Annotated in this window: 43 protein-coding genes; 22 read left to right on the top strand and 21 right to left on the bottom strand. The window is 47.3% G+C overall.

Annotated features, from left to right (window positions below; all coding sequences use genetic code 11):
- Nucleotides 1–936 (top strand): SUMF1/EgtB/PvdO family nonheme iron enzyme (locus JSU04_15040; protein MBS1971625.1); only part of this gene is annotated, 936 nt, incomplete at its 5' end.
- 101 nt (nt 937–1,037) lie between these two features.
- Nucleotides 1,038–1,307 (top strand): hypothetical protein, encoded by a 270-nt coding sequence (locus JSU04_15035; protein MBS1971624.1) that lies wholly within the window; start codon nt 1,038–1,040, stop codon nt 1,305–1,307.
- On the opposite strand, the gene JSU04_15030 is transcribed toward JSU04_15035, so the two are convergent.
- A complete protein-coding gene (locus JSU04_15030; protein ID MBS1971623.1) occupies nt 1,304–2,704 on the bottom strand; it encodes a sigma-54-dependent Fis family transcriptional regulator in 1,401 nt (466 codons plus the stop codon). The two genes, JSU04_15035 and JSU04_15030, sit on opposite strands and share 4 nt — an antisense overlap.
- Before the next feature lie 223 nt (nt 2,705–2,927).
- On the opposite strand from JSU04_15030, the gene JSU04_15025 reads away from it, so the two are divergent.
- Together JSU04_15025 and JSU04_15020 are read left to right on the top strand one after the other, a co-directional pair.
- Nucleotides 2,928–3,500: a hypothetical protein gene (locus tag JSU04_15025; protein MBS1971622.1), complete on the top strand. Its 573-nt coding sequence runs from the start codon at nt 2,928–2,930 to the stop codon at nt 3,498–3,500.
- A gap of 20 nt (nt 3,501–3,520) precedes the next feature.
- The gene (locus tag JSU04_15020) at nt 3,521–3,766 is read left to right on the top strand and encodes a CsbD family protein (GenBank protein ID MBS1971621.1); all 246 of its coding nucleotides are present in this window, start codon (nt 3,521–3,523) and stop codon (nt 3,764–3,766) included.
- Nucleotides 3,767–3,822: 56 nt separating this feature from the next.
- On the opposite strand, the gene JSU04_15015 is transcribed toward JSU04_15020, so the two are convergent.
- Nucleotides 3,823–4,131: an Hpt domain-containing protein gene (locus JSU04_15015; GenBank protein MBS1971620.1), complete on the bottom strand. Its 309-nt coding sequence runs from the start codon at nt 4,129–4,131 to the stop codon at nt 3,823–3,825.
- Nucleotides 4,132–4,316: 185 nt separating this feature from the next.
- Between JSU04_15015 and JSU04_15010 the strand changes: the two genes are divergently transcribed.
- The gene (locus JSU04_15010) at nt 4,317–4,934 is read left to right on the top strand and encodes a hypothetical protein (GenBank protein ID MBS1971619.1); all 618 of its coding nucleotides are present in this window, start codon (nt 4,317–4,319) and stop codon (nt 4,932–4,934) included.
- A gap of 70 nt (nt 4,935–5,004) precedes the next feature.
- Here JSU04_15010 and JSU04_15005 read toward each other — a convergent pair whose 3' ends face one another.
- Entirely contained in the window at nt 5,005–5,775 is a 771-nt protein-coding gene (locus JSU04_15005) for an alpha/beta hydrolase (protein MBS1971618.1), read from the bottom strand.
- Nucleotides 5,776–5,881: 106 nt separating this feature from the next.
- On the opposite strand from JSU04_15005, the gene ftsH reads away from it, so the two are divergent.
- Nucleotides 5,882–7,804 carry an ATP-dependent zinc metalloprotease FtsH gene (ftsH, locus tag JSU04_15000; GenBank protein ID MBS1971617.1) on the top strand — a complete coding sequence of 641 codons (1,923 nt, stop codon included), beginning with the start codon at nt 5,882–5,884 and terminating at the stop codon, nt 7,802–7,804.
- 177 nt (nt 7,805–7,981) lie between these two features.
- On the opposite strand, the gene JSU04_14995 is transcribed toward ftsH, so the two are convergent.
- On the bottom strand, nt 7,982–8,206 hold the full coding sequence (locus JSU04_14995; protein ID MBS1971616.1) for a helix-turn-helix transcriptional regulator: 225 nt from the start codon (nt 8,204–8,206) through the stop codon (nt 7,982–7,984).
- 206 nt (nt 8,207–8,412) lie between these two features.
- The gene (locus JSU04_14990) at nt 8,413–8,859 is read right to left on the bottom strand and encodes a hypothetical protein (protein MBS1971615.1); all 447 of its coding nucleotides are present in this window, start codon (nt 8,857–8,859) and stop codon (nt 8,413–8,415) included.
- 100 nt (nt 8,860–8,959) lie between these two features.
- On the opposite strand from JSU04_14990, the gene JSU04_14985 reads away from it, so the two are divergent.
- The 3 genes from JSU04_14985 (at nt 8,960) to JSU04_14975 (ending at nt 10,844) form a co-directional block, all read left to right on the top strand.
- Nucleotides 8,960–9,466: a DUF1993 domain-containing protein gene (locus JSU04_14985; GenBank protein ID MBS1971614.1), complete on the top strand. Its 507-nt coding sequence runs from the start codon at nt 8,960–8,962 to the stop codon at nt 9,464–9,466.
- Nucleotides 9,467–9,838 carry a thioredoxin family protein gene (locus tag JSU04_14980; GenBank protein ID MBS1971613.1) on the top strand — a complete coding sequence of 124 codons (372 nt, stop codon included), beginning with the start codon at nt 9,467–9,469 and terminating at the stop codon, nt 9,836–9,838.
- Nucleotides 9,839–9,974: 136 nt separating this feature from the next.
- Nucleotides 9,975–10,844, top strand: coding sequence for a GntR family transcriptional regulator (locus JSU04_14975; protein ID MBS1971612.1), 870 nt, complete (start codon nt 9,975–9,977; stop codon nt 10,842–10,844).
- 3 nt (nt 10,845–10,847) lie between these two features.
- On the opposite strand, the gene JSU04_14970 is transcribed toward JSU04_14975, so the two are convergent.
- Entirely contained in the window at nt 10,848–12,458 is a 1,611-nt protein-coding gene (locus JSU04_14970) for an oleate hydratase (GenBank protein ID MBS1971611.1), read from the bottom strand.
- Between the two features lie 165 nt (nt 12,459–12,623).
- On the opposite strand from JSU04_14970, the gene JSU04_14965 reads away from it, so the two are divergent.
- From JSU04_14965 to JSU04_14955, 3 genes are all read left to right on the top strand, one after another.
- A complete protein-coding gene (locus JSU04_14965) occupies nt 12,624–13,820 on the top strand; it encodes a hypothetical protein (protein ID MBS1971610.1) in 1,197 nt (398 codons plus the stop codon).
- 110 nt (nt 13,821–13,930) lie between these two features.
- The gene (locus JSU04_14960) at nt 13,931–14,404 is read left to right on the top strand and encodes a hypothetical protein (GenBank protein MBS1971609.1); all 474 of its coding nucleotides are present in this window, start codon (nt 13,931–13,933) and stop codon (nt 14,402–14,404) included.
- A gap of 106 nt (nt 14,405–14,510) precedes the next feature.
- Complete coding sequence (locus tag JSU04_14955; protein MBS1971608.1) at nt 14,511–15,641, top strand: hypothetical protein; 1,131 nt, start codon at nt 14,511–14,513, stop codon at nt 15,639–15,641.
- On the opposite strand, the gene JSU04_14950 is transcribed toward JSU04_14955, so the two are convergent.
- From JSU04_14950 to JSU04_14935, 4 genes are read right to left on the bottom strand one after another with little or no spacing between them, the layout of a single operon-like run.
- A complete protein-coding gene (locus tag JSU04_14950; protein MBS1971607.1) occupies nt 15,642–17,078 on the bottom strand; it encodes a hypothetical protein in 1,437 nt (478 codons plus the stop codon).
- 12 nt (nt 17,079–17,090) lie between these two features.
- A complete protein-coding gene (locus JSU04_14945) occupies nt 17,091–18,059 on the bottom strand; it encodes a prepilin-type N-terminal cleavage/methylation domain-containing protein (GenBank protein MBS1971606.1) in 969 nt (322 codons plus the stop codon).
- On the bottom strand, nt 18,056–18,475 hold the full coding sequence (locus JSU04_14940) for a prepilin-type N-terminal cleavage/methylation domain-containing protein (protein MBS1971605.1): 420 nt from the start codon (nt 18,473–18,475) through the stop codon (nt 18,056–18,058). The genes JSU04_14945 and JSU04_14940 overlap by 4 nt, the downstream gene beginning before the upstream one ends.
- A complete protein-coding gene (locus JSU04_14935) occupies nt 18,472–21,408 on the bottom strand; it encodes a hypothetical protein (GenBank protein ID MBS1971604.1) in 2,937 nt (978 codons plus the stop codon). Before JSU04_14935 ends, JSU04_14940 begins: the two co-directional genes overlap by 4 nt.
- 373 nt (nt 21,409–21,781) lie before the next feature.
- On the opposite strand from JSU04_14935, the gene JSU04_14930 reads away from it, so the two are divergent.
- Both JSU04_14930 and JSU04_14925 read left to right on the top strand, forming a co-directional pair.
- The gene (locus JSU04_14930) at nt 21,782–22,360 is read left to right on the top strand and encodes a hypothetical protein (GenBank protein MBS1971603.1); all 579 of its coding nucleotides are present in this window, start codon (nt 21,782–21,784) and stop codon (nt 22,358–22,360) included.
- A gap of 69 nt (nt 22,361–22,429) precedes the next feature.
- Nucleotides 22,430–24,466: a hypothetical protein gene (locus JSU04_14925; GenBank protein ID MBS1971602.1), complete on the top strand. Its 2,037-nt coding sequence runs from the start codon at nt 22,430–22,432 to the stop codon at nt 24,464–24,466.
- On the opposite strand, the gene JSU04_14920 is transcribed toward JSU04_14925, so the two are convergent.
- From JSU04_14920 to JSU04_14905, 4 genes are all read right to left on the bottom strand, one after another.
- The gene (locus tag JSU04_14920) at nt 24,463–25,749 is read right to left on the bottom strand and encodes a HAMP domain-containing histidine kinase (protein MBS1971601.1); all 1,287 of its coding nucleotides are present in this window, start codon (nt 25,747–25,749) and stop codon (nt 24,463–24,465) included. The two genes, JSU04_14925 and JSU04_14920, sit on opposite strands and share 4 nt — an antisense overlap.
- A gap of 52 nt (nt 25,750–25,801) precedes the next feature.
- Nucleotides 25,802–26,476: a response regulator transcription factor gene (locus tag JSU04_14915; GenBank protein ID MBS1971600.1), complete on the bottom strand. Its 675-nt coding sequence runs from the start codon at nt 26,474–26,476 to the stop codon at nt 25,802–25,804.
- A gap of 296 nt (nt 26,477–26,772) precedes the next feature.
- Nucleotides 26,773–27,333, bottom strand: a complete 561-nt coding sequence (locus tag JSU04_14910; GenBank protein ID MBS1971599.1) for a hypothetical protein — start codon at nt 27,331–27,333, stop codon at nt 26,773–26,775.
- 9 nt (nt 27,334–27,342) lie between these two features.
- Nucleotides 27,343–28,170 carry a hypothetical protein gene (locus JSU04_14905; GenBank protein ID MBS1971598.1) on the bottom strand — a complete coding sequence of 276 codons (828 nt, stop codon included), beginning with the start codon at nt 28,168–28,170 and terminating at the stop codon, nt 27,343–27,345.
- Nucleotides 28,171–28,310: 140 nt separating this feature from the next.
- On the opposite strand from JSU04_14905, the gene JSU04_14900 reads away from it, so the two are divergent.
- Genes JSU04_14900 through htpG form a run of 5 tightly spaced genes read left to right on the top strand, consistent with a single transcriptional unit; the run spans nt 28,311 to nt 33,828 of the window.
- Nucleotides 28,311–28,877 (top strand): hypothetical protein, encoded by a 567-nt coding sequence (locus JSU04_14900; GenBank protein MBS1971597.1) that lies wholly within the window; start codon nt 28,311–28,313, stop codon nt 28,875–28,877.
- Between the two features lie 2 nt (nt 28,878–28,879).
- Entirely contained in the window at nt 28,880–29,836 is a 957-nt protein-coding gene (locus tag JSU04_14895) for a formimidoylglutamase (GenBank protein ID MBS1971596.1), read from the top strand.
- An 11-nt stretch (nt 29,837–29,847) separates the two neighbouring features.
- The gene (locus JSU04_14890) at nt 29,848–30,873 is read left to right on the top strand and encodes a low specificity L-threonine aldolase (protein ID MBS1971595.1); all 1,026 of its coding nucleotides are present in this window, start codon (nt 29,848–29,850) and stop codon (nt 30,871–30,873) included.
- The gene (locus JSU04_14885; protein MBS1971594.1) at nt 30,870–31,949 is read left to right on the top strand and encodes a tryptophan 2,3-dioxygenase; all 1,080 of its coding nucleotides are present in this window, start codon (nt 30,870–30,872) and stop codon (nt 31,947–31,949) included. The genes JSU04_14890 and JSU04_14885 overlap by 4 nt, the downstream gene beginning before the upstream one ends.
- Before the next feature lie 19 nt (nt 31,950–31,968).
- Entirely contained in the window at nt 31,969–33,828 is a 1,860-nt protein-coding gene (gene htpG, locus JSU04_14880) for a molecular chaperone HtpG (protein ID MBS1971593.1), read from the top strand.
- A gap of 67 nt (nt 33,829–33,895) precedes the next feature.
- Here the strand turns inward: htpG and JSU04_14875 are convergent, their stop codons facing one another.
- Both JSU04_14875 and JSU04_14870 read right to left on the bottom strand, forming a co-directional pair.
- Nucleotides 33,896–34,390, bottom strand: coding sequence for a peroxiredoxin (locus tag JSU04_14875; GenBank protein MBS1971592.1), 495 nt, complete (start codon nt 34,388–34,390; stop codon nt 33,896–33,898).
- Nucleotides 34,359–35,543, bottom strand: a complete 1,185-nt coding sequence (locus tag JSU04_14870; protein ID MBS1971591.1) for a hypothetical protein — start codon at nt 35,541–35,543, stop codon at nt 34,359–34,361. Before JSU04_14870 ends, JSU04_14875 begins: the two co-directional genes overlap by 32 nt.
- 72 nt (nt 35,544–35,615) lie before the next feature.
- On the opposite strand from JSU04_14870, the gene JSU04_14865 reads away from it, so the two are divergent.
- Nucleotides 35,616–37,295, top strand: coding sequence for an AMP-binding protein (locus JSU04_14865; protein MBS1971590.1), 1,680 nt, complete (start codon nt 35,616–35,618; stop codon nt 37,293–37,295).
- 33 nt (nt 37,296–37,328) lie between these two features.
- On the opposite strand, the gene JSU04_14860 is transcribed toward JSU04_14865, so the two are convergent.
- Both JSU04_14860 and JSU04_14855 read right to left on the bottom strand, forming a co-directional pair.
- Entirely contained in the window at nt 37,329–37,754 is a 426-nt protein-coding gene (locus JSU04_14860; protein ID MBS1971589.1) for a high-potential iron-sulfur protein, read from the bottom strand.
- 107 nt (nt 37,755–37,861) lie between these two features.
- Complete coding sequence (locus tag JSU04_14855) at nt 37,862–38,269, bottom strand: MerC domain-containing protein (GenBank protein ID MBS1971588.1); 408 nt, start codon at nt 38,267–38,269, stop codon at nt 37,862–37,864.
- A gap of 138 nt (nt 38,270–38,407) precedes the next feature.
- On the opposite strand from JSU04_14855, the gene JSU04_14850 reads away from it, so the two are divergent.
- Complete coding sequence (locus JSU04_14850; protein MBS1971587.1) at nt 38,408–39,799, top strand: YdiU family protein; 1,392 nt, start codon at nt 38,408–38,410, stop codon at nt 39,797–39,799.
- The gene (locus tag JSU04_14845) at nt 39,796–40,377 is read left to right on the top strand and encodes a hypothetical protein (protein MBS1971586.1); all 582 of its coding nucleotides are present in this window, start codon (nt 39,796–39,798) and stop codon (nt 40,375–40,377) included. The genes JSU04_14850 and JSU04_14845 overlap by 4 nt, the downstream gene beginning before the upstream one ends.
- Nucleotides 40,378–40,400: 23 nt before the next feature.
- Here JSU04_14845 and JSU04_14840 read toward each other — a convergent pair whose 3' ends face one another.
- From JSU04_14840 to JSU04_14830, 3 genes are read right to left on the bottom strand one after another with little or no spacing between them, the layout of a single operon-like run.
- Entirely contained in the window at nt 40,401–43,520 is a 3,120-nt protein-coding gene (locus JSU04_14840) for an efflux RND transporter permease subunit (GenBank protein MBS1971585.1), read from the bottom strand.
- An 18-nt stretch (nt 43,521–43,538) separates the two neighbouring features.
- Nucleotides 43,539–44,957, bottom strand: a complete 1,419-nt coding sequence (locus JSU04_14835) for a TolC family protein (GenBank protein ID MBS1971584.1) — start codon at nt 44,955–44,957, stop codon at nt 43,539–43,541.
- Nucleotides 44,954–45,601: a TetR family transcriptional regulator gene (locus JSU04_14830; protein ID MBS1971583.1), complete on the bottom strand. Its 648-nt coding sequence runs from the start codon at nt 45,599–45,601 to the stop codon at nt 44,954–44,956. The genes JSU04_14835 and JSU04_14830 overlap by 4 nt, the downstream gene beginning before the upstream one ends.
- Nucleotides 45,602–46,055 lie beyond the last annotated feature (454 nt).

The raw sequence follows: 46,055 nt of genomic DNA, 5'->3' as shown, positions 1-46,055 counted from the left end.
GTGACTCCGACTCCAACACCAACTCCGTCAGTGACTCCGACTCCAACACCAACTCCGTCAGTGACTCCGACTCCAACACCAACTCCGTCAGTGACTCCGACTCCAACACCAACTCCGTCAGTGACTCCGACTCCAACACCAACTCCGGTGACTTCGTGCCCGGCGAATTTCGAGCGCGTCGAAGCAAACGCGACAACCGCCACAGCGGCGTTCTGTATTGCTAAATTTGAAATGAAAAATGTCAATGGCGCCGCCGTTTCAATGGCCGCGAACAAGCCTTGGATCGCCAACAAAGCCACCGCCTCCGCAGCCTGCGCCGATCTCGGCAGCCGCTACCGTTTACCGACCAATGCAGAGTGGAACGCAGCCGCACTCGAAATTTATAATCAAGACGCAAACTGGTCTGGCGGCACAAAACTCAACGGAAAACTCTATACAGGCTATTACTCCGGGTGGAGCGAACCCATCGCCGTGAATGATATGACGAATCCCTATGACGGTACTGGCAAAACTGACAATAGCGAACGCCGCACCTTTCAACTCGCAAGCGGTCACATCATTTGGGATTTCGGTGGCAACGCGTGGGAATGGGTTAGCGACACAATTTACGGTGGCTCTTACAACCCGGATTTGTCACAGCCCTATGCCCGCGATTATTTTAACAACAACTGGGACGTAAAGCCGGGATCTCCTGCGTTATTTGATTTCACAGGAATGACGAGCGTTCCGAAACAGAACAATTTAATGGGCAGCTTGTTTGGCGGGAGTTCTGGAAAAGTCATTCGAGGCGGCGCCAACTGCATACATTCTAACGGCGCGACTGGAATCTTCACCGCCAATATCGGCGATATCACCGCAAATGAAATACAGGCACCGGCATCATGGAATTTAGGCATGAATAATGTCGGATTCCGTTGCGTAATGAGTCTGCAATGATAACCACGGACGGCCGTGTGTGAATAAATATTTTTCGCCTCTTCTAATAGTTGCGACAAATATTCGGTAGCATTTTTCAAAATCAATCCTGAGGAGGAAAAATGAAAACGCTCACCATCCTGGTTCTATCTATTTTGTGCCAATCAATAGCCTTCGCACAAACTTCGAGTGACGACGGAACAATCCACGCCATGATCCGCAGCTGCGACTCTCCGTACTTAGGGAACTTCGAAGACTGCGTGACCCCAGGAAAAACATGCCCACCCGGATACACTCCACGTAGCGCCAATTATTGCTCTCATTCAACCGACGTCGAGATCCAGTGGCACCGCTGCGGCACGACTTGCGAATCTCTGTACAGAGGACGTTAGTGTATCTCCATTTCTTGGAGCTTTCTCGCCAAGGTTTTGCGATCAATCCCCAGAACCTTGGCCGTTTTTTCTTTCATCCGGTCGCTGCGTTCAAACACGAAGTGAATATATTTCTTTTCTAAAACCGAGAGAGACTCCAACTCATCGCCAAAATGAAAGACGAAACTATTGCCGCCATCATCAAGCACGGCTTGGGGATCGAATGAACTCTTCTCTTCAAATAATAAAAACGCACTCAGTTCGACTTCAGGTCCCGTTGTGAGAACAACAGCTCGTTCAATCGCATTTTCGAGCTCACGCACGTTACCCCGCCACGCTTGAGTGAGCAGATATTCTTTGGCCCCCTTTTTAAATCCAGTGATATTTGCGTGATTCAGCTTGCTGTATTTTTTTAAGAAATATTCCGCCAGAGGTAAAACATCTTCTTTACGATCGCGCAATGGCGGAATCTGCAAGGGTATGACATTGAGTCTAAAAAACAAATCCTCACGAAAACGCTGTGCCTGGACCTCCTGACGAAGATCTTTGTGAGTCGCCGCTATGACTCGAACGTCGACGCTTCGTACTTGGTTCTCACCGACTCGTTTGATCTCCTTCTCTTGAAGAACGCGAAGGAGTTTTGCTTGCAGCGGTAGACTTAAATCACCGATCTCATCTAAGAACAAGGTTCCACCGTCGGCTTCTTCAAAAAGACCGATTTTCTTATCAATAGCTCCAGTGAATGATCCTTTTGCATGACCAAAAAGTTCCGATTCCAAAAGATTTTCAGGAATCGCCGAGCAATTAATTGCAACAAATTGCTTTTTCGCCCGAGGACTCCATTGATGAATCGCGCGGGCGAACACCTCTTTACCAGTGCCGCTCTCGCCATTAATGCACACCGTGGCGGTACTTTTTGAAATACGCTTGGCAAGTTCGATGACTTTGCGGATCTTTTCACTTTTACCAATAATGCCCTCGGCATGAATACCTTTACTGACATCCAAAATATCCCGAAGGCTGGCATTTTCTTCATGCAGAGAATGAAACTTCAAAGCGCGCTGAACTGAGATAAGGAGTTGTGGAAAATGCAGAGGTTTCACCACAAAGTCATAAGCGCCGGCGTCGATAGCCCCAATGGCAGTTTCGACATCATTAGAGACAGTAATAAGAATAACCGGGATCGTTGAGCCTTCAGCGCGCAGACGTTTAATAAGATCTACTCCAGAAATTCCCGGCAGATCTAAATCTGTAACGACAGCGCCGTATTGTTTGTCATCTTTTAAAAGACTTTGCATCGCCTGAAGAGGATCCGTAAAATGAGTGACCTCAATCGATTTCTGCTTAAAGAACGCAATAGATAATTCTGCAAGGTCCAAATCATCTTCAATTAAAAGCAAACGTTGTGACGAATTCATCACATACCTCCCTTTCGTCCTCCTTTTAAATAGCGAGGAAAAATGTCCCACGTCAACCGCGACATTTTGTCTCGACGAAAAAAGGATATCAGATGGATAGCTTTTTAATTTGATTTGAAGCTTAATTGTGGCTGGCAAACGAATTGCAAAAACAAAAATCGTCCGGGCAATTCTCCCATCATCGATGCTCGGCTCATCTCAAGAAAGAAAGAAGGAGACATCTATGAATTTCAAAAAACAAACCGCTTTTCTAACACTTGCGAGTGCTGTTCTTTTAGTTGTTGGCTGCTCAAGTGAACCTAAGCAAGCTTCGACCGAAGCGACTCTGCCAAAAACTTCGCAAGCAACTGCGGAGGCCGGTGGCGGACACTATGTCGTTGTCGACTTCGCTAAAGGCGGTAAAACTCTTGATGAAGCTGATAAAGAGAAACTTCGCAATCTCGCTTCTCAAGCTCCCCACAACGGGAAAATTGCCGAGTACGAAGTTCTAGCTTGGGCCGACCGTGAGTACCCAACAGAAGGACAAAAAGCAACTTCTCAAGAAGTTGATCTTGCTCAGGGACGTGCTGATGCCATCAAAGATTTCATGAAAAAAGATCTGAGCACAACTGAATCAGTGAACGGTCACAACATGGCGAAACGCCCAGGTGCGATAGCTGAGCTCTTTAAAACTGAAGACTACAAAACAAAAAACACATTCCAAGGCACGGGGGCGGCTCCAAGCGATCACGCAACGGCCATCAATAAAATTGAAAACAAAGCATCAAAAGCTGTGATTTTCGTTAAGTACGAATAATGATCCAAAAGGAGGATTTTATGGATAAAAATATCATCCAAGGTAAATGGAAAGAGATTAAAGGTGATTTGCGCAAAATGTGGGGCAATATCACTGACGACGAGTGGGAGCAAACTAAAGGCGATGCCACTGCGATTGCTGGTGTTTTGCAAAAACGCTATGGTTATGCCAAAGACGATGCCCAACAAAGAGTTTCCAAAGTGATGGACCGATACTTGTCAGAAAAACGCGACGACCTGGCAAAAGAAGACGAGATCCGCCACTAAAGAGAATGCCTGAACGCAAAGCAAGTGCCCGGGGGCGTCATCGCCCTCGGGTTTTTTTATTTCATCTGTAATTCGGATTTTTCAAGACGCTGAATAAAACCATTAATCGCCAGTTGAACATCATCGACAAGAACTTTTGCTCCCTCAATATCTTCACACTCAATGCATTTTTCTAAAAGAATTCCGAGCTGTTCCAACAAAGGAAAATTAAAACTCACGGCATTTCCACGCATTTGATGGGCCAATGTTTTAACAGCATCCAGCTCGTGCTGCGCAAGTTGCGCGCGGCAAATTTCAAGCTCTTCATTTTTGCGAGTCAGATAACGCATTCTGAGTTCGTAAGGGACGTGAAAATTTGTTGGCATAGATTATTTATAAGAGAATCTTGGTGTTTACTCAACATGAAAAACTAAAATTCCCCATGCCCATGAGGCATTTTTCCTCATTCATTGTTAGACGCCACGCTCATCTAAAATATATCAACATTTCAAGTTGGTACCGAGCTTGCAATAACACTTATTACATGAGGGACACAACGAAAGGAACTTCCATGAATTTCACAAGTAAACTAATCATCTGCACTTTCGCACTTTCTTGCTTCAGTCATTTCGCAAATGCCGAAGAACCCAGTCCCGGTGGATTATTTGTTGAGCCGGCACTGACTTACCAGTCCGGCGAAATGAAAGTGACTTATCCAAGTCCGTTTTCTGACTCAACTGAAAAAATCAACGGCCTTGGCTTGGGCCTCCGCTTAGGTTTTCATGTATATGATTCTCTTTTTATCGCCGCTGACGGACGTTACGCGCGACCCAACTATGAATCTTCTGCCCTGAACGGCTCGGCAACTGCCGACATGTCAAACCTCGGTGTGACTTTGGGAGTACAAACTCCGCTTGCGGGGATTCGTGTATGGGGAACTTATCTGTTAACAGGCTCTTTAAATCCCGAAGCAATTAATGGAGTCGATGTTAAATTCAATAACCCAAAAGGCTACCGTGTCGGAGCCGGGATCTACATCGCCGCTGTGAGCTTAAATTTAGAATATCAAGATTCAAAATATGATTCTGTCACCGTTGAAAAAGCCGGACCTATCACCGGCACCTTTGACAGCGTTAAAGGCAACGACAAATCATACATCCTGAGCGTTTCCTTCCCGGTCGCTCTCTAACCATCCCGCCTTCAGTGGATATATCCTACGGATATATCCACTGCCTCTTTATCTTCGCTGATTTTCGCCTCTAATTTCCGGACTGATCAGCTGCTTCCAGAATTACTTTTGCAACTTCATCTGGTTTTGACAGCATCGGCACATGGGAAGAAGCCACATGCGTGACTTTAGAGCCCACTCTCTGACTCATGGTATTCTGCACATCCGGTGGAATCATATGATCCTGATCGGCAATGATATACCACGAAGGAACGCTTCTCCAGGTTGCAACAGATGTTTTAGTGCCAAAGGCATTGCCAAAAATCGGTCCTTGAACGGCGTAGACGATATCTTGTTCTGCTGGAGTTAAATCTGGCGCGAAGTGTTCACGAACTCCTTTTTCACTCATTGAAAGATAGCCCTCATTATCGGCAACAACTTCTGTAAGCCCCGGAGCAGGAACCTTTGCCGACGCCAAAAGACTGGCCACTGAATCTCCTTCCGCCGGAGCAAAGGCCGCGACATAAACGAGTGCCGCCACTTTTGGATTACTCCCTAACTCGGAAATAACCATTCCACCCCAAGAGTGCCCCACCAGAATCACAGGACCCTGCTGATTATTAACGATTCTTTTAGTCACTTTCACGTCATCGTCGAGGGAACTCAACGGATTTTGCACAGCGATGACTTTGTAGCCTTTGGCTTTTAAAAGTGGAATGACCTTCTGCCAAGAAGAGCCATCCGCGAAAGCCCCGTGAACAAGAACTATGGTTTTTTCCTCTGCGGGACGAGCTTGCGCGCCACCAAGGCCAAGAAATGAAACCGCAACTAAAGACAGTAAAAATAATTTTGCAAATTGCATAGAAAAACTCCTTTCGATTTTTTAAATTTCCTTATCGTGCCACTGACTCATTGATGTTTTGCCCTCAGTTCAAGAATAAATCGTCACTCGCCCGACCTAGCATTTGATGTTTAAATATCCGTACTCGCCAATCTTTAGGAGGTCTCCAGTGCCGCCGAAAAAGAACTACGCTTGGCTCTTATTGTCTTTTGCGATCGTCATGACGTTTTGGCTGCAAACTGTCTGGTTGCAATCCCGACAAATGGTGGAAATTCCGTACAGCGAATTTCAAACTTTGCTGAAAACCAAAGAAGTTGATAATCTCAATATCAGCGAACAATACATCCGAGGACAATTTAAAAACCCCCGCCCCGATAAAAAGACGGAGTTCTACACAGCTCGCGTGAATGAAGATCTCGCTAAGGAACTCGACGACAGTGGAGTCACCTATCTGCGCGTCGTTGAAAGCGGATTTTTGCGCGATCTGCTTTCTTGGACAATTCCCGCCTTGATATTTATTGGCGCCTGGATTTTCATAGGCCGAATGATGGCCGCACGCGGGGGTATTGGCGGCGGACTGATGGCTGTTGGGAAAAGCCGGGCAAAACTCTATGTCGAAACCGATGTGAAAACCACTTTCGCCGATGTGGCCGGCGTTGATGAAGCCAAAGATGAACTTCGAGAAGTGGTGGAGTTTTTAAAAAATCCAGATCACTACAGTCGCTTGGGCGCGCGCATGCCGAAAGGGATTCTGCTTGTCGGCCCACCGGGAACCGGTAAAACCCTGTTAGCCAAAGCGGTCGCTGGTGAGGCGCGGGTCCCCTTTTTCTCTATTAGCGGCTCAGAATTCGTGGAGCTCTTTGTCGGCGTCGGCGCAGCCCGAGTGCGTGATCTGTTTGAAAAAGCCCGCGAGAAAGCCCCGTGCATTATCTTTATTGACGAACTGGATGCTCTCGGCAAGGTTCGTGCAACGCAAATTATGGGCGGAGGCCATGACGAAAAAGAGCAGACTCTCAATCAACTGCTCGCAGAACTTGATGGCTTTGACACGCAATCAGGCATTATCCTGCTCGCTGCCACCAATCGGCCCGAGATTTTAGATCCCGCACTGCTGCGCTCAGGACGTTTTGACAAACAAGTGCTTGTCGATCGCCCCGATAAAAAAGGCCGCGAAGCCATTTTGCGGGTTCACCTTAAAAACATTAAATATGAGCCCAACCTGGAAGTGGACCATATCGCCGCCCTGACATCGGGTTTCACCGGTGCGGACCTTGCTAATCTTGTGAATGAGGCGGCACTCGTTGCGACTCGGAGAAATTCGGCCATTGTCGACAAAAATGATTTCATTTTAGCGATTGAAAGAATCGTTGCGGGGCTTGAAAAGAAAAGCCGCATTCTAAACCCCAAAGAAAGAAAAACCGTGGCGTACCACGAAATGGGCCACGCCATTGTCGCAGGGGCTCTGCCTGGCTGCGATCGTCCGCAAAAAGTCTCAATCATCCCGCGCGGAATCGGAGCCCTTGGCTATACCATCCAGCGCCCCACTGAAGACCGCTACATCGTCACGCGTGACGAATTGATTCATAAAATGGCCGTTCTGCTCGGTGGCCGAGGTGCCGAGCTTTTGGTGTTCAACGAGTTCTCAACTGGGGCCGCCGATGATCTCGTAAAGGTCACAAATATCGCTGAAGCTCTGGTGACGAAGTATGGGATGAGTCCCACCGTAGGCATGGTGGTCTATGAGCAGCAACTGAGTCCGTTTCTCGAAAGTCCTCTACAGGGCCATGAGATCCGTCATTACAGTGAAGACACCGCCCATTTGATCGATCTTGAAATTAAAAATGTCATTGAAGTCGCAAAGAAAATTACAGAAAAGATTTTGCAACAAAACCGGGCGGTGCTTGAAGAAGGCGCGCAGCAGCTGCTAGAGAAAGAAACTCTCTCAGAAGCAGATCTAAAAAATCTTTTCAAAAAGTTGGTCCCTACAGAGATTTCCATTAATGCTCTTTGGAAACCGACTCCTCCGACAACGCCGCCAGCGGAAGTATAAAAAAGGGCCCGTCTTGCGACGGACCCTACCTCCAAACCAAGACAGTGCTCAAGGACAACATGTTGAACATCATTGCTGAGTCCCCAATGCATCATTCGATATGGTGGTGAAGTTATACCGTATGTAAGATGCTAAATTATCGGCTCGGACTTTTTGAACTTAAGCTGTTTCGAACAATTATTTGAAGAACTCGTGGAGATCCACGCAGAAGGCCTCGCCCAGTTTATAGAGTGTATAGAGACTTGGAGAGTGACTGCCGGACTCTAGTCTTTGGTAGTTGCGCAGATCAAAGCCGAAGGCCTCCATCTCTCTCTGAGAGAGACCTTTATCTTTGCGCAGACGCTTGATATTAGCTGCAATATTCGTCAGTAAGACGTCGTACTTTCGATCCAATGAACCCACATTCGAAATTCTAAATTGACGGCAGTCGCAACACCAATGGTGTTGTTTTACCGTATCAAAGTCCGGCGTTCGACTCAAACATCTCTTGTAAATTGTGAGTACTTTTTCATGATTAACTCTGTCTGCATCACAGCACCAATGTGAGTAGATAACAAAAAAGCCGAGGACTTCTCCTCGGCTTTTTCGAACAATCCTCTTATTTAAAACTAGGCCTTGGGAGCGCCTTTTCCCTTCGCCGCTTTCTCTTCTGGAGTCATACCCCATGGAGATCCACCTTTTTTCTCACCACGGCCACCACCGCGTCCACCTTTGCCTCCGCCACGGCCGCCTTTAGCATCCGTTGCAGCTGCCACTGGCTTAGCTGTGTTTAAAAATTCAGGAACATAGTGGTGCTCTTCAACTTGAACAGCTTTCGCCGGAGCAGACTCCCCTTCACCGAGAGAAATAACAAAAACACGCTTCAAATCCTGCTGGTTTTGGCCAGCTACGTCGAGCGCATTAATGAAATACTTTAACTTATCGCCTTCGAATTTGAAGGTTTCACCGAGACTCGTTTGGATTTCTTCAGGACTCTTTCCTTGGTTCGCCAATGCTGCTTTCGCGGCAAGACCTTTATTCAATGTGAAAACTGCAAATTCTGTGATTGATTTCATAGACATCCTCTCTGAATGATTCAGGCATTCATCATGCGCATAAACCTTGCCTGGGTCAATAATGCATCCTATTTTAGGCCTTAAATCAACCGGAGGTCCTATGCTCTACGAATTGACAGCCCCACAATACGCGAAAATGCTTCAAAATCTTAACCGCCTTCTCGACAAAGGTGTCCAACTTGCCGAAACGAAGAAATTTGATGTGGACGTTTTGTTAAATTCCCGCCTAGCACCGGATCAATTCAACCTTATCCGCCAAATTCAGATCGCCACCGACACCGCAAAACTCTCTGTTTCGCGCCTGACAGGCAAAGAAGCACCGAAACACGAAGACAACGAGAAAACCCTGCCGGAACTAAAAGCAAGAATCGAAAGCGTGATTCAATATCTCAACACTTTTAAAGCAGCTGATTTCAACGGCGCAGAGGAAAGAAAAATCACCCAGCCTCGCTGGGAAGGAAAGTATCTTCTAGGTGCTGAATATGCCCAACAACATGCGCTGCCTAATTTCTATTTCCACGTGACGACTGCCTACTCAATTCTTCGTCACAATGGCGTTGATATCGGCAAAAAAGACTACTTGGGCGATTTGCCTTTGAAGGCTTAGATGTCTCACCCGTTTTTCGCGGCACTGGAGTGCGAACAACTTCGTCCGGATAATTTTGATCAGGCACTGGAAAAACATGCCGAAGAACTCGTCTGTGTATTTTTCTGGGGGCACGACTGTCCCAATTGTGAAGTCGCGAAAAAAATGCTGTTTCAGGATGCAGACATCGTGAAACAGCTGGGACTGCGCTGGTTCCACGTCAACGTTTACGAAGACATGGACCTAGGAACTCGCTTTGGCTTGCACGGCATTCCGGCCTTTTTCTTTTTCAAACAAGGCCGGAAGCTTGGAAAGATCTCGCCGTTTCCTGGAATGGATCCGTTTATGACGGCTTTGCGTGAACTTCGCGCAAAGCACCCGGCAACACCCTAGAATTGAATGATCTGCTGACGTAGTGGAATTCAAAAGCCATGAAATATTACACTGGCATGTCTTTACGGTGATCGCCCGAAAGAAATAGGTTTGCCTCTATTGACCCTACCGAGGGGCCCTGTTAAGGTCCTTCGCCATGCTAGTCGATATCGGAAGATTCAATAAACTTACAGTTACTAAACTCGTTGATTTCGGCGTCTTTTTGGACGGCGGCGAAGACGGCGAAATTCTTTTGCCGAAAAAGTTCGTTCCCGAGAACGCTCAAGTGGGTGACGTGCTCGAAGTTTTTGTTTGCTTTGATTCCGAAGACCGCTTGATGGCGACAACCGAAACTCCTCAAGCTCAGGTGGGTGAATTTGCTTACCTGACGGTGGTGGCTGCCACGAAAGTAGGCGCGTTCCTTGCGTGGGGACTTGATAAAGATCTCTTTTTGCCGTTTTCAGAGCAAACACACAACATTCACCCGGGCGATCAAGTGGTTGTTTACCTTTATCTTGATAACACCGACCGCATTTCCTCTTCGATGCGTGTCGAGCGCTATTTATCGAAAGAGCCCGCGGATTTTGAAGCGGGTCAAAGTGTTGATTTGATGATCTATAACCGTACGGATCTGGGTTTTAAGGCGATCATCAATGGCACACATCAGGGCATGCTCTATCACAATGAGGTTTTTCAGCCTTTGAAGATCGGTCAAAAAATCCGTGGCTTCATTCGTCACATCCGCGCAGAAGACGGTAAGATTGATCTCGGTTTACAAAAAACCGGACACCAAGGAGCTGAGGACGTCGGACCAAAAATTCTCGAACTCCTAGAAAAAAATAACGGCTTCTTGGCTCTCACAGAAAAAACGCCGCCTGAAAAAATCTATGACCTTTTTGGCGTCAGCAAAAAGAAGTACAAGATCGCTCTCGGTGGGCTGTACAAGCAGCGCCTTGTCAGCATCGACGAAGATGGTCTTCGCGTTGGGGCTGGCAAAAAAGCTCCTCCAGCACCGAAAAAGAAATAGCCCTCAAAGTGGCGGCCGCTCTTCTCGGGTTCGCTCTTCGGTTTCTTTAAACATTGTCTTCATTGATTCAAACAACACATGAAAATCCCGAGCTCCGTCGTAGACCGGCACCGGCTCGCATTCAAGCTGCAGAAGACTAAAGACCGCCGTCTGCGCTGACCGCACGGAATACTCCACGGTAAACACCACGTCTTCAGGAATCTCGCAGTACTGGCCGATAAAGGCGAGATTCACATAACCCGGCGGCACGACTTCCGGGCGATCGCCCTTATCACGAGTTAAAAACTGACTTGTGATAAACGGCATCATACAGGGAATGCAGTTGGCCTGGGCAATAATCTCAGGCATTTCTTCTATGAAATTCAAATGCGAGCAAAGCTCCGTGAGAATTTCTTCACCGTTACACTCCGACATTTTCTTCTTCACAAAATTGCCTGGCTGATCAACAAAAAGGCCATAACCCCAGAAAACGGTCACATCCTTTGGCTGATTTAAAAAGTGAGGTTGATGAGCAAGAACGATCGACATAAGCCAGTTTGAGTCCGTAAAGGTGACAAGTCCCCCTGTTCCCGCTTCATTCCCCGTGAATTTCTCCATCAAATCAAAAAACTGATGTCCCTTTGAAGTGACAGTGAACGAAACCCATTTAGATTCATCCACCCGGCCTGAAAAAACCGAGGGTCGCCCGAACTCGGGCCGGTTAAAAGCCAATCTTTCCCAGAGCGCCCAATCCCCGCCTTCTCGCTTGGACTTCATGAGTGGAACCGTTTTCATCGAACCAAGACTCGAGGACGCGGTCATCGAGCCATTCGTGACAAAAACCAAGTCCTCGGACTCTATCGGAATATGGTTTTGATCTTCGTTCCGTCGATAGAAAATTTTTGAAACGGCCTTTTTCGTACCGAGATCCGTAAACTCAAGATCGGTCACTTCGGTTTCCATCATAAAGTGCACACCTTCGCGCTTCAGCCACTTGAGCAAAGGCAAGACGATCGAGTCGTACTGATTGTAAGGAGTGCGATCGACACCTTCGAGCGTGTTGATACGTGGAAATTCATGAATGAACCGATGGAGGTAGCGCTTAAACTCAACAACACTGTGCCACGGCTGAAAGGCAAACATCGTCGCCCACATGTACCAGAAGTTGGTTTCAAAGAAGGCCCCCTGAAAGCAGTCCTCAATACTGCGACCACCAAGACTCTCTTCGGATTTCATCATGACTTCAAGAATATCGAAGCGGTCTTTGTAGCTAAAACCCATGGCGGTTGAATCAATTTTTTCCCCGTGATGGACAAGCCGGCAGTGAGAGTTCGTTTTAATCTTCTGGTTAAAGTCGTGAATCTCATCCATGACCGTTTTGGTCTGATCATTCAGCGAGGGAATAAATGATAGAAGATCATAGGTGCAGAGATAAGAAAAATTCAGCATGCGGCCGCCCCGCATGACATAGCCCTTCTCGGCATCGCCGCTGGCATCGAGACTACCACCTGTCATCGTACCCTCTTCGATGATGATAATATTCTCACCGGAGAGATTTCCTTCGCGAATTAAATAGGCCGCACTCGCCAGGGATGCGATGCCACTTCCTACCAAATAGCACTTTCTGTCTGCCATGACGACCCCCTCTGGACTGTCTAAAAATCCTAAGGTCCCGTAAGGATCAGAGTAAAGTGAAGAAAAGCTCATCGAAAACGAAAACACATTGAGAATAAAAGCAAGAGATGTTGAAATTTAAAAATCAGTGCGCCATTGTAGCATTACATACAAAGGAACCAACGAATGACAAAATCTCTTCTGCTCGGATTTTCCTCTTTTGCAATCTCTTTCGCGATTTCATCCACATCCTTTGCGGTGATTCCTGACTACAAAGCCCCGGAACTCATGGCGCGGGCAAATGGTCCTGATTCCTACAACTTGCCGCCAATGTCTTTTCTCAATAGCACTTCTCCGAACATTAATAACAATGGCGATGTCAGCTTTAAGCTGATGGCGGTCGAGGGTGAAAACACCCAGGCTTTGTGGATCAATGGTAAAGTTGTATTTCGTGCGCCTGAAGGTAAAGTCATGACGGAACCTGCGATGAACGACAGCGGTCTGATTGCCGTATCGGTTTTTGAAGAAGCTTCCAGCGACGGGATCTTTGTCTACGATATGAAATCGGATTCGGTCGCCAATGTCCTTCCGAACCAGGGTACAGATTTGATTGCTCATAGTTATTTGCAAGTTCTTAAAAGTGGCGAAATCTTTTTCCGAGGCACCCACATGGGGCAGGATCACAGTTTTTATAGCTTCGACAAATCTCTGAATATGATATTCTCTGAAGGCGATGATACTTTGGGCTTCAAGGCCTCTTACCTTTTTGGCCCGATGGTCAATAACCGCCAGCAGATGGCCAGCAAAATTCGCCTCGGTGGCAAAATGGATTGGGACAATACTTTCCCGGATCAAATTCTTTTACTCAATGCGGACGGCACTCATCGCATAGTGGCTCGCGATCAAAAAAGTGATCCACAATCTCCTTTTGCAGGATTTGCCAACTCGGTTTCTCTTTCAGAAAATGGCCTTGTCGCTTTTGTCGGAATTCTTAAAGACGGCTCGAAAACTTTGGTGATTGACGATCAGGGAGTTCAAACTCGCTACGCAACTGAAGGTCAGGATGGCGTTTCAGAGATCGAACTATTTGCTCCTCAAGTCAATAGCCAAGGCATTGCCATCTTTCGCGCGAAAAACTCAAAAGGCCTCCGTGGAATCTATTTAGCCGATGGCCACGAGATTCGCCGCGTGATTGGTGAAGGCGATCAAATCCCAACAGACATGGGCATGGGGCGCATTCTTGCAAACCCGACCTTCCCGGGTTTTGGCGGAAATGTTCGTATCAACGAGCGTAATGAGATCGTGTTCTACACCATCATGAACTCAGCCGTGGGCAATCAAGAGTGGGGTTCGGGCGTTTATAAAATGAGCCCGTTGTTCTAATTTTCGACACCTTTTTGTAATTTTTCTCACGAGCTTTTTCTAAGCTCGTCTATATTCGCTATGACCTCTGGCGCGAACTTTGTAGTTATTCTGGCTACTGGGGAGAGGTCATGAAGACGTTCTTAGTGGGGTTTTTCTTAATTTTTGGGTTACAAGCAAATGCAGCGACAACAATGTCGACGGCGGAATTCATCGCGCACTACGTGCAAAAAGTGAATGACCGCCTTGAGACCATCAACACCGAACGCGCCTTAGAGGGCAGTCGCACTTACTGCGCACAACTCAGCGATGAGCAAATGAGCGAAATCGAAAACCTCTTTGTGACAAACACCACCGGCAAGGCAAATCAGATTGTCTATCGAGATCTTAGCCACATAACAGCCGGGCAGTTCATCGCCGATGCTTCAGAGAACCTCGGCTGCTTTCCGACTTCTTGGCTCCCGGGACGTTCCTCGATTGGTGGTTTCTTCTTCGGCACCAAGGCTTACGTGATGGATAACCTGCTGGTTCGTAAATCTCTCGAGGACCTCGCGGGACGCCCTTTCGATGACTCTGAGACCCTCTCTCAGCTACTTACACGATAGTTCCTGCGAATAAACGGGAACAATCAGAGACCCTTCCTTGCTAAAAGTCCTGTGGTCAGTATAAACTGGTCTTAAATTTCTTATTTATTTCCCCTAAATTAAGAATATGAGACTTTTTCCAGCGCTCTTATTTTTCTTAGCAGTGTCAACGGCTTACTCTAATGAAGATCTGACGGCAGTAAAAACTGTCTTACCTCTGGGGGCCCTCTCGAAGGGAACCACAATCACTTGGGATAACGTCGACTCTTCGCAGACATACTTTGTCCCGGGATCCACTGCCGGCAGCTACGAAAAAACAAATGCGAGTGGACTTCTCAATGTGAAATCAATTTCCAACTCCACTCTCAGCGCCTCAGACACCGAGGATCTTGTCAGTCGTGCCGCCAGCAACAGTCTTGTCGTCCAAAAATCTGATTTGCAAGCAAGCTCTCCGAGCTGTTTAACTTCAAGCACGAACACTTGCACACTCCAAAGTGACACTTCAACATTCGGCACCGGCATTTTCGATCTCATCGGAAAGTTCTTTAGTATGCTGAATCCGTTTAACTGGTTCAAATCGAGCGATCAAAAAGAAACCGGTAACAAAGCGGTTGTAAATGCCATGAACGACACCATCGCAAAAGGTAACTCCGTCTCTTCAGGGAATGCCAAACCTGCTTGCGGCCCGGAAGCGGGTATGGCAGCTCCTCCAGGGATGGCCGGCAACTGTGGGATACAGCAGGCCCTCGACGCTTATCGCGAAAATAAGAGTAAAATCGACGAAGACATTATCGTCTTCAATGACTTTTCTGATGGCGGCTTGATGGGTAAGATGTGGTTCTTAAAACCCGACGGCACACCGGCAAATATTATTGAGAAAAATCCGATTTGGGTTTCTCGAGGTGCGGGTGGTTTTGGCGCGGGGGCTGGTTCCCAGAAAACTCCGAACGGCGCCATTATGACAAAATCCTACCGCCCCCCTCGTGCAGGCAATATCAACGACGGAATTACACTTGTGGGACTAGAATCCGGCAACAGAGACATCACGGATCGCGGCGTCTTGCTACATGGCTGGGACCCGTTCTCGCCAACAGCGGGCTGCCTAGGTGTGGCTGGAACGATCGACACGGACACCAGAGGCCAGCGCGTGATGGGCTCGCCTCCACCTTATTTGGATGAGTTAAAAACCAAACTCTTCGCGAAGGGCTCAGTGATGATTTATAACTTCACCCCTGCGAAAAAAGCTCTTTGTAAGTAATTAGCGGCTACCGGCCGGAGTGAACCACACGTCGAGGACTTCTCCGGTTTTTTCCTGACCTTTTTCAATAAAGATAAACTTCGCACGGCCTTTGACTTCGGCGCGATTCCCGAAGCTCGTCACTGTCTTGTCGTCATAATCCAAAGAAATGGATTTAATGCGCTTATAAAGCGGCGAAAGCTCATCACGCTGTGAAAAGCCATCGCCATTCTTATCCTGCCACAAAAGCAGTTTCTTAAAGTCTTTGTCCTTCTCATCGATCACGCCGTCGTGATTCGTATCAAGAACGCGGAGAGCTTCAAAACCATTTTTAAATTCATCACTATTGCCGAAAAGTTCATCTTTTTTCGTGATGACACCGTCACCCAGTTTATCAAGCGCTATGAAGTATCCAGGCGCATTTTTCTCAGGCCATGTCGTCTTCCCTAAGTGAAGTGGGAACATCGACTCGCCGGTAAACTTCGGCCGCTTGTCATCAAAGAACACCATCAACGGCGAGTGATACCCCCCGCAATACCCTTCTTGGCCCGGGAAGGCAGCGTTGATCTCAATCGTCTTACCATCACGCGATTCATTCACAAGCACGTGGGCCGCCAAGTCCCCCGGTAGCCCCATGTAGGGACCGCGATCATCGCCGGGACCTCTGCGTACGACCTGTAGTTTTTCCTGAAACCAGTTGTACCAAATTTGGTAGTTCTTATTGTAAGTTACATCGTCACTGACGTTAGCAACAACTAATGGATTGTCGTTAAAAAACTTATTTGCTTCCGTCATATCTTTGAACGGCAAGGCTCTCTTAAGATATCCTTGGGCTCCCGCTTGACTGGTACAGCCTGAACATAACAAATTGGATATGGGTCCATAAATTGGAAAAGCCGGCTGCTCAACAGCCTGCACCTGTATGAAATCTTGCTCAAACTTTAAACTTACAAGTTCACCGTTTCGCACAAAGCTCATATTTCCATTGGCATCCACGGTCGCGGTTGTTGCAAGCGGAGTTTTGAAACGCACAACATTAGCAATCGCCGTTCCGCGCACCTTACTGCTGTCGGAAACCATCGCCTTATCCAAAGGCATCACTTGCCCCATTCCCGTCGCCGTCACGGCGCCAGCCGGATATTTCAACCAATAAGTACTTGTCGTTCCATCAGAATTGCGGATACCGACGACCAAAGTGACTGTTGAAATCGGAGAGAGAGGATTTGGAACTTGACGAAGATTCGTACCAAAACAGCTATTTTTTACTACAAATGTAACATTCCCATTACCACCGCGAGATACTTGTCCAGCAAGAACAACAGAATTAAATGTGCTACTGGCGGTAGCGCCCGTATTCACCGAAAGCGGAGCAGCTGCAGCCTTAGCTCCCTTATTGGAGCTTTGAGCCCACACATTAGTACCAAATAAGAGAATAAGAAACGTACCGACGTATTTCATGATGCTTCTCTCCTATTTCTCCGGCCTGTTGAGCTGGAAATACACAATGGGGTCATTCGTAGCTTTTCTTGAAAAAACAGCCGTCGTAATATTAGTCGCCAAAGTCTGGTCACTGGCCCAATTATTATTCTGCCCATCCCACATTCTACGAATAAGCGTATTGGTACCGGCGACCTTACCGGCCTCCAGCCTATATTGAATCAGCCTTAAAGGACGAAGACGGACAATGGCGGCTCCTCCACCTGCCGGAGGGACCGACCGCAAAAAAACATCTTCAGAATTAATATCTTTCGCCGGATAGAGCGGATGAGTTGTATTAAAGAGTCCTGGCAACATGGATACCAATGATTTTAACGGCGAAGTTCCACCCTGGACAACTCCAACAAATGAAGGTGAGCGCGGCGTACTTGCATAGTCAGGAACCCCGTTTTTTAAGTTTCGAACTGCCGTTGGAGTATCTAGCATTAAAATTCTTCCGGTGCTCCAATATGCTGGATTTTGCAAAGCAAGATAATTATCCTTATTTAAAGAAACAAAAGTGAGCTGAGCTGCTTGATCAAATTGCAGCGGTTCTTCGCCAACACTATAAGCCATCACCGGTTCATAGAAAATAGCTCCACCAGGAGACTCATCAATCGTCGCCATCGTAAAGGTCGACTTTTTTGAGATATCCATTGTATATTCTCGAGCAGAATTCGTAATCGTGGTTTTATCTATAGCATCCGAAACGTAATCGAAAAAATTCTTCCCGGCGTCATCTATCATAATCACATTATTAAAAGAAGGTTCTGATCCTTTCAAATCACGCATCAAAACACGTTCTGCGATTTCAGACTCGGTCGCGTCGGAAATTTGCTTTTCAAGGCCTTTCAAACTCTTACTTGATTCGGCAATAATCATCGCCGTGGCGCCGGTCACGATCCCCAGCAAACCAATCGCAATGAGTGTTTCTACTAATGAAAAGCCTCTATTATTCATCATTTTATACTCACGTACGTTTGATAATACTCAGATTCTTTCCACTCTTTATGAGTCACCATAACGTTCACCAAAAAAAGTCCAGACTGAGTCGTCGGTTGAATCGTATAGCCCAGGCGACCTGGACAATCCGGACAGTCCTCTACCCTGCCGATGTAGTCTTTATTCCACGCCATTGGCAAATTATCCGCACTCAGCTGGGTATTTGAATCAAAATTAATCTGATAAGCCTGAAGATTCGGGCGAATACTCTCGACCAAATTATTAATCTGCTTCATCACAATACTCGAATTCACAGCTTTCAAGTGAATCGCTTGGTAGTTTAAGAATCCCAATGAAAAAAGGGATCCGACCGTCACGATCATCGCCAAGGCCACAAGAACCTCTAAAATGGTAAAACCTTTTTGGTTCAACTTCATATTCCGGCATCCCTTGAAATTTCAATGACATTAAAATTCAATAAGCGGTTTTTACAGACGGTCGATTTAATCGGGTCCGCCGATGCGTTTGTCTTCAAAAATCCACAATCGGGATCTACTGCGGTCCACGTAAACGGATCCGCCTTCGAGCGCAAAGATATTGCATTACAGCTATATGAGTTAGCTAAATCCACTTGCGACGGATAAGGGTGCCACAACGGGAAGTCGACATCTTGACAGCGCACATCTGTATAAGAGGTCCTTAAGATACCAGCTTCTCTCAAATCATAGACTGACATCGGACTAAAGATAGAGCTCCACCGTAAACCATACTCATACACGCTTGGATCAATTGTCATTTTGAGTGCGATTATCGTACCAATAATTCTTAAAGGAGTAGTTCTCTTCTCGATGATTAGATTATCGCAAGTATAGAATCCTGCTACAAAATCTGCCGTCGCCTGAATTCGGCATTCTTTTGCGATGGATTTCACCAGGAAAACCGAAGTTCCTTTTACCTTTGAGGCATTCATGTCATTTAGAATGAAAATCTCATTCTGCGATCCTGTGAAATCCCAAGAAAGACGTGCACTATCAAGGAAAGAGACATTCCAATCCGCCCCATCAAAGGCTGTACTGAAATCCGCGGCAGACGACGAGCAAAGTGCATCTAAGTCTTCGTCTGAGCCCCCTTCACCCTGGAACCCCCTCGAATTCCAGTTTTTATCCATCAAATATTGAACGACACCAAAATTCGTTCCAGTCCAAGCAAAATCAATTATCCCCTGCATGTTGCTCTGACGCCAAGGAGTCATCGACCAGCCTCTGTAATAACTCACATCGTAGGCCTGAATCTCCATCCAAACATGCATAAGATTACCGGCGCTATCACGAAGAGCTTTCTCGTAAGTAAAACTCATAGTCAGCTGTCGATATGACGGATTTTGCCGAGCTCGATCCAAATCAATACGAATTACCGGCTGCTTGTCTTTCAAACTATTTGCATCATTTAAGTCACTTTGCATAGAAGCAACATTTTTAGTGTATGCATCGACGTCAGCTTTCGCCTTCGCAAGAGTTGTCTCTTGCGTACTGATCTTGGCTTTTAATGAGTTAATCGTCGCGGTCAAAGCATCTACTTTTGTCTGATCGTAGTACTCCGTAGGGTCCGCCGTAGGAGAAGGAGAAACCGTTGCAGTTGGAGATGGTGATGGAGAAATTGTTGCCGACGGCGACGGCGACACCGTCGCTGAAGGCGATGGAGAAACCGTTTCTGTCGGTGAAGGCGAAACCGTCGGAGAAGGTGTTGGACTTGTCGAAGGTGTCGGGGTTGGAGTTGGTTTAGCTTTCTCCGCCGCCAGATTATCTTGTGCAGCTTTTAATTGTGCATACAACCCAGGACTCGGAGGACCATTAAGAGCATTTTCAGCCGACTTTTGAGCGGCCCCTGCATCATCAAGTTTCTTTTGAGCATTCTGCAAGTCACTTTTTAATTTGTTAATATAGACCTGCATATCTACTTTAGGGCTAAATTCAAGGTACCCACCATTATCGCCAATTGGTGCTTCCACAACGAGGTTTCCCACATGAACTTTTACGGTCACAGCAACTTTTCCAGTATCCGAAGTGTAGGGATTTCCATTGACCTTACTATAGTCATTGACGTTCGTGTAATAGTCTATTCTCTGCTTATTAAAGCGATTATCACCCGTCAAAAAAAGGTTATATTTAAACTGCCCACTAAGAACTTGCGGATCTACACGAACCCCCTGTAGGACGCTGTCTTTCGTGGTCGTAAGATCGGCTAGACGCTTATTACGCTCGATACACTTATTCACAAGATTTAAATCGGGACTGCCTGCACCCGTCGTAAGACCCGCCAGTGCCTCAAGCCCGGCATCGCTCACGCCATCAACATCAATGCCCTTTACAAAACCACCAAACTCTCGCGCCTGCACCCAAAGCTGATCACCATCAGCACCTTGTGTTCGAGTTGAGTAGAGAGTGTCACTCGGAAATTTAACCCGGCCAGCTCCGAGCACAACACGATCATTGAAGCTCACGGGAGTATACTGTGTGTCTCCATCTAGAGGCCCACGATTAGGCAAAATAATATCACGATTTACAAAAACCGGACTGTCGAAGGAAATGCCTGGATATTTCAAAGCTGTAGCACGACTGTCATACATCTGGAAAAAATTGTCGCCAGTTCCGAGACCTACACTAGACTTCTTATCTAAATGAAGATCCCGAGGTAAAATGAGCGCAAAGCCAGAAAGTTCTCGCGGGTACACACCCACGTAAGAGGTCGCTTGAAGACGGCTGCTTCCGACAACAATGACATTGCCAGCCTTATTTAAAAGCGCCGTGACGATCTTAAGATAAACCTCGCGTCCATTCTGTGGAAGGCTTGCTCTATGATCTCGATATACACCCACTCGGATTGAGCTGACTTCACTCATCTTCTTAAGGCCGACCATCATCGAATAGATCGGATGGGCATCGGAAAAATTCGCGAGAGAAATGGTTTTCTCAAAACTCTCTAGTTGAAGCGGAGTCGCATAAGCTACTGTGAGCTGTTTGCTTGCGATCATATTTAGAATAACCCGGGCCGAGTCATTACCCATAATCACGCGTTCCACACTTGCTGGATGGGCCAAAGTACAAGCTGACGTATTCTCGGGCAGCCAGGCATCAGTGAAGCACCAGCGTTTTTTCAAACCCAACAATGTATAGTCAATCATGGAATGGAGGGCCAGATGCGCCTTCATGACGTGTTCGTTCGATTTGGTTTCACGGTTTTGATCCATGACCAATGTGGAAACGCCGTAAAATGCGAACGTCATAAACAATGTAACGAGGAGCGCGTACAAAATCGCACTCCCCCGTTGTTTAGTTGCACGCGCAAGTAGCGCCTGTCGTTTACTTCTCATGGTGTTTTCCTCTGTGATATTGATCGGCTAGACGAGGACAACACTGTAAACAACGCCATCAGGTCTCGCTTTGAGAAATCGAGCACTATTCATGTTGTTTTCTGATAGCTTAGGCCGCAAAGACCCCATCAAAAGGGAAACTCAAATTTCGAAGGTTCTTGGCGGAACAGAGGTATTTCTGCTCCCATATGTACCCCTTGAGCAATTTAAGGTACGCGTCTCAAAATCGCGCAAAGCCGTTTCCATTTTACATTCACAAAGCTAAAACTTGTGTTTATAAACAAAGACTTATATTTATTTAACCATGCTTGAAGTGAACCGTTCAGCCTCATACAACCCTGAGTATGCTCAGTATTTGGAGACCCTTGCCGGTCTGCTCAGCGACCTTGGTTATAAAGTAAAGCCCTATCACGACGCTTGCTTACCAAACTTTAGCCGCCATACCGACAGTCAGAAAGCGGAAATTATCCGCGGTATCCGCGCCTACTGTGAAGCCCTTCAAGACGTTTGCAAATTTGACGACAACATCGACATGGGTCAATTCGTTTGGCGCTTTCTTCTCCGCTTAGGAATTGCCCCCAGCCAAGATCTATTCACGACTCTTGAGAATGAAAAATTCATTCAGATCTACAACCCAGATCAGTTCCAAATCTTCCGCAGCCTGCGTTGCTTTGAGCGCTGCTCATTCACGCTCGAGGAGCTGACGTCACGTTCATGGTACGAACTCTGGGAGCGCGACAGCCTTTTCTTCTACGCCCTCACGGGTCTTGCAACCAAGCTTATTCAATTCATGAAGCCGGGCTTGCTGCGCCTCGATTTCCCTTACCACACTGTGCGTGAGGTGGAGTCAGAATGCCTCTTTGATTTCCGTTATAAAATCAAATCCGTTTCCGTACTGACCCGCCACAAGCGCGCTCAGGCCGCCGTTCTTATCGAAGACTGGAAATTCTAAGAACACACTTAGGTCTAGCTCAGCAAAACTCCCCTTTGTTGCCCCCGGGATCTCAGAGACAATAAAGGAATGAAAAACGTCGCATTTTTCTCTCTGACAATTCTTTCTTTAATCCTAACATCTTGTGCCCAGTTCTCGGCGAAAACGAGCCGCGAAGTGGCGTCCTTGCAGACACCGGCAAATCTGGAAGGCATTTGGTTCCTGCAAGGCACCAACAGCCAGCGCGGGCCTTATAACGGCGAAATCGAGCTTCGCCGGACCGCTGATGGCACCTATGACGTCGTTCGTGCGGTGACCTACATCAATTATTATTACGAGGGATTTAAAGTCCAAGAGATCTGGACCGGCAAAGCCGTTGCCGACAGCTCCTCGTTAACTGTGAGCTACACTCTAAAGCAAGCTGACTATATCACCCGCCTTGGCAATCTTCGCCGCGATCCGAAGGATTTCAAATCGGGATTGAATATTCTTGAGCACTTCACAGACTCAAGCAAAGGCCTTGCTGCGCAATTCGGCGTGCGCGATATTTCAACCTACTCGGAATGGATTACAACACGCCGGAATCTGGAATCAGAACCTCTCTGGGTCGATCAACGAGTAAAGCTCGATGCCAAAGGCGACGATGTTCCGCTGGCAGTCCGCGCCGTGATCAAGGCCTTCAAACTGCGCATCGGTTTTGAAAAAGACCCTCTCGTCAAATCATACAGTCAGCGTAAAGAGTATAAAGACGAAAACCCTTACGTGATTTTCGATCCGACGGACTATGAGTTCTATCAAAAGACCAAAGACACTCTTCGCGTTACCAACAAAGTCACCGACAACATCAGCCTGACCGAAGTCCTCGTAAAAAGAAACGCCTATGCGCCGACATACGAGGAAAAAGCCGCCGGCTTTGAAAAGAACGCCACTTCACATTTTAATGCCGCCGGCATGCTCGTCGCACGAAAAATCGATATAGCCACTCAGCAACCGACCGATGAGCAATATGATGGTGACTCGACTCTTTGGACGGGAATGTATGTGGCCTCTCAAGCCATGCGCTACATGATCACCCAAGACAAAGAAGCCCTCGAGAATGTACGTAAGTCCTTAAAAGCGATGTTCATTCTTCTGGATATCACGGGAGACCGTAAGGAGTTCGCACGGACTCTGCAAGCCTATGATCCCAACACAAAGCTTTCAGAAAAATGGCATCGCGGCACCGGACCATATGATAAGTGGATGTGGCTTGAAGGCGGCAATAACGACATGATCAAAGGGGTCGCACATTCCTTCTTGTGGGCGAGTCTCGTCATCCCCAAAACGGAGACCGACATCTGGGATCAACTGAAAGAAAAATCCCGCCGTCTGGGCGAACTCAGCGTCATGGAAGAAAAACCCCAGAATAAACCGACCGCTTTGGGACTGGCGGCTCTGATCAATGACGACAAAGATCTTCGCCAGAAATACATCGATGCCTATAAAAGCCTTCGCGTAAAAGTTTCGGGTTACAGCTTTACCACCGATTTCTATTGGCATGGAAGTGCCGATTGGAGCGGCATCAATCTCGGCATGGTCGGCAATATCACAAACATCATGCTCGCCGACAAACTGGGGGCGACAGAAATTCGTGATCAACTGCGCGAACGGATGATGGATGAGTGGCTCGTATACCGTCCCACTCGCCGCCACCTTCATACACTGGCCACTTACGCTTTTGCGTACAGCCATGGCACCCGTGGAGATAAGTTCCGCAAAAAATCGAGCGACGCCGAATTCAAAGCGGCTCTAGAGCACTCTTTCTGGGGCCTTCGCGAGATTCCTTACCCACGCCCGACATTCTTAGATGTTGAAGTGGATCACTCTCTCAACCCCGAATGGTGCTTGTCACCGATTCCGAGACTGTTCTGGAAGGCGGCAAAAACTCCTCCGCCACCTGTGGATTATTTTTATCAAGGCCTCTACAACTATCCGATTTTTGAACAAGAAGCTTTCGATAGCAATTTCGTATGGAAGAGCGGCGCCTTCGCCTATCAGACATCCCATCCTGCAGGGCTTGAGTACTCTGGTGTAGACTACCTCTACGCATACTGGGTGGCACGCTATGCAGGGCTTCTTAAAAACTAATCTTCGACGGGATTAAAACGAATCCGAACCGTCGTCCCCTGGGAGTTGTCCCAATGCAGCTCCCAGTTATAGATTTCACAAATCGTCTTAACCCAAGCTAAGCCCAGCCCCACACCCCCAACAACGCTGGAGCCAAGTCCTTTGTTGAAAGGCGCCCCCAGGCGACCGAGAACCTCATTCGGAATGCCGGGACCACGATCTCTGACGGTGAGCTCTAAATCAAGGAACTGAACTTCCACCGTGCCTTCGGAATATTTCAAAGCGTTGCCGACAAGATTACGAACGACTTGTTCTAAATGAAGAGGATTGCAAAGCACCAAGAAGTCTTTGCTTGGCAAAAATTGTATACGACCGCCAAAAACTTTTTCGAAGTTGAGCTCTTCTTGCCTGCACACCCGGTCAATATGAACCGCATAGAGGTTATCGACCTGGCGAGAGGACACCGTCTCAGCCCAGCTTAAAAAACCAGAAATCGTTTCGGAAATTTTGTCGATATTGGCCTGGATGTCATTTTTTGTGTCTTTGTCGACGCTGTACCGCTGAGTCACCAACTCAAAATCACGGTTTAAAATCGTCAATGGCGTCTTTAACTCATGAGCCATTTGAAACGACCAAGTCTTCATAAACTTACGATTCACATTAATCTTCTCAACCATCCCTTTTAAAACCGCGAGCAAATTCAAAAACTCATCGCCGTGGGGCGCCGGCCCCATTTCCACCGCAAGAGCTGTCGGCATTGCCGGTAAGTCGGCATTGGCCTCAAAGGATTTCGTCACTGAGTTGATATACAAAGATAAAGAGTGAATCGCCGAAAAAAGGTATGAAGAAAGGACCCAAGTTAAAACAAGCATCAACGATAAAATCAGTGCCACCATCAGCCAAGTCGTTTTACTGACATAAACCAGGGACATTGATTTCGCATCAGCGATCACCCCCACTTGCATGGTGCGATTCGGAACCCGCGGCAAATCCAAATTTACCAAACGCACAAAGTGTTTGGGCAAGCTGAGAGTCACCCACAGCGGCTTACGATCAATATCGACTCCCAGGCGCTCAATATTCTGAGTTTGAAAAAGAATTTCCCCTGTATGTTCATTGCGAACGATAAAAAATTTATCGACACTGTCAGGACCTAACTCTTCTGAAATAATCTCATCGGCCTTTTCGTAGTCGTAGGTCTTAAGTTCCAGAAGCTTTGAATCGATGATGGCGGTCGCCGTCTGACGAATCTGATCATCGATGTAACTCAGTCTTTCGCTACGAAAGTAATAAAGTAAAATCACCCCAATGGAAGCCGTCGAGGTAAAAATCACCAAAAACGAGATAAGAAAAAACTTACGCCTCAAGCCAGTAACCCACGTTGCGTGCATTTTTGATCGCAACGCTTGCAGAAGACGACTCCAGTTTACGGCGAAGGTTATTAATCGTGGCCTCGACGACCTTCGTATCTACTTCCGCTTTAGAGTTCCAGACTTTTGAAAGCAAAACTTCACGGGGATAAATCTTGCCAGGATTTTCACAAAACAAAATCAACAATTGATATTCTTTTGCCGAAACCGGCACGGCCTCCTGCCCGACAAGCAGACTGCGAGACTCTTTATCGAGGGCCAGATTCCCCAGCTCCACCCGGAGGGACGGCATCACATCTTTACGGCGATAAAGGGCCTTAATACGTGCTGACAACTCCACCGCAGAAAAAGGCTTTGCAAGATAGTCATCAGCCCCCGCATCCAATGCCCGGGCTTTTTCAAGGGGAGTATCAATCGCGGAAACGATGATAATTTTCGTATCCGCAAAAGTAGATTTAATATCGCCAATGAGAGAAACTGAATCCGTGTTTTGCAGCAAACGATCCAGCACAATAACATGGGGGTAAAATGATTTGTTTTTTAAAACCTGCTGCAGGGCGGTCGCGCTGGTGGCCGTTTTCACAGTGCCACCATCTGACTCAGCAAGGAACGTCATTTTCTTCAGGATTTCAACTTCATCATCAACAATAAGAATTTTCATGCGCTCATCTTCTTACAAACAGCCGCACTTTTCAAATAGAGTGCGGTGCACAGAAGTATGAGTTAAAGCATTTTTTACCCTCAGAGATTGTGATTTTTCGTTGGTAAACTACTCTTGAGAAGTCGCTTAAAGACAAAGTAGATCCCCTACTTAGTTTTGCGGGCTTTAGATTTCTAAGGCCCGTTTTTTCTTCTAAATAAACCCACAAACGCTTTCCCTCCTCCGGGAAGCGGTCCGCAAATAAAAAACCCCGTGGTTCGCCCCACGGGGTTTTAAGTTTTAAATTCCATTTTGTTTTAGAACAAGTACCCAAGGGTCAGCATCGGCATAATCTCATCATGAGTGTAATGATCTAGAGCCGCATTGTTTTCATCCTTCTTGTAGGTGATCGTTCGATAGGTCAGTTCGACGCCCACAATGAAGCTTCCGTTAATCGCGGTAAGGTACCCGAGATCGCCCTGATATCCAGAGCCCTGCTTATAGTTCGTACCTTCGGTCGCAGAGAAAATATAATGCGCCATCGCGTAGAACCCCATAGATCCGACGTAACCGATGGAGCCTGCCGTGGCAGAACCCGCCGTCGAGGAGCCTCCCGCATCGTAACTGCGTGAGGTGTACATACCGCCGAGATACCAACCGTCGCCTTCAAGATAACCGAGCTTCACGTCGTAAACAGCCCCTTTCGTATCTGAGGTCGTTGTCGAACCACCGGACTGAGTTTGAGTTTTATCCGTATTGTAGAAACCATTGAATGTCAGCATCACGCCGGAACCGCCACTACCGCCGCGAGCGTGCGCCGTTGCTGCAAAAGCCAGAGAGGAAGCAAGAATCAGAGCTGAGAACCACATGTTTTTCATAAGCACTCCTTACTTGTTTGTGTTCAGAATCCATTCTGAACCGGACTCTAAAATTATACCCTGAGCTTGCAAATAAGATATCTTTTTCGCCCACTCTTCTCGCGGCAACTGTGAATCTAATTCCATCATCAGGACCTGATCTAGGAGTTGGTCGAGTGTGTACTTTCTATCCTCCTGTAGCACATCCGCAATCGCCGCGTCCCAGAGATCCATTTTATAATCACGGATCTTTTTAGAAGAGTGGTCGTAATAAAAAATAGAAAGCCCCGGAGACAACTCGACCTCCGCCACTTCTTCAGCCGTGTAGAGACTTTGCAAAGAAGGATTTACAAGCAACCGCCCCTGTTCGGCTGGCGGAAAACCAAAATCAGCAAAACTTAAATAGGACCAAAGCCACTCTTTTTGCGCGATGAGGTAAAGACGAGGGTCCTGAAGTTTGCGTTTCAAAAACACCGGCAAATAGCGAAAGTGCGCGCTGAGCAAAGGTCCTTCCCAAGGCACTTCCTTCAAGTAATCCTTGAGCAGTTCACGCACCCCGCCCTTCAGATAAGCTCCGGTTTGGGGAAACTGCTTTTTAAACTCTTCAAGTAATACTTCAAGCAGGTATTCCGATGGCGCAACCGGAAGCTTCACGGGCCGAACAGAGGCCGGCTGCAGCCACTGCAAAGTCTCTGTTAGTAACGCTTCATACAGGCTTGCCTGCGCTGTAGGCACAAGTTCTTTATGGGTCAGAAGCTCTGCCGGAATTGCCCTCGCTAGAAGCTCTTCTCGACGGGCTGCGCCTACGCCGAGAACCTCATAATCCTTCACCTGCCGAAGCTCTTGTTTTCTCATCATGATTTTTAAATTCTACCGACGGAATTTATGGAAGCGCAAGCCCGCTCTCGGGACTCGGTGTCCGCACTAAAATAACACGCGGGGCTAACTAGAGTTTTTATTTTTGACCGGGCGCTGCTCGCATGCCAGAAACTGTTGCCATGAAGTACATATTCTTCCTGTTAGCGACATTCTCATTCCAGTTTGTACTTGGAGTTCAAGCCTTTAGTGGTTACATGACCAAAAAGGGCGTGAACTATTATTTCACACCAAAAAGTTCTGAATTGTTCTACAAAATCTCAGCTGGAAATCCGGATGTTCAAGACAGTCTTTCTCGTCTTGAAAATGGCGACTTCATCGCCGGCAACGGAACGCTTGATACGACCAACAAAAAACTCTCCATCGACAGCGTCGACTACGTCGGCCTTCGCAAACTTCTTGGGCCGTGGATCGGCTCTGAAGGCACGATGGTGTTTAAAGATTTCTCAACCATGCGCTTTACTCCGCGCTTTAGAGATATCAACTTGGATTCGCGTCTTACCAATTATCAAAAAGAATTCCGCTACAGCGTCACCCCAAGTGACGGCAATGAGTGGGGACTCTTTCTGTCAGACGACAAGAGCACAACCTTCGCAACCGTGGAATTTACAAAGAATAAAGTCATCATGAAGATCTTTGAGTCTGAAAGTGGTAAGATTGTACGCACTCTCAAACTTGAAAGACCTTAAGCATGGCTTGGACCACACCCACCGATTCAAAACTTTTCTTCACACGCAATGACGCCTCAGACCCTCGCCTCGGCGAATGGGTCAAAGCTTTTTCTCCGCATAAAACAGACGACTTTGCTCAGATTTCATCGCCGGCTTGGACCCTGCTCGGGTATCCCGATGACGAGGGCATTGCCATGAACGGCGGCCGTCCGGGGGCTAAAGAAGCTCCCCAGGCCATTCGCACTTACTTCTACAAAATGACGCCGTCCCTGTTAAATCCCAAGCCGCAAAATTTAGTGGATCTTGGTAACGTCCCGGTCGAACTTCCGCTGGCCGAGCGCCACGAACGTGGGCGCGAAATCACTCGCGCTTCTTTAGCCCACGGTCACCGCACCCTCAGTCTCGGCGGAGGCCATGATTATGGCTATGCCGACGGCGCGGGATTTATCGACTATTGCTTGAGCAAAAATCAACGCCCGGTTGTGATCAACTTTGATGCTCACTTAGATGTTCGTCCGACCGATAAGGGCTTTCATAGCGGCACTCCTTTCAATCGCCTGCTAACTCAGTACGATGGCCAGTTCGACTTTGTCGAAGTGGGGTTGCAAAACCAGTGCAATAGCCTTGCTCACTTAAATTGGGCAAAGAGCAAGGGCGCGCAGATTTTGCTTTATCAAGACATGATGGAGCTAGGACTTAAAGCAACACTCGAACCCTTGGTTCAGAGCTTCAAAGGCCGTCCGTGTATGTTGAGTGTGGATATTGATGCCTTTACTTCGAACGAAGCTCCGGGCTGCAGTCAATCGTGGACCACGGGCTTAAGAATGCAGGACTTCCTGCCCACACTTCAAATGCTTCAGTCTTTGCTGGACGTGCGCAGCCTGGCGATTTACGAAGTTTCGCCGCCGCTGGATCAAGACAACCGTACCAGCAAATTGGCGGCACTGATTCTGCATCATACGATTTTTAATTCTTAAGGAGACCTTTCATGAAGCGAGGTTTTGGTTCCGACAATCACTCCGGCGTTCATCCCCGCATTTTGGAGGCGCTTGCAAAAGCCAATGCTGAACACGCCCCCAGTTACGGCACCGACGAATGGACCGAAAAAGCAGAAAAACTTTTTCGCGAACATTTCGGCCCGCAGGCGGAGGTGTTTTTCGTTTTTAACGGCACCGCCGCCAACGTTCTTTCTCTGAAAGCGGCTTCGAAATCTTTCCAATCTTGCTACTGCTCGGACTTAGCGCACATTAACGTCGATGAGTGCGGGGCTCCGGAATATCTTGCAGGCCTTAAGCTCATTCCACTCCCGACAGTGAACGGAAAGCTTCGCCTGGAAGATTTAAAGCGCGCCCACATCCGTCGCGGTGATCAGCATTATTCTCAAGCTCAGATCGTGAGCCTGACTCAGCCCACAGAGTTCGGCACGCTGTACTCCATGGAAGAGCTTAAAGAAATCATCAGTTGGGCAAAATCTGAAAAGCTTTTTGTCCATATCGATGGCGCCCGCCTTTCCAATGCGGCCGTCAGCTTAAAAAAATCATTCAAAGAATTCACCACGGACCTAGGCGTCGATGTGATTTCTTTTGGCGGCACAAAAAACGGTCTCATGATGGGTGAAGCTGTGGTGTTTTTAAATCCTCAGCTTGCAAAAGATGTCAAATTCTACCGTAAGCAATTGGCGCAGCTACCGTCTAAAACCCGTTTTATTTCCGCACAGTTTTTAGAATATTTTAACGGCGGTCTCTGGAAAGAAATTGCCGAACATTCCTGTGCAATGGCGGAAAAGCTTTACCAAGGAGCCAAAGACATCCCGGGTGTGCACATCACGCAAAAACGCGAAGCCAATGCGATCTTTGCAAAAATCCCCCAGGCCTGGGTCAAGCCTCTGCGCGAGAAATATTTCTTTTATGTCTGGGACGAACACACGTTTGAGTGCCGCTGGATGACCAGTTGGGACACTCAGCCGTCCGATATCGAAGGCTTTGTTCAAAGTCTTCAGGAGCTTTCACGATGAAACACCCACCGATTCATTACCACGATTACCTAAAGATAGACCAACTGCTGAGCGCGCAAAATCGCCGCAGTGAAGAGATGGGAAATCCCGCTCACGACGAATTGCTCTTCATCACGGTTCACCAAGCTTATGAACTTTGGTTTAAGCAAATTCTTTTTGAAGTGGACTCTGTGCTTGAAATTTTCTCAGCCCAAAATATTCCTGAGCAAAATATGGCTTTGGCATCAGCCCGTTTAGACCGCGTCATTTCTATTTTGAAATTGATCATGGGACAAATCGACGTGCTTGAGACCATGACACCGCTGGATTTCCTCGAGTTCCGTGAATACCTCTACCCGGCTTCAGGATTCCAGAGCTTTCAATTCCGTTTGATGGAAATCAAGCTGGGCCTCAAGGAAAAAGAACGCCTGCTCTACAACCAAACACCTTTCTCAAAACACTTGCCTGAAAAACAGCAACAGCTTGTTGCTGAGGTTATGAAGAAAGACTCCCTCTTTGAGCTGGTTGATAAGTGGCTTGCTCGGACTCCGTTCTTGCAAAACAAAGAGTTCGATTTCTGGGGCGCCTACAAGCAAGCCGTGACCGATATGTTTAACGGCGACCGCGCCACGGTTCTGACAAACCCACAACTCTCAGACGAAGCAAAAAAGAAAAATATCGAGATGATTGATGCATCCGAGAAGACCTTCCATGCGACCTACAGCGAAGAAGATTACAAGAAGCTTCAAGACGAAGGTCATTTCCATTTGTCGTTTAAGGCCTTCCACGGAGCTTTGCTGATTTATCTTTACCGAGATCAAGCAATCTTCCACGTGCCGTTTAAGATTTTAAGCTCGCTCATGGATATCGATGAGTTATTAACTCAGTGGCGCTACCGCCATGCTTTGATGGCTCATCGAATGCTCGGCCAAAAAATCGGAACCGGCGGTTCTTCCGGCCATGCCTATCTGAAGGCGGCAACGGACAAGCATAAAGTCTTTACTGATTTCTTTAATTTAAGTACGTTCCTTATTCCACGCTCGAAGGTGCCGCCTTTGCCGGCGAGCCTTCAGTCTAAAATGAATTTTAATTACTAAATACTAAAGGAGTTTAACGATGGCGAAACAGACACAAAGCTTCAACGCTGAAATCAAACAACTTTTGGATCTGATGATCCATTCCCTTTACTCACACAAAGAAATCTTTTTGCGTGAGCTCGTATCCAACGCGTCCGATGCGATCGACAAATTGAAGTTCAACTCCCTGACTCAGGACAATTTAATGACTCCAGGCACAGAGTTGATGATTCGCCTGGAGCCCAATAAAGAAGCCCATACGCTGAAAATCCAAGATAACGGGATCGGCATGAGCCCTGAAGAGGTGGTCGAATACATCGGCACCATCGCCCGCTCTGGCACAAAACGCTTTGCTCAGCTCAGCCAAGAAATGAAAGAACGCCCAGAACTCATTGGTCAGTTTGGTGTGGGCTTCTATTCTTCGTTTATGGTCGCTGACAAAGTGACTCTTCACACACAAAAAGCAGGTACCCACGTTGGCACCCTTTGGGAAAGCAAAGGCGACGGCACTTACACGATTGACGAAATCCCACGCGCTGAAGGCCACGGAACAACGATTACGCTTCACTTAAAGAAATTCGCTGAAGAGGATGAAGTTCAAGATTTCACGGATGCATTTACTCTGAAGGCGCTGGTGAAAAAATATTCGGACTTCATCGCTTATCCGATTAAAATGAAGGGCGAAAAAGAAGATGAAACCCTCAATAGCCAAAAAGCGCTGTGGCTGAAATCTCCTTCTGAAATTACGAAAGAAGAATACAAAGAATTCTATCATCACCTTAGCCACGACTGGAATGATCCAATTAAGACCATTCACTACCGTGCTGAGGGCACGATGGAGTTTAATGCTTTGCTCTACATCCCGACACAAAAGCCTTGGAACTTCAACATGCGCGATACGGAGTATGGCCTGAGTCTGTATGTTAAACGCGTGTTCATCATGGCAGACTGTAAAGACCTCATTCCGCAGTACTTGCGCTTTGTAAAAGGCCTTGTCGATAGCAGCGACCTGTCTTTGAACGTTTCACGCGAAATTTTGCAACAAGACCGTCAAGTCACTCAGATCCGCAAAAATGTCGTTAATAAGGTTCTTGGCTCTTTGAAGGACATGATCAGTAAAGAGCGCGGTCTTTATGAAATGTTCTGGAAGGAATTCGGCGCCGTTCTCAAAGAAGGTTTCCCAAGTGATGCTGCTAACAAAGAAAAATTGCAGGACGTAACTTTGTTTAAGAGCACTGCGGGAGACGCTTGGACCACTTTGGAAGAATACGTGGGCCGCATGAAAGACGGTCAAAAAGACATCTACTTCATGACAGGCGATGACCTCGCGAAAATGAAGGAAAGTCCTTATCTCGAGAAACTGAAGGAAAAAAATTACGAAGTTCTTTTGCTTGCGGATCCAGTCGATGAGTGGGTTGTTGATGTTCTTCGTGATTACAAAGATAAAAAACTTCAGTCCGTCACCAAAGAAGATCTGAATCTTGATACGGAAGAAGAAAAGAAAACCAAAGAAGAAGAGAAAAAAGGCTTCCTTGAAAGATTTAAACCTTTGATGGAATCCATGAAGGAAACCCTGAAAGACCAGGTTAAAGATGTAAACATCTCAGACCGTCTGACAGAAACTCCGGCGGTTTTGGTGGCTGGCAGTCACGATCCTTCGGCTCATATGCAGAAGATCTTGTCGCAAATGGGTCAGGACCAAGGCATGAATGCCAAGCGCATTCTTGAGATCAATCCAAAGCATCCAGTGATTGAAAAGCTTCTGAGCCTGACAGGCGATCAGCAGAAGCTTTGGACGGAGGTCCTCTACTCTCAGGCCCTGCTGAACGAAGGGTCTAATATTCCTGATCCGAAACGTTTTAGTAAGCAGCTCGCTGAATTGATGTTGGGTCAGCACTAGAACTTGATTCTACAAACAAAAAAGGCGCCGTCTCGGCGCCTTTTTTATGATTCTTACAATATGAAGCTTAAAGGCCTTGAACGAACTTGAGCATCTCTGCCGCATGGCCTGGCGCTTTGATTTTACGGAACTCACCGACAAGCTGGCCTTCTTCGTTGATTACAAATGTACTGCGCTCAATTCCAAGAACCCTACGTCCGTACATGTTCTTTTCTTTGATCACATCAAAAATCTTACAGAGCTTTTCGTCGGCATCTGAAAGCAACTCGAATTTAAAATCAAATTTGCATTTGAAATTGTCATGCGACTTCACGCTGTCTCGGGACACACCAAAAACCACCGTGTTGGCTTTTTGAAATTCAGGATACAGATGATTGAACTCTTGCCCCTCGAGAGTGCAGCCCGGAGTATTGTCTTTCGGATAAAAATACAACACCACCTTCTTGCCGCGCAGGCTTGAAAGCGAAACATCCCCGCTGTGAGTCGATGGAATTGTAAAATCTGGCACGACTGAGTTTAACTTCATAGAGCTAGCGGGTGTTTTGCTCGCGGTTTTGTTCATGCGGGTCGAGGTCTTGGCCGTTGGCCGGGACGGCTTCCTGCTGAGGCTCTCCTTGAGGCTGCCCTTGCTGGAGCTGAGGCGGCTGTTGGATGACTTGCTGCTGTTGGATTTGCTGTTGGTCTTCGGGATTCGCTTGGTCGTTGCTTTCCGTGACGCCTTCGTAAGAGTTTTGCGGCTGTTGCTGTTTTGGGGCTTTTGGCGCGCGGATGCCGCGGCTTTGCGGGTTTTCTTGACGGTCGATTTCTTTGCCGTTGCGGTCATGATAAATATCCTCTGCACTAATGGCTTCTAGGTTTGCTGTCGGAGAAACACTTGGCGCCGGGGTCGGCGTTGCCGGAACTTGTTTTGCCAGATACTCAGGCTGTTGCAAAACAGTTTCTGTGACGGTGATCTTTCCTTCCATAGGAATATTCACTTCAATCTTCTTCACCGGATCAAGATTTTCCAAAACTTCCGCTTTGATATAAAGCATGTTCTTGGAGTTTTTTTGGTATTCGTATTGATTAAACCGCAAGACCTGATTTTTTGCCGGATTATAATCAATCATAAATCCGTCACAGCTGAAATTTTCAATAATGCCATTTTCGGACGACTTCAGTTTACAACTGATCCGCGGACTTAAAATCCCGGTTGTAAAACCCAGAACCTCCGAGAGATTGCCACCACGGAAGTTCATGGTAAGCTCCGTGTCCTTTGCATGATTCCAGTCACCGATTTTGATGAAGCTTTCTTTGGTGTTACACTGATGCATAACCTCCGCATTTTGCGGAACTCCCCCAAGGCCGGACACATTCCGAGTCATCGAGTAGACATCGCATCGGAACAGAGATTTGTTCGAAAGCTTCTGCTTCATATCCACCAGAAGCGCTCTTTGAAACTTACCGAAAATCGATTTTCCTTGCGGAGCGCGCTCCTTACGAATCACCCAAAGGGACTCACGAAAGATCGCGTCCATCTGCTCAAACCAATGGAGAATTTTCTGTGCTTCACGATCCGCAGGCTTGATCGCTTCAGGAGTCATCGTCGCCTTTAGTTTTGGGACCGGCGCCCCACGAACTTCAGGCGTCGCGCTCTCAGAAGCTGCCTCTTTCTTTTTGAAAGTGCAACTTGCACAGAAAATGAGCATGATAAGACTGAAGAGCAAAACTCGCATGTATTGACTTCCCTAGCGTAACCTCTCTAAAATTTAGAGGCTACTTGCAATTAGTAAAACCCGGAGGCCGCGATGGAGAAAATTTGGCTTAAGCACTACCCCAAGGGCATCCCTGCAGAAATTAATGTGCAGGAATACTCTTCGATTATGCAAGTTTTCGACGAAGCTTGCCAGAAATATCCTGAGAAGATTGCTTTCTCAAATATGGGCGTGAAAATCACCTACTCCGAACTCGCCCAAAAGGTCGAGATCTTTGCTGGTTTTCTTCAGAACGAATTAAAACTGAAAAAAGGCGATCGCATCGCTTTGCAAATGCCAAACCTTCTTCAGTTCCCAGTGGCCTTGTTTGCCGCCTTCCGGTCTGGACTAACGGTGGTAAATACAAATCCACTCTACACCGCCACTGAAATGCTTCACCAATTCAAGGATGCAGAGCCTAAAGCCATCGTGATTATGGCGAACTTTGCTCACCATCTCGAGAAGATTCTCAAAGAGACGAAAATCGAATCTGTGATTGTGACGGAGCTCGCCGACCTCTTCCCGTTCCCGAAGGGTTTGATCGTGAACTCAGTGGTGAAATACATCAAGAAAATGGTGCCGACTTATAGCTTGCCTCACGCTTACACTTTCAAGCAAGCCATGGAACTAGGTCACGGAAAGCCCGTCCAAAATATCGCGAGCACCCATGACGATATTGCCTTCTTGCAATACACTGGCGGAACAACGGGAGTTTCTAAAGGCGCGGTGCTTAGTCACAAAAACATCATTGCCAACATGTTGCAAATTTGCGCGTGGATGACTCCTGTTTTGAAAGAAGGCGAAGAAGTTTGCATCACACCACTTCCGCTTTATCATATTTTCTCTCTGACAGTGAATTGCCTCGCGTTCATGAAATACGGCGCACACAACGTGCTGGTTACAAATCCACGCGATCTTCCGGCGCTGGTCAAAGATATGCGCAACAATCACTTTACTCTGATGTCGGGCGTGAACACGCTCTACAACGGTCTTCTGAACAACGAAGAATTCCGCAAACTTGATTTCTCAAAACTCAAAATGAGTGTTGCCGGCGCGATGGCTTTGCAAACCTCCGTTTGCAATCGCTGGAAAGAACTCACAAAAAGCATTCTCGTCGAAGGCTATGGTTTGACCGAGACTTCGCCGGTGGCTTGCTGTAACCCGATTGACGGCCGCGACAAAGTCGGCACGATAGGCTTGCCGGTTCCAAGCACCAACATCAAACTTGTTGATGACAACGATCAAGAGGTTCCTCCTGGGCAATCGGGCGAGCTGTGCGTTTTCGGCCCGCAAGTGATGCAAGGCTATTGGAAGCGTCCTGATGAAACCGCTAAGGTTCTCAAAAACGGCTGGCTTCATACTGGCGATATCGCGGTTGTCGATGAAGATGGTTACTTTAAAATCGTCGACCGTAAAAAAGACATGATTCTTGTTTCAGGTTTCAATGTTTACCCGAATGAAGTTGAGGATGCGATTGCCTCTCACCCGGGCGTTCTTGAGGTGGCCGCAATCGGTGTTCCGAATGAGCACTCCGGCGAAGTCGTGAAAGTTTTCGTTGTGAAGAAGGATCCGAACCTGACAGCTCAGGATGTGATTGCTCAAGCAAAGAAGAGCTTAACGAATTATAAAGTTCCAAGAGAAGTGGAATTCAGAACTGAATTACCAAAGACGAATGTGGGGAAAATCCTGCGCCGTGCTTTGCGCGACGAACACGTTCAACAAGCAGCGAAGTAGCTCTCTCGAGCTACTTCGTCCACTTTGAGCTGATTAAGCTTTCTTATTCCAAGAAGAGCACCAAGCAGTGCCTTTCACCAATTGATTCGGGAAGATTTGGCATTTACCAACTTCGCCGCCATCTTTGTTGCCCACTTTAGTGTAAAAACCGCAACCGTTGCAGAATTGCTTTTCAAAAGGAACTCCGCTTCTTTCAACTTTCAAAGCTGCGTCTTTCACATCTGCATGTTTGAGATGATAGTTTACTGGGCCCGCAGCACCTTTACCTGGCTCAACCATTGGCAAAGCCAAATCCCCACCACCACCGGCAGCAGGAGCCGCTCCGCCTTCAGAAGGACGAGCTCTTCTTCTCTCTTCAGCGAATACTTTTTGACCAAACAATGCAGGCGCAATTGCTGCCAAACCGATCATTTGACCCATGTGAACGAAAAAACGACGACGACTAGTGTTTTGCTCCATCTGTAGCCTCCTTGATGCAAATACAGTTGTATTTCCCAAGGCTGCTCCTTTTTCATTTAGTTTGCAAGTAACACAGTAAACAGATGCCCATCGCATCAAGAGAAAGCTTATTTTCTAAGCAAAAAACGGCGATTAAAGAAGTGGCCGGAAACGAGCGCGATGCTACCGACAATCGTCATGATGTCATTCCAACGAAGCTGATTGCGCGAAGCTGGCGAAATTAAAGCAACACTTAAAAGAACGAGGCCAAGGCCGCCTAAGAACAGCACCGATTTGTTCGCGTGCTTCTTATAACCCTTCCAAAAAGAGTAGATCGCAATTGGAAAAATAAAAATAGAGATAAACAGATGCACCGGAGAATAATGAATAGAGTAAACCCACAAGGGTAAGCTCAGGGTGATAAATGGTGTCACTAGGCAGTGAAGTGCACACAATGCCGAAAGCAGAGCCCCCGTACGGTCCCATTCTTTGAGGTCAGTTTTAATTTCAGGGGGACTGGCGTGATCCAAGGACATTTTTCCTCTGTGCTGATGTTGTTATCTTCTAATTGCAAATAATTGTCAATAACGAGACCTTATGGCCTTGTCTTTTAGGCCCAGCTCGCGGATAAAAGGTCTGTGGACAGAGAAAATATTCACGGCGATAGCCCTATCATGGCCCTTGGCCCCGACTTCTTCGATCCGGTGAAACCCGCCGTGTTTCCCGAGGCTATTTTGCGTTTTCGCAATCAAGCCGCCGCTGAGACTGTCGGCCTTGGCTCTTTATCCCCCGAAGAATGGCAAAAGCATTTCTGGGCTTTTCAGCCACTGCCTGGGAACCTACCGGAGCCTTTGGCCCTTCGCTATCACGGCCATCAATTCATGCACTACAATCACGAGCTCGGCGATGGCCGCGGCTTTTTATTCGCGCAAATTCCCGTCGGCGACACATGGTATGATCTCGGCACCAAAGGTAGTGGTCAAACACCCTACTCTCGCGCTGGCGATGGCCGACTCACACTCAAAGGGGCTTACCGCGAAGCTTTAGCGACAGAGCTTTTACAAAGCTTGGGAGTCCATACCAGTAAAACTTTTAGCATCTTCGAGACCGGCGAAAACCTCGAGCGCAACGATGAACCTTCACCCACTCGTGCGGCGGTGCTTGTGCGCCTGAGTCACGGGCATATGCGCATCGGAACGTTTCAGCGCCTAGCTTATACCAAAGACACCGCCAATATCGAAAAGCTGACGGATGTTTGTTTGAAGTACTACTATCCGAATTTACAATCGGCGGATGCTGACGAGCGTGCCTTTTTATTTTACCAGGCAGTCGTGCGCAGTTGCGCTCTGCTGACCGCGCAGTGGATGATGGCTGGGTTCGTTCATGGCGTACTGAACACGGATAACATCAATATCACCGGCGAGAGCTTCGATTACGGTCCTTACCGCTTCTTGCCTCGATACGATGTGCGCTTTACCGCCGCGTACTTTGATCAACGCGGGCTGTATTCTTTCGGCCGTCAGCCGGTGACAATGCTGTGGAATCTGCAACGCCTGGGTGAATGCTTGAAGCTCCGTTACGAATCTCTGCCGGTGGATGAAATCCTTGAAGAGTTTGCCGATGAATTCAATGCTCATGTGCAACGCCTTTTCTTGACTCGCCTCAACCTCAAATCGCGCGGCGCAGAGGCTGATAGTGAGCTTTTAAAAAATTTCTATACGTTTTTAGAATCAAGCCCAGCTCTTTACGAGCAGACATTCTTTGACTTCTTCGGCGGGATCATGTCTCCGCGCTGGCAAACCTCTCCGCAAAAGGACTTCTATAAAGGTGAGGATTTTGAAAAATTTAAAACCCAGCTTGCCGACTTTGAAACGGCCAATACGTCCCTTGTATCTCATCCATACTTTACCAACGGAAAGCCTTGCACTCTGCTGATAGATGAAATCGAATCTATTTGGTCACACATCTCTGAGCGCGACGATTGGAGTTACTTCCATAGAAAAATCGATGAGATCAGGTCTTTCCGGGGCATTTATGACGTTTTTATGATAGAACCACGCCCATGAAAAAATGCTTTCTTGGGATCCTTGCTCTGGCAGTTATTGGCGGAGTTATCTATCAGTTTTATGCAAAATCACAGAGTGTTTCCACCACGGAAACAGCAGTGACACCATCGCCTCAGCAAAGTGCGCAGCAAACACCTTTGTCCAAAAAAATAAGTGCAACACCCTCGGCAGAATTAGAACAGCTCTCGCAGATGGTGCGTGACGAGTCTCAATCCCAAGAGGCCCGCAGAAAAGCTCTGTATACGCTCACCCAGATGGGGCCTGCCGCCCTACCGGCCCTCACCGCCATAGCGACGGCTCCTATGCCTGTGGCGATTTCTCAAGATCCTCACTCTGCCGATCAGATGAGGCAGAGCTTTGAAGCAGGCCTGCGTGTCACGGCGATCGAAGCCCTCGATGAACTTGGGATAGACCCCAATCTTAGTTCCGCAGTGAAAGACAGTATGTTGAGTGTTTTAAAGACGCAAAAACACCGGAGCCTCACACTTCTAGCACAGATCAGTATATCGGGAATTGACAGCGGCCGTCCTGGAAAAGTTAAAAGAGCGATCGACACTCTCAAAACGGAAAAAGAATAAGAGCGGGTTTCCCCGCTCTTATTTTATGCTTTCTCGAATTCTTTTTTGGTATGTCCGCCGAAGCGGCGGAAGAACCTACCGGCAGCCATCCGGAAGTTATCCACGAATCCGTAAGCCGCAGGAACGATGAGCAAGGTCAATAGCGTCGAACTGATCAATCCACCAATGATCGCAATCCCCATGGATGTTCTCATCGCACTGGCTTCATTCAAACCAATTGCGATCGGAATCATCCCCGAGATCAATGCTAGTGACGTCATCAAGATAGGACGAAGGCGCGTACGGCAGGCCTTAATGATCGCCTCGTTACGTGGATGTCCCGCTTGTTCCATTTGCTTGGTGTAATCCACAAGCAAGATGGAATTCTTTGCCACAACTCCCAAGAGAAGAACGATACCGATCAACGAGAAGATATCGATACTCTTGCCAAACACCAGGAGCGCAACCATCGCTCCACACATCGCCAGCGGCAACGCAAGAAGGATCGTAAACGGCGTTACGAAACTTTCGTACAGCGATGACAACACCAAGTAAATGAAAAGAACGCCCAAGAAGATCGCAAGCAACATGCTTGAGATCAAATCTTGAAAATCCTCTGCTTGTCCTTGGAATCGGTAATCGATTCCTGGAGGCGGCGGCATTTCATCCTTTACGATCTTTTGTACTTCTTCAGACACCGTACCCAAAGATCCTGTTGGCCCCAAGTTTGCGCCGATGTTAATGAAACGGCTCTTGTTCTGACGGTTGATCTGTGAATAACCCAGAGTATCTTCCGCTTTTGCAATACGATTAAGTGGAATCATATTGTTATTCGCATTCGGCACGAGGGTCGTATTAAACTGACTGCGCAAATCGCGATATTGTTCATCGAAACGAACACGGACTTTGTATTCAATCCCTTTATCGCGGAAAACCGCCGCTTCGTTACCTTCCGTGCGGTTACGAAGCTCTGCCCCCGCCATGACGGTTGAAACACCGAGATGCTCGGACTTCTCACGATCAAAGACCACATGGAACTCCGGTTTTCCCGAGCGGAAATTCGTATCCACATCGACAAGACCTGGAATTTTACGAATACGTTCTTTAAGTTTATTTGCGTATGCCGAAAGCTCTTCAAGATTATCGCCCGTGATATTCAGATTAAACGGCTTCTGACCGCTATTCACGGCATCGATATCACCGATCTCAACAACTGCTTTTTCATTAAAAGACTTTAGCTTCTCGCGAATCGTTGTTTTCATTTGAGTGGTGGTCATAGAACGCAGTTTTCTTTCAACCAAACGAACAAACAGGTTGGCCTTATTAGCCTCTCCATTGTTTGAGCCGACGGTTGTCAAAACCATATCCACAGCCGGATCGGCATTCAGAATGTCCTCGATTCCTTTGGTGAAGTCAGCGGTTCCTTGCAAAGAAGTTCCCACCGGCATTTCAATAGTCACACCGAACTCACCGTTATCGGCCTGAGGCAAGAATGTCTTAGGAATGAACGGCACTGTCATCATACTCGCCACAAAGATCAAGAATCCCAAGAACAGAACTGTTTTTGGAAACTTCAGAGTTTTTTCCAACAAACGCTCATAGGTATTTTCAAGCCCTGTCTGGAAGCGATCAAACGCTTTTAGAATTCTTGCGATAAAACCATTTCCTTTATCATGCTCCGCTGGCGATGCCATATAAGCTGACAACATTGGTGCCACCGTAAAGGCGTCAAACAACGAAATCAGCATCGTAAACACGATTGTCAGGCCGAACTGTTTAAAGAACTGACCGATAATCCCCGACAGGAATGAAATCGGACCGAAAACCGCGATCACAACCAAAGTTGTTGCAACAACGGCTTGAGCAACCTCGGTCGTTCCTTCGAGAGCGGCCGTCTTCGGATCTTTTCCCATCTCCATGTGACGGAAAATATTCTCACGCACCACGATCGCGTCATCGATCAAAAGACCGACCGCCAACGAAAGCGCCAAGAGCGTCATCATGTTAATCGAGAATCCCATGGCATACATCACAACAAAACCGCCAAGGAGCGAGTTCGGAAGCGCCATGCCCGTAATAAAAGTCGATCGACCAGACCCCAAGAAGAAGAACACCACGACGACGCACAAGAAAATACCGATGAGGATCGACTCGTTCACGTCCACCACATTCAGGCGAATCGGACGGGACATATCACGAACCACTTGCACATGAGCATCGATCTTTTTGTCTGTGAGATATTTATTGACCTTCTCAAGACTCTTTTTAACGGCATCGGTGACTGCCACCGTGTTAGAGCCTGACTGCTTATAAACCTGCAAAAGCAACGCCGGCGAGCCTTTGATACTGGCCATCGTCTTTTGATCTTCAAGACCTTTTTCAACACGACCGACATCTTTAAGTAGCACAGCACGGTCAGAACCGACAAAGTTCACGTTGACGTTCTTGATTTCATCTAAAGACGAAAACTCCCCGATGGTTCTCATCAGAAGTTCTTTAATCGGATTTTCAACTTTACCGATGGGAATATCTTTCGAAGTTTCTTCAACACGCTTTGAAATCTGTAACATCGAGATCTGACGGTCTTGGATTTTCTTTTTGTCGATCAAGACTTGAATCTCAGTCTTACGGCCGCCGACCACATCCACCTTACCGATATCACTGAGGCGCTCAAACTGAGGTTTGATGAGCTCGTTGGCTACGTCATATGCCTCTCCCGCAGGGAGTTTTGACGTAAACGCAAGGGTAATTACCGGCTGATCGGCAGGGTCAAAACGGAAAATGACCGGTTCATAGATATCATTTGGAAGATTTCTGCGGATATTGCCAAGACGATTTCTAACCTGTTGCTCGGCATCCTTCACATCCGTCCCTAGACGGAACTCTAGGATGATCATCGCCACCGAATCCAGGTTATTCGACGTCATGGTTTTTAGACCGGACAAACTGCCAAGCTCATCTTCGATCAGCTTGGAAACTTGTTTTTCCATATCAATCGGCGAAGCGCCTGGATAGGTTACTTGAATCGCAACAATCGGAAATGTCACATCCGGAAAGAGATCCACCGGCATTTTATTAAGACAAATCACCCCGAGGATCAACATAAGTGAAACCACGCAGGAGATGAAAATCGGTCGTTTAATTGAGAGTGATGATAAATTCATTGATAGCTCCGCTTTCTATTACTCATTCAACCGGATAAAAAGTCTGCTTTGGGCTTCCATTTTTCGCGCTTCTGAACGCAAGCGATTCAAAGTCAAAATCGAATTCGCCGCATCTTCTTCCGAATTCACGACATCCGAGGTGACGGCGCGGCCACGGCTCAGTTTTAAGGACTGCTCCTTTGCTTTGCTCGTCTGCAATTGACTAATGCGTTCGGCAGTATCGATCTGCTTTAACATTTCACCGTAACGGCGAAGAAGCTCTCCCCAGGACACTTCACTTTCAAGCATCTTTCTTTCGCTCTTAAGTTGGGCCGCGAGAGCTTCTTTGCGGTAAAGAGCCTCTTGCGAAACCTTTGCGTCTGTATCGAAAATATAGGTAAAATTCAAACCCACTTTTGCCGTTGGAATATCCAAATTCGAGATCTTATTTAAAGCAGATGCGGGGCTGTCTTGAATATTCGAATTCGTGTTGTATGAACCGGAAAGAACGAGATCAGGACGCAATTGATCTTTTGCTTCTTTAGCTCCAAGCTCCTTGGTCTTGGCATCCAGTGCCGCCAAGTAGGCGTCTAAACGAACGACGCGGCCGGCGTTGCCGCCCACCAAAGCGCGGATGTCGCGCGGCTTTTTAAAATCCGATTCCAGGCTCGGAGTTTTTTCTTTATCATCCATTTCCAAATAGAGACGCAGGTTTTTCTCAGCAGATACAGCTTGGTCACGGGTGGAATCCAAAAGCAACTGGCGAGAAGCCGTCAATGCCTGGCCATTGAGGAAATCCGCTTTATCATTGATCCCATCTGCGAAACGGCGCTTTAACCAGGTTTCAATTTTCTTCGCACGCTCCAGCGATTCCATGCGGGATTTGAGTTCCTCCTGTTGATAGAGGTAATCCCAATATGCCATCTCTGCATCAATCAAGATTTGACGCTGCTGAAGGCTGTAACCTTGTTTTTCATAGGTAGCTGCAGCTGCTTGGCGCTCTTGGCGAAGGCGCGTGCCATTTCCGAAAAAATTTTTCCACAAAGACTGACTCAAAGACACGCCCAGACTGGATGCGGAATAGTTGGCAAACTTCTCATACCCGGTTGGCACATCACGAATCTGCGTTTGCTGAACGTTTCCAGTCACAGACGCTTTTGTTCCGGAAGAGAATTCTTTTGCAACACCGAGGCTATATTGTCTTGAGACGATTTTTGAACCGATTGTCTGGGGCTGAGCTTCATCGCTGAGGTAGCCGCCAGCCATCGTAAGCACTGGAGAAAGCCCCAGATCACCGGCTTCACGGCGATCCTCCGCCGCCTCTTCCGATGTCGTATAGGCTTGAAAGTCTTTATTACGTTTTTGCACTTCCGCGAGATATTGCTCGAGAGTCATCGCTGAGGCACTCAGGTGTGCGAAAGCCAAGCTCATAAGAAGGGCGTATTTGTGCTTTTTCATATGAAGATCCCTTGAACGAAAATAGTAACTAATTGTTTTTGAAAATCTTTAAAATTTTGCGCATGACTCATTGGCGACTGCATCATCTCAAGCTGACAGTTCATAATATTGTGAAAGCCAAGAATGGACTCCTGAAGAAAAATAAAGATCAGCAATGGATTGAGGTCTTTGCGCACAAGCCCCTTCACTTGAGCCTTTCCGATGAGCTTCACTAAACTCTGACCGATGGGAGTAAACGTCGTTTCGTAAATATCCCGGGCAAACGGCAGCCCCGTCAGGCGTTCACGCTGCAAAATAATGCCATGATATGGATAGACGGAGCGAATCTCGGAAAAGCTTGAAACCATCATCATGAAAACCTTCTCGAGATTTTCCTTTGAAGTTTCTTCTGCTTCCGAGATACGGATGATTTTTTCAACTTCGCTTTTGATCGTCAGCGCGAAGTTCTGAATGATCTCGCGATAAAGTCCCTCTTTACCGCCGAAGTAATAGCTGACGAGACTGAGATTTAAACCAGCGACTTTTGCGATGTCGCGAACACTGGTGCCTTCAAGCCCCTTTTCAGCAAAAAGCTTTGCGGCGACTTGTAAAAGCCATTCGCGCGCGCTCAGATCCTGCGATGTCCGTTTTGCTATTTCGAGCATAGGTCCACAGGCTATTTCAAACGAACGTTTAAATCAAAACTTTGAAACGTCCGTTCAAAATGATCCGACCTAAGTCCAGTTATCCACAGAGCCACGCCGTCCTTCTCCCCCTCCGAACCCCAACAGCAAGTTCGCAGGTTCGGCCCTCCTCGAGCCTTCCCTTGAACGGATCGAATAAATATCACTCCAAATCCTTGAAGTACGCCACCTCGGCACGCAAGGAATGAATCCCAACGAGCTTCATATCAAACCAACAAGATCTGATCCAGAAAAGCGACCTGATACCTTTTCACCTATCCCAAAAAATATTTAAATCGCCTTCCCACATACCTCGCCTGGCCGACCACGATGGTCGGACAGCCCCGTTCTCACGGACGGATGGCCCACGCGAAGTAAGCGACTGGGCGAACACGTAAGTCTCATCGCACATCACTGAAAAACTGAAACTCTCACC

This window comes from Bdellovibrionales bacterium, assembly GCA_018266295.1.
Lineage (GTDB): Bacteria > Bdellovibrionota > Bdellovibrionia > Bdellovibrionales > Bdellovibrionaceae > JACMRP01.
Note: the sequence above shows the minus strand (reverse complement) of the source record. Positions and strands in the feature narration are given on the sequence as shown.

Coding starts and splice junctions, on each gene's coding strand:
- JSU04_15035 (MBS1971624.1), top strand. CDS start 1,038: ATGAAAACGCTCACCATCCTGGTTCTATCTATTTTGTGCCAATCAATA.
- JSU04_15030 (MBS1971623.1), bottom strand. CDS start 2,704: ATGAATTCGTCACAACGTTTGCTTTTAATTGAAGATGATTTGGACCTT.
- JSU04_15025 (MBS1971622.1), top strand. CDS start 2,928: ATGAATTTCAAAAAACAAACCGCTTTTCTAACACTTGCGAGTGCTGTT.
- JSU04_15020 (MBS1971621.1), top strand. CDS start 3,521: ATGGATAAAAATATCATCCAAGGTAAATGGAAAGAGATTAAAGGTGAT.
- JSU04_15015 (MBS1971620.1), bottom strand. CDS start 4,131: ATGCCAACAAATTTTCACGTCCCTTACGAACTCAGAATGCGTTATCTG.
- JSU04_15010 (MBS1971619.1), top strand. CDS start 4,317: ATGAATTTCACAAGTAAACTAATCATCTGCACTTTCGCACTTTCTTGC.
- JSU04_15005 (MBS1971618.1), bottom strand. CDS start 5,775: ATGCAATTTGCAAAATTATTTTTACTGTCTTTAGTTGCGGTTTCATTT.
- ftsH (MBS1971617.1), top strand. CDS start 5,882: ATGTTTAAATATCCGTACTCGCCAATCTTTAGGAGGTCTCCAGTGCCG.
- JSU04_14990 (MBS1971615.1), bottom strand. CDS start 8,859: ATGAAATCAATCACAGAATTTGCAGTTTTCACATTGAATAAAGGTCTT.
- JSU04_14985 (MBS1971614.1), top strand. CDS start 8,960: ATGCTCTACGAATTGACAGCCCCACAATACGCGAAAATGCTTCAAAAT.
- JSU04_14980 (MBS1971613.1), top strand. CDS start 9,467: ATGTCTCACCCGTTTTTCGCGGCACTGGAGTGCGAACAACTTCGTCCG.
- JSU04_14975 (MBS1971612.1), top strand. CDS start 9,975: ATGCTAGTCGATATCGGAAGATTCAATAAACTTACAGTTACTAAACTC.
- JSU04_14970 (MBS1971611.1), bottom strand. CDS start 12,458: ATGGCAGACAGAAAGTGCTATTTGGTAGGAAGTGGCATCGCATCCCTG.
- JSU04_14965 (MBS1971610.1), top strand. CDS start 12,624: ATGACAAAATCTCTTCTGCTCGGATTTTCCTCTTTTGCAATCTCTTTC.
- JSU04_14960 (MBS1971609.1), top strand. CDS start 13,931: ATGAAGACGTTCTTAGTGGGGTTTTTCTTAATTTTTGGGTTACAAGCA.
- JSU04_14955 (MBS1971608.1), top strand. CDS start 14,511: ATGAGACTTTTTCCAGCGCTCTTATTTTTCTTAGCAGTGTCAACGGCT.
- JSU04_14950 (MBS1971607.1), bottom strand. CDS start 17,078: ATGAAATACGTCGGTACGTTTCTTATTCTCTTATTTGGTACTAATGTG.
- JSU04_14945 (MBS1971606.1), bottom strand. CDS start 18,059: ATGATGAATAATAGAGGCTTTTCATTAGTAGAAACACTCATTGCGATT.
- JSU04_14940 (MBS1971605.1), bottom strand. CDS start 18,475: ATGAAGTTGAACCAAAAAGGTTTTACCATTTTAGAGGTTCTTGTGGCC.
- JSU04_14935 (MBS1971604.1), bottom strand. CDS start 21,408: ATGAGAAGTAAACGACAGGCGCTACTTGCGCGTGCAACTAAACAACGG.
- JSU04_14925 (MBS1971602.1), top strand. CDS start 22,430: ATGAAAAACGTCGCATTTTTCTCTCTGACAATTCTTTCTTTAATCCTA.
- JSU04_14915 (MBS1971600.1), bottom strand. CDS start 26,476: ATGAAAATTCTTATTGTTGATGATGAAGTTGAAATCCTGAAGAAAATG.
- JSU04_14910 (MBS1971599.1), bottom strand. CDS start 27,333: ATGAAAAACATGTGGTTCTCAGCTCTGATTCTTGCTTCCTCTCTGGCT.
- JSU04_14905 (MBS1971598.1), bottom strand. CDS start 28,170: ATGATGAGAAAACAAGAGCTTCGGCAGGTGAAGGATTATGAGGTTCTC.
- JSU04_14900 (MBS1971597.1), top strand. CDS start 28,311: ATGAAGTACATATTCTTCCTGTTAGCGACATTCTCATTCCAGTTTGTA.
- JSU04_14895 (MBS1971596.1), top strand. CDS start 28,880: ATGGCTTGGACCACACCCACCGATTCAAAACTTTTCTTCACACGCAAT.
- JSU04_14890 (MBS1971595.1), top strand. CDS start 29,848: ATGAAGCGAGGTTTTGGTTCCGACAATCACTCCGGCGTTCATCCCCGC.
- JSU04_14885 (MBS1971594.1), top strand. CDS start 30,870: ATGAAACACCCACCGATTCATTACCACGATTACCTAAAGATAGACCAA.
- htpG (MBS1971593.1), top strand. CDS start 31,969: ATGGCGAAACAGACACAAAGCTTCAACGCTGAAATCAAACAACTTTTG.
- JSU04_14875 (MBS1971592.1), bottom strand. CDS start 34,390: ATGAACAAAACCGCGAGCAAAACACCCGCTAGCTCTATGAAGTTAAAC.
- JSU04_14870 (MBS1971591.1), bottom strand. CDS start 35,543: ATGCGAGTTTTGCTCTTCAGTCTTATCATGCTCATTTTCTGTGCAAGT.
- JSU04_14865 (MBS1971590.1), top strand. CDS start 35,616: ATGGAGAAAATTTGGCTTAAGCACTACCCCAAGGGCATCCCTGCAGAA.
- JSU04_14860 (MBS1971589.1), bottom strand. CDS start 37,754: ATGGAGCAAAACACTAGTCGTCGTCGTTTTTTCGTTCACATGGGTCAA.
- JSU04_14855 (MBS1971588.1), bottom strand. CDS start 38,269: ATGTCCTTGGATCACGCCAGTCCCCCTGAAATTAAAACTGACCTCAAA.
- JSU04_14850 (MBS1971587.1), top strand. CDS start 38,408: ATGGCCCTTGGCCCCGACTTCTTCGATCCGGTGAAACCCGCCGTGTTT.
- JSU04_14845 (MBS1971586.1), top strand. CDS start 39,796: ATGAAAAAATGCTTTCTTGGGATCCTTGCTCTGGCAGTTATTGGCGGA.
- JSU04_14840 (MBS1971585.1), bottom strand. CDS start 43,520: ATGAATTTATCATCACTCTCAATTAAACGACCGATTTTCATCTCCTGC.
- JSU04_14835 (MBS1971584.1), bottom strand. CDS start 44,957: ATGAAAAAGCACAAATACGCCCTTCTTATGAGCTTGGCTTTCGCACAC.
- JSU04_14830 (MBS1971583.1), bottom strand. CDS start 45,601: ATGCTCGAAATAGCAAAACGGACATCGCAGGATCTGAGCGCGCGCGAA.